The organism is Pseudomonas sp. ANT_H12B, from assembly GCF_008369325.1.
In the GTDB taxonomy this organism is placed as follows: domain Bacteria; phylum Pseudomonadota; class Gammaproteobacteria; order Pseudomonadales; family Pseudomonadaceae; genus Aquipseudomonas.
Genome location: NZ_VOBI01000002.1, coordinates 169,946 through 226,558, shown reverse-complemented (window position 1 = coordinate 226,558; position 56,613 = coordinate 169,946). Strand labels below are relative to the sequence as shown.

Here is a 56,613-nt window from a genome sequence, read left to right as displayed (position 1 = left end):
CTGCCCGAGTTTCACTTCCCGCAGCTGCGTCCCACAAACCTTGCAAGGCGCACCGCCGCGGCCATACACGAACAGTTCCTGCTGGAAATAACCCGGCTGACCGTCACCGCCGATAAAGTCCCGCAACGTCGTGCCGCCGCGTTCAATGGCAGCAGCCAGAATGCGTTTGATCTCGATCGCCAGCTTCAGATAACGCCCTCGGGAGATGCTCTTGGCCTCCCGGCGAGGATCAATACCGGCAGCAAACAGCGCTTCGGTTGCGTAGATATTGCCGACGCCGACCACCACCGCGTTGTCCATGATGAACGGTTTGACCGCCATGGATCGCCCGCGAGACTGCTGGAACAAACGCTCACCGTCGAACAGGTCGGTCAATGGCTCCGGTCCCAGGCGAATCAACAATTCGTGGTTCAGCGGATCGAGGCTCCAGAGCATCGCACCAAAGCGTCGCGGATCTGTGTAACGCAGGGCCAGGCCAGATTCGAGTTCGATGTCCACGTGCTCATGTTTGGCGGCCGGCATACCGACTTCCACCAGCCGCAGATTTCCCGACATGCCCAAATGGCTGATCAGTGTGCCGACCTCAGCATTGATCAACAGGTACTTGGCGCGCCGTTCCACCAACACGATGCGCTGGCCGGACAACCGCACATCGAGGTCTTCAGGGATCGGCCAGCGCAGACGCCGGTCACGCACGATCACCCGGCTGACGCGCTGGCCTTCCAGGTGCGGCGCAATCCCGCGGCGGGTGGTTTCGACTTCTGGCAGTTCAGGCATGGCGGTCTCGAATCAGGCTGGCCGACACTCAGCGATGAGTGCCAAGGTCGCGAATCGTTTGTTTCAGGGTCTCGAAGTCGTAGTCCGAGAGTCCGACATAATCGAGCACCAAAGGCCCGACGCTGTTCCACTCATGATCTTCGGTCTGGTTGCCCAGCACTCGATAGGATGCACAAATGTGCTCGGCCATCTTCAGGATCGCCAGCAGGTTCTTCAGCTGGCTGTTGCGCGACGACTCATCGCTGAAGATCGCCAAGGCATTGTGGTGATTGGCGATCGCGGCGGTCACATGCTCCGGCAGGCGCCAGGACTTGGCCGTGTAATAACCGACCACCGCATGGTTGGTGTTGAACACCCGGTTCTCCGTGTCCACCACCCGGCATTCGGCACTGGCGCTGGCGTACGCCTCTTCCAGAACAGTCATGTAGTTGGGGAAGCGCTGGAGCATCAACGGCACACCGCAATCGTGGAACAAGCCCAAGGCGTACGCTTCATCGCCGGCCTGGGTGCCAATGCGCTTGGCCAGGGTCAGGCAGGTCATCGCCACGTCCTGCGCGGTGTCCCAGAAACGGTTCAGGGTGACGATTGTGTCGTCGTTCATTTCACCCTTGATCGACTGCGCGTTGATCAGGTTGATGATCGAACGGCTGCCCAGCAGGTTCACCGCACGCTGGATCGAAGCGATCTTGTTGCTCAAGCCGTAATACGGCGAGTTGACGATTTTCAGCAAGGAACCAGAGAGGCCCGGGTCCTGGGAGATCAGCTTCGCGATCACCTCCAGATCCGGATCGGGCATGTACTGCTCCATCTGCAAATCCACCATGATCTGCGGTTGGGCCGGCACACTGATGCCTTGCAAAGACTGTTGAATCTGTTCGGAAGTCAGCTCTTGAGGCATAAGTACACACTCTGGGTCAGGCGGGGATTCTAACCTTTAAAAAGTTGGCTCCGACACCTTGGCCGGTACATCGCCGCAAGTTTCATCAAATACGCGGGCCTTCACCGCATGTCCATCCGCCAAACCGTGGCCTTGCGCAACACGCTATACTCCCGCTCTTTTTTCCGGAGCGACGTCATGTCCCTGCCTAGCCTGCGCCTCAAAGCCAACGCCGACCGTCGCCTGCGAAACGGCCACTTGTGGGTCTACAGCAACGAAATCGATGTAGCCGCCACCCCGTTGCATGGCTTCAAGGCCGGCGACCAGGCGATCCTCGAAGCCGCTGGCGGCAAGCCGCTGGGCATCGTTGCCATGAGCCCGAACAACCTGATCTGCGCCCGTCTGTTGTCGCGCGACATCAAGTTGCCGCTGGACAAGTCGCTGCTGGTGCACCGCCTGAACGTTGCCCTGTCCCTGCGTGATCGCCTGTTCGACAAGCCGTTTTATCGCCTGGTTTACGGCGACTCCGATCTGTTGCCAGGTCTGGTGGTCGACCGTTTCGGCGACATCCTGGTGGTCCAGATCGCCTCGGCGACCATGGAAGCCCATAAAGAAGACGTGATCGCAGCCCTGACCCAAGTGCTCAAGCCAAGCGGCATTTTGTTCAAGAACGACTCCGCTGCGCGTGATGCCGAAGGCCTGAATCGCTACGTCGAAACCGTGTTCGGCCTGGTGCCGGAGTGGGTAGCGCTGGAAGAAAACGGCGTTAAATTCGAAGCGCCGGTTATCCAGGGTCAGAAAACCGGCTGGTTCTACGATCACCGCATGAACCGCGCACGCCTGGCCCCTTACGCCAAAGGCAAGCGCGTTCTCGACCTGTACAGCTACATCGGCGGCTGGGGCGTGCAAGCGGCCGCGTTCGGCGCCAGTGAAGTGTTCTGCGTCGACGCTTCGGCCTTCGCCCTCGACGGTGTCGAGCGCAACGCCGCGCTGAACGGTTTCGCTGAAAAGATGACCTGCATTGAAGGCGACGTCTTCGAAGCCTTGAAAGAGCTCAAAGCCAGCGAAGAACGCTTCGACGTGATCGTGGCCGATCCGCCGGCGTTCATCAAACGCAAGAAAGACATGAAAAACGGCGAAGGCGCCTACCGTCGCCTGAATGAGCAAGCCATGCGCTTGCTCAACAAGGACGGCATCCTGGTCAGCGCTTCGTGCTCGATGCACCTGCCGGAAGACGACCTGCAGAACATCCTGCTGACCAGCGCCCGCCACCTGGATCGCAACATCCAGCTGCTGGAACGCGGCGGTCAGGGCCCGGATCACCCGGTTCACCCGGCCATCGCCGAAACCCGCTACATCAAGAGCATCACTTGCCGTCTGCTGCCAAACAGCTGAGTACGCCGGTTTGACGGGGAGCCAGCAGGCTCCTCGTCATACTTTCTGTCATTGAAACCTCCCCCCTTCTTACACTTGCAGTCCTACTGACTCGCAGGACGTTTCCCTGCATTTTCTATTTCAAAGAATAGAACTTACAAATAACTATCCGCCCTAAGAATACTCCGACAAAATTACTAGAACATTCCTACCGAGCATCCCCTTGATAAGAGCTCATTACAAACTATGATTGAGTTGTCACCAAGGAGTGGCACTCACTATCACTTACAAGGAGTTCAAAAACATGAAAGCAATTACTCTGGAAACTAACAAAATCGCTAACCTGGCTTTTCTGGTTGCGCCAAAAGCCTGCTAAGTAAATGAGACGCTGGGGAGTGCCGGCTACCCAGCGTTTTCTATAGCACTGACCAGAGCGAATTGCCCATCATGCATATAAATCCTTACATTTTCATACTTCCTCGTTCGCCCGACCAAATAGTCTGGGATTACAAGAACCACAAACAATTCGAATTAAACCTTGAATATTCAATCCGACTTGCACACCTTATTGACAACCCCGAAAAGTTTGACGACAGCAATATAATAGACACTCAATTCCTCAGCGCAGGAATACTCGCAACTTCAACAAAAGAAACTATTGAATGGGGTTGGGACGAACTGTCGAAGATATTTCATATCGGCACCAAGAACATCCCTTGTGAATATATTCCCCAGGATATTAATGAGTGGTCGAGACACTATCTGGGCCATTGCATCGACGTTCTGGCCACACCCGCCCCAGAGGACAGACGCACTGAACGCCCGACAAGCGAGCGGATAGACCTGCCTCATCCTTCCTGCCTGCCGGAAAGCGCTCTTGCAACGACCTTGACCGGTCGAAAAACCTGTCGCACCTTCACGGGCAAAATGGTTTCTCTCGAAGAAGTCGGCACTCTTCTGTATTTGTCCCTGGGCTATCTGCGTGAGCGTGAAAACGATGTCGACGAAACCATTGTCGAAGGACTGGGCGCCCGGCGCAGCAGCCCATCGGGTGGCGGACTGAATGCCTGCGAAGGCTTTCTGCATGTACAAAACGTCTGTGGCCTGGAGCCCGGGCTCTACGCCTATCACCCCACCGATCATGCGTTGAGCTTCGTCAATCCGCTGCCTGATTCACCCTTGGGCCAATTGCTGTGTGGCCAACATTTCATCAACAACCTGCCAGTGGGCCTGTTCATCACCGCTCGCTTCGACAAACTGTGGTGGAAATATGAACACTCGCGGGCATACCGAATGGCTTACGTCGAAGCGGGCCATATTTCCCAGACCTTTCAACTGGTAGCCACCGCACTTGGGTTGAGCACATGGCTGACGGGTGCGCTGGCGGATGATCAGGTCGAATCGTTGCTGGGGATCGAGGAAAGCTCAGAACAACCGTTGTTTTTTGTAGGCTGCGGCCAAAGCGACGGGCAAGTGATGTGCACGGAACTGAAAGCGCTGCTGAACAGCCGAGGCTCACAACAATGACCGAGTCCGGCACAGATCCCCTGCCCTTGCCCGACGCCTGGGCCCAGCGTTTCACCCTCGGCGACTGGAACACTCGAGCCTCTGTACGAACCAGCGAGCACACCTATCAATTACCATCCGACCTGGAACGGCAACTGGAAACACGACACTGGTTCCCGCCGACCTTCCTGCCCTACCTGAATCACCCGGCAGTCGAAAGATCAGGTAACGCGGTCACCCATCGATTATCGGCCAATCATCTGATGTATTTCCTCGACTACACCACCCTGCTCGAACATCGCATCGTCAACCGCTCCGTGGAAACCATCATCCATGATGAGCTCGGGACTTGTATCCCGCGACGAATGAAAACGGCCGCCCTCCAGCTCTATACCGACGAGGGTTATCACGCCCTGTTCTCCAATGGTCTCGCGGAACAGATCGCCGACTTCTACGGCATGACCCATCGCCCGGTAATGCCGCACCGCATCACCCGACTCAACACCCTGATCGCCCACACCCCTGACAGGCACAAGCCGTTGGCCTGGTTTCTCGTCGGTTTCGTGTCCGAGACAATTATCGCCAGGGAATTGCTCGATGTTTGCCGCGACGTGCTGGTGTCCAGCGTCCAGGAAATGCTCAGAGACCACCTCACCGACGAGGCGCGACACAGTCGCTATTTTTCCGAAGTGTTCCATTACCTGTGGCTGACCCTGAACAGCAGCCAACGCACAGTCTCCGCCAGACTGCTGCTGGACATCCTTCAGGTTTTCTTTGAGGTCGATGAGCGATGGCTGAGGGAAAGCCTGTGCAGCGTCGATATCGGCAGGACATCCATCACCGAAATCGTCAGCGGTCTGACGGGCCCGCAAGCTTTCCTTCAGCGCGCCCGATCAGGTGCAGGTGCGACGATTCAAGCAATGGAGAAGGCGGGGTTCTTCGACCTGCCTTGTAATCGGCAACTCTTCAAAGAGGCAGGGCTGGTCGATGGATGAGGGGAAATCCGTTGTAAACGTCAAAAACCGTCACGGGGCAATCGGTTTGTTACTGGCCATGGTGCTGCTCGGTGTCTTCCCGCTGGATGTCTTGCTGCCTTCGTTCCCGGCGCTGGCTGGGCAATTTCATACCACTCCCGCTGATATCGCGCTGTCCATCAGTCTGTTCGCCGTCGGCATTGCCCTGTCCCAACTGCTGATCGGACCACTCTCGGACGTGATCGGACGCAAGAAGCTGCTGCTGGCGGGCATGGGGGTTTCGATGATGGGGGCCATGGGTTGCGTGCTGTCCACAGACTACGCTTCGTTTCTGCTCTTCCGTGTCGTCCAGGCCCTTGGCTGTGGCTGTTTCGTACTCTCCCAAGCGCTGGTGCAGGACCTGTTCAGAGGAGAAGAGCGTGAGCGCTTGCGGATTCTTATGGTGACCGCGACCGGCTTTTTCATTTCGGTCTCGCCACTGGCCGGGACCTTCCTGCAAGCCACACTGGATTGGCAGGGCAGCTTTGTGCTGTTCACCGCACTGGCGGTCGTGGTGTTCATCAAAGCCTGTTTTCTTCTTGAACGTTCTCACCCAGGTGCAGTGGGTGGACGCCCGAACATCATCCAATCCTATCGACGGGTCTTCAGCGACTTTGAATTTCTGGGTTACTGGCTGATATCGGCTTTTGCCTTCGCCTGCCATTTTTCGTTCATCGTCATTTCACCGCTGATCTTCATGGAGCAACTTCAGCTCTCGCCCTATGACTTCTCGCTAACCTTGCTGATCTACGGCGTGGCCTATCTGGTCGGCGGTATTCTCGCGACATTGCTGACCCATCGAATCAGTGCCTGCCATCAGATCGTCATCGGGCTGGGTCTGATCTTCCTGTCGGGCCTGAGCCTGCTTTACCTTTCGCTGCACTTCCCATTGTCGGCAGCCACCGTCCTTATTCCCATGCTGATTTGCACTGCGGGCACCACCATCGCTCGACCAGCCGCCACGTCCAAAGCCATGAGCCTGTTCCCGGACAATGCCGGAACCTCGGCATCGGCCGGCAGTACGCTGATTTTCATCTGCGGCGGACTGATCAGTGCATTGATCAGTTTGAGCCCCGCAAATCTGCAAGCCACTCTGGGCTACAGCTTCATCATCCTGAGTGCCCTGGCATTGGCACTGAACAGTCGCATCAACAACCACGCCAAAAGTATGAGCCCCGACCCGGATTGCGAGTAACCGCTACCGATGGTCATCCCACACGCCTCGTCAGCGCCGGATCAACATTTTCGGGCATTCCCTCCTGACGCCAGCCGTGTAGAATCGCGACATTCATCGCCAGTCATCCCCCGGCGGGTTTATGAGCTCAAGCTGAAGCGCGCGGCGATCCCGCAAAGTTATCGGCAACTTCCGGACACACGGCCATTTCTGAGTGTTCCAGACGTCAATAGAAGCTCACTTCCCTTTTGATACCTGATTAGCCGCCCGGAGTGCTTCATGCCTGATTACCGCTCGAAAACATCCACCCATGGCCGCAACATGGCCGGCGCCCGCGCACTGTGGCGCGCCACGGGGATGAAAGATGACGACTTCAAAAAGCCGATCATCGCCATTGCCAACTCTTTCACCCAGTTCGTACCGGGCCACGTGCACCTCAAGGACCTGGGTCAACTGGTCGCCCGCGAAATCGAACGCGCTGGTGGCGTGGCAAAAGAATTCAACACCATCGCCGTGGATGACGGCATCGCCATGGGCCACGACGGCATGCTGTATTCGCTGCCGAGCCGCGAGATCATCGCCGATTCCGTCGAGTACATGGTCAACGCCCACTGCGCCGACGCCATTGTCTGCATCTCGAACTGCGACAAGATCACCCCTGGCATGCTGATGGCCGCCCTGCGCCTGAACATCCCGGTGATCTTCGTTTCCGGCGGCCCGATGGAAGCCGGCAAGACCAAACTGGCCAGTCATGGTCTCGACCTGGTCGACGCCATGGTGATCGCCGCCGACTCCAGCGCTTCTGACGAGAAAGTCGCTGAGTACGAGCGCAGCGCCTGCCCGACTTGCGGTTCGTGCTCCGGCATGTTCACCGCCAACTCGATGAACTGCCTGGTCGAAGCCCTGGGCCTGGCATTGCCGGGCAACGGTTCGACCCTCGCCACCCACAGCGACCGCGAACAGCTGTTCCTGCAGGCCGGCCGCACCATCGTCGAGCTGTGCAAGCGTTACTACGGCGAGAACGACGAATCGGTATTGCCGCGCAACATCGCCAACTTCAAGGCGTTCGAAAACGCCATGACCCTGGACATCGCCATGGGCGGTTCCACCAACACCATCCTGCACCTGCTGGCCGCGGCCCAGGAAGCCGAGATCGATTTCGACCTGCGCGACATCGACCGCCTCTCCCGCCATGTACCGCAACTGTGCAAAGTCGCGCCGAACATCCAGAAGTACCACATGGAAGACGTGCACCGCGCTGGCGGGATCTTCAGCATCCTCGGTTCGCTGTCCCGCGGCGGTCTGCTGCACACCGACCTGCCGACCGTGCACAGCAAGACCCTGGCCGAAGGCATTGCCAAGTGGGACATCACCCAGACCAACGACGAAGCGGTGCATCACTTCTTCAAGGCCGGTCCTGCGGGCATCCCGACGCAAACTGCGTTCAGCCAGTCGACCCGTTGGGAAACCCTGGATGACGACCGTGAAAACGGCTGCATCCGCAGTGTCGAACACGCTTACTCGAAAGAAGGCGGCCTGGCCGTTCTGTACGGCAACATCGCGCTGGACGGCTGCGTAGTGAAAACCGCGGGCGTCGACGAATCGATCCACGTCTTCGAAGGCAACGCGAAGATCTTCGAAAGCCAGGACAGCGCCGTACGCGGCATCCTCGCTGACGAAGTGAAGGCCGGCGACATCGTGATCATTCGTTACGAAGGCCCGAAAGGCGGCCCGGGCATGCAGGAAATGCTGTACCCGACGTCCTATCTGAAATCCAAAGGCCTGGGCAAAGCCTGCGCCCTGCTCACCGATGGCCGTTTCTCCGGCGGCACCTCGGGCCTGTCCATCGGCCACGCTTCGCCAGAAGCGGCTGCAGGCGGCGCGATTGGTCTGGTGCAGGATGGCGACAAGGTACTGATCGACATTCCGAACCGCTCGATCAACCTGTTGATCAGCGATGAAGAAATGGCTGGCCGCCGTGCCGAGCAGGATCAAAAAGGCTGGAAACCGGTAGAAAAGCGTCCACGCAAAGTGACCACCGCACTGAAGGCCTACGCCCTGCTGGCGACCAGTGCCGACAAGGGTGCTGTGCGTAACAAGGCAATGCTCGACGGGTTGTAAGCGTCAATCGCAGAAATAAAATGCCCCGCCAAGTGCGGGGTATTTTTTTGCTAGCGAAACCGGATTAACAATCGATTGATGGGGTGAACATTTTGGCCCCATCGCGAGCAGGCTCGCTCCCACAAGGGATTTGTGAACGACGCAAATCCAATGTGGGAGCGAGCCTGCTCGCGATGGCAGCACCTCGGTCTTACTGAATCTCTTCAGGCGTCACGATCACCCAGTTCTTGTCCGCCGTCACCGGCAAACCTTCCTTGGCCTGCGCCGCAGCGTGCTTGGCCATCATGCCGTTTATCTGGGTCATGTATTTGTCTTTGCGGTTGACCCACAAGTGGATGCCGCCCTTGGCCACGTCGACATCGTGGAACAGCATGTAGCCATCGCTGGTTGGGGTATCACCGCCAACCAATACCGGTTTTTTCCACTCATCGATGTAGGTCAGGATTGCCGCGTGTTTACCCGCCATCCAGGTCGCCGGGGTCCACAGGTACGGGGTCAGTTCGAGGCCCAGGTTGGCCTTCTCGTCATACTTGCCCGCGGTGATCTGCTTACGTGCAGTGGTCAGCTCGCCGGTCTTCGGGTCCTTGAGCAACAAACTCACGCCGATTACGTTTTGCGGTTTGACGTTGTAGCCGTACTTCGGATCGGCCGCGACCATGCGCACCAGTTCTTCGGAGGCGGCGGTCATGACGTAGACCTCGATGCCGTTCTCCATCAGCTTGTTGTAGAGCTCTTGCTGACCGGTAAAGATTTTCGGTGGATTGACGTCGAGGTTCTTCACCACATCGCCTTCGTAATAAGTCGCCGACACCGGTTTACCGGAAGCCATCAACTCGTCGACATAGCCTTTGAGTTCCTGAAGGGTGAAACCGGAGAACACTTGGGCGACCCAAGGGTAGCAAACCATGTCGTCGATTTCGCAGAGGCGATAGTAGTAGCTGAACAGGCTTTCCTTGTGGTCGGCGGTGTCTTTGAACGGGATCAGTTTCAGGGAGGGGTCGAGCTTGTCGCGGGTGATCAGGCCCTTGCTCTCCATGAACGGCAGCAATGACTCTTCGAGGTCGTAGCGGTAACTGGTGTTGTCCATGTCGAACACCGCGTAGTTACCCTTGTTGGCGTTGGCCGCAATCATCGCGTCCAGCGCCTTGGCCTGATCGGCTGGCCAATGCTTCAAATCCGTGGCGAGTACCTGGCCGATGAGGCCAAGACAGAGTGCGGCAACCAGAAATTTCGGTGCGAACTTCATTGGCATGCTTCCCTTATTGAAGACCTGATTCAAAGATATCGACGCTAACAAATTGGTGTGACAGTCCCCGTCTGCCAGCGACCGCCCGCGTCCCTTCCGCGTCAGCTGCATCCCTGACAACGACATTCTCTTATTCCAAAAACGACACTCAACAGACTTTTTTGATATTAATTCATTAGATTTCAAGCTGTTAGGCTTGCCGGTTCGCAGCTACCCCGGAAGGTGGCTGGCACAAGTCTCTCTCGGAGTTCATATGAATCTGCCGCTGATCCTCAATCTGCTGGTATTCCTCGCCCTGCTCTTTGGCTTGGCGCAAACCCGTCATACGACGTGGAGCTTAGCTAAAAAAGTCCTGCTCGCATTGGTGTTGGGCGTGCTGTTCGGTGTGGCGCTGCACACGATTTACGGTGCCGGCAACCCGGTACTGAAAGCCTCGATCGGCTGGTTCGATCTGGTGGGCAATGGTTACGTGCAGTTGCTGCAAATGATCGTGATCCCGCTGGTGTTTGCCTCGATCCTCAGCGCCGTGGCGCGTCTGCACAACGCCTCGTCGCTGGGCAAGATCAGCTTCCTGACCATCGGCACACTGTTGTTCACCACCGCCATCGCAGCGCTGATTGGCATCGGCCTGACCAACCTCTTCGGCCTGACCGCCGAAGGCCTGGTGGCCGGTACTCAGGAAATGGCCCGTCTGCAAACCATCCAGACCGACTACGCGGGCAAGGTTGCCGACCTGAATGTGCCGCAGCTGTTGCTGTCGTTCATTCCGCAAAACCCGTTCGCCGACCTCGCTCGCGCGAAGCCGACCTCGATCATCAGCGTGGTGATTTTTGCTGCGTTCCTTGGGGTCGCGGCGCTGCAACTGTTGAAAGATGATGTCGAGAAAGGTCAGAAAGTGATCAACGCCATCGACACCCTGCAAGCCTGGGTGATGCGCCTGGTGCGTCTGGTGATGAAGCTGACCCCGTACGGCGTATTGGCGCTGATGACCAAAGTGGTCGCCGGCTCCAACCTGCAAGACATCATCAAGCTCGGCAGTTTTGTGGTGGTTTCCTACATCGGCCTGGGCTTGATGTTTGTAGTCCATGGCCTGCTGGTGTCGGCGGCCGGGATCAACCCGCTGCGCTTCTTTCGCAAGATCTGGCCGGTGCTGACGTTTGCCTTCACCAGCCGCTCCAGCGCCGCAACCATTCCGCTGAGCATTGAAGCGCAGACCAGCCGTTTAGGCATTCCGCAATCCATCGCCAGTTTTGCCGCTTCGTTCGGCGCGACCATTGGCCAGAACGGCTGTGCCGGCCTGTACCCGGCGATGTTGGCAGTGATGGTTGCACCGACGGTGGGCATCAACCCGTTGGACCCACTGTGGATCGCGACGCTGGTGGCGATTGTGACGCTGAGTTCGGCCGGTGTGGCGGGGGTTGGTGGTGGCGCGACGTTTGCCGCGTTGATCGTGCTGCCGGCGATGGGCTTGCCGGTGTCACTGGTGGCGTTGCTGATTTCGGTTGAGCCGCTGATTGATATGGGGCGTACGGCGTTGAACGTCAGTGGCTCGATTACTGCCGGTGCGATTACCAGCCAGGTGATGCAGCAGACGGATAAAGAGCTGCTGGATGCGGATGAGCATTCGGAGTTGGCTCACGCTTAAATTTTTTAGCGTCTGATCCGGCCTCATCGCCAGCAGGCTGGCTCCCACAGGGGTTTTGCGTGTTCACACAATCCGTGTTTCACCTCAAACCCACTGTGGGAGCCAGCCTGCTGGCGATGCTTTTAAGCCTTTTCCCACACCTCGAAGGTGTACGCCGGCTTGTCGCCTTCCGCTGGATTCAGCACGTTCGACACCAACGTCCACTGGTTCAAATCAAACTCCGGAAACCACGCATCCCCGTCCGGGCTCAGCGCCACGCGCGTCAGGTACAGCCGATCGGCTTGCGCCAACCCTTGCGCATACAACTGCGCACCGCCAATCAGCATCAGCTCATCAACGCCCTGCTCCTTTGCCCATGCTTCGGCACGAACCACTGCAGCTTCCAGCGATGGATAAACCTCCGCACCTTCCAGTAGCAGATCCGCCTGACGGCTGACCACGATGTTCAACCGCCCCGGCAACGGACGACCGAGGGAATCCCAAGTCTTGCGGCCCATGATGATCGGCTTGCCGAGGGTGGTGGCCTTGAAGTATTTGAAGTCCCCCGGCAAGTGCCAGGGCATGCTGTTGTCGACGCCGATCACACGGTTTTCACCGAGGGCTGCGATCAGGCTGAGGGGGAGTGATTTAGTCATGTCGGCGAGGATACCAGAGCCTCCCGTACCCCGATAAGCGTCACAGCGGTTATGCTCACAGCTCGATTGAGCGACGGGATGCCGCGTGACTGAACTGAATAACCTCTGGCTGACGGAAACCATCCGTCTGCGTGAAGAACATGCCGGCCCTCTGGATGATCTGGAAGCCAACCGACTGGCTCGCAGCGCGGGTGGCGACCTGCCGACACGGATTCAACGCCGCGCCTTATGGCTGGCCGAGCGTGATGGACTGACCGGCGCCCTCAACCATTGGCTGCAAGGTGCACGACTGGCGCTGATCGTCATGGCGGTACTGGCCGTGGTCAGTGGCGCCGGTCTGGCGTTTGCCGCAATGGGCGACGGACAAACTCCGGTGAATGTGTTCTGGGCCTTGGGCAGCCTGCTCGGCTTGAACCTGATTCTGTTGCTGAGCTGGGTACTGGGCCTGGCATTTGCCGGTGAACACGGCGCGACGCTGGGACGTTTGTGGTTGTGGCTCAGCGAAAAGCTCGCCCGCGATGCCAAAGCCGCGCAACTGGCGCCCGCCCTGTTGTTATTGCTGCAACGCCAGAAACTCAATCGCTGGGCAGTCGGCGTGCTGGTCAACGGGTTGTGGTTGCTGGCGATGCTCAGCGCTCTTCTGATACTGCTGACCCTCATGGCGACCCGGCGCTACGGCTTCGTCTGGGAAACCACCATTCTTGGCGGTGACACTTTCGTCGCCATGACCCAAGCCCTCGGTGCGCTGCCGGCCTTGCTCGGTTTCAGCGTGCCCACCGTCGAAATGATCCGCGCCAGTGGCGATACCGCACTGAACATCGAGAGCGCCCGCCAGGCCTGGGCGGCGTGGCTGGTGGGTGTGCTGCTGGTCTACGGCATACTGCCGCGATTGTTGCTGGCGCTGGTTTGTCTGTGGCGCTGGAAAACCGGCCAAACGGCCTTGCGCCTGGATTTGAACCTGCCCGGTTATGCCCAACTGCGCGAACGACTGATGCCCACCAGCGAACGCCTGGGTATCAGCGATGCCGCCCCGGAACAGCTTCATCAAATTGAAAAAGGCATCAGCGACCTGCCAAGCGATGGCGCGCTGCTGGTGGCCATCGAGCTGGACGATCAACGTCCGTGGCCGCCGCAATTACCGAAAAACGTGAGCCACGCCGGCGTTCTCGACAGTCGCGAATCGCGCCATAAACTCCTCGAACAGCTGAGCCGTTTTCCCCCGGCACGTTTGGCCATCGCCTGCGACCCGCGACGTTCGCCGGACCGTGGCAGCCTGGCACTGATCGCCGAATTGGCTCGTAGCGCCACGGCCACCCGCGTCTGGCTGCTGCAAGCGCCGCCCGGCCAAGCGCTGGATGCCGAACGCCTCGGCGACTGGCACGTGGCACTGCAACAGCTGAAGCTGCCGTTCGCCGATTGCGCGCCCTTGAATTGGCTGGAGACCGGTCATGACTAAGCCCTGGAAACCGCCGCTGAAACTCGCGGTGGTCGGTCATACCAACGTCGGCAAAACCTCGTTGTTGCGCACCCTGACTCGAGACGTCGGCTTCGGTGAAGTCTCCCATCGCCCCAGCACCACGCGACACGTCGAAGGCGCGCGGTTGTCGGTGGATGGCGAGCCATTGCTCGATCTGTTCGACACGCCTGGGCTGGAAGACGCCATTGCCCTGCTCGACTACCTCGAACGTTTTGAACGACCCGGCGAGCGCCTCGACGGCCCGGCCCGACTGGGGCGATTTCTTGAAGGCAGCGAAGCGCGGCAGCGTTTTGAACAAGAAGCCAAAGTGCTGCGACAACTGCTGACCTGCGACGCCGGTCTCTACGTGATCGACGCCCGCGAGCCGGTGCTGGCCAAGTACCGCGACGAACTGGAAGTGCTGGCCAGTTGCGGCAAACCGCTGCTGCCGGTGCTGAATTTCGTCAGCAGCGCCAACCACCGCGAACCGGATTGGCGCGAAGCGCTGGCGCGTCTGGGCTTGCACGCATTGGTGCGCTTCGACAGCGTCGCACCGCCGGAGGATGGCGAACGTCGACTCTATGAAAGCCTCGCACTGCTGTTGGAAAACTCTCGCGAACAACTGGAGCGTCTGATCGCCGATCAACAGGCTCAACGCATCGCTCGTCAGCAGAGCGCGGCGCAGCTGATTGCCGAATTATTGATCGATTGTGCCGCGTGCCGACGCAGCGTGGTCAGCGAAGCCGAGCAGGAACAGCACGCCATCGGCGAATTGCGCAAAGCGGTTCGCCAACGGGAACAACGCTGTGTGGAAGCGCTGCTCAAGCTCTATGCTTTCCGCCCGCAGGACGCGGCGGCCAGTGATCTGCCGTTGCTCGATGGCCGTTGGGGCGATGACCTGTTCAACCCGGAAACCCTGAAGCAACTCGGCGTGCGAGTCGGCGGTGGTATCGCCGCAGGCGCAGCAGCCGGCGCAGGAGTCGACCTGCTGGTGGGCGGTCTGACACTCGGCGCAGCCGCATTGGCCGGTGCGATCGCCGGCGGCGCCCTGCAAACGGCGCGTAGTTATGGCAGTCGGTTGCTGGGCAAGATTAAAGGTCAGCGGGAACTGACCGTCGACGACAGCGTGCTGAGGTTGTTGGCGTTGCGCCAGAGGCAACTTTTGCAGGCGCTGAATTCGCGCGGGCACGCGGCGATGGACAGCATTCAAGTGGCCACGCCCCAAGACAAAACCTGGCGCGAAGGCAAACTGCCCGAGGCACTGAACAAGGCGCGGGCGCATCCGCAGTGGTCGTCGCTGAATCCTCATCCGAAATTGAATCAGGCGGAGCGGCAAGAGCAGATCGAAGCGTTGGCGCAGCAGCTCTGAACCTGATCGTTCCCACGCTCCCGCCTGGGAACGATCAACAATTGTGGTGGTTGGACGGGCCCTATCACGGACAATCCCGCTCCCACAGGTTCTGTGAACGCCACGGCCCCTGTGGGAGCGGGTCTGCCCGCGATAGCAGCGACTCGGTCTTGCGGCGTAATCGTCACCAACCCAGCTTCAAAAACTGCTTCGCCAATGCCGCAACACGATTGCGATCCGTTCGATCAGCGCGTCCGTCATTGTCCACATCCGAACTCAATATCACCTCCAGTCCACCATCGTTATCAAGATCGTGAGCCGCGGCTTTATAGGCAATCTTCTGCCCCTCATGAAAATGCAGCCGCACCGTTTCAGATGTGCCGTCAGCGGATGGATTCTGCGAGAAGATGCGCAAGTGCCGCACCTCACCTTCACCCTCGTTGAACCAGACGCATTTCAAATAGGTTTTGCCCAGCGATCTGAGTTGCCGATCCGCATCCGTCGCCTCTCGCTGCAACCGATCATCTTCATAGAACTGGAAATGAACGGTATCTGCCGAGCCCTTCCCGCTTCGATCCTGTGCGATCACTTTCAAATAACGCATCCGTGCGCTTCCTTGCGAAAAGCCCAGATTGCACCGTTATCGCAAGCCCATCCATCCGCCGTTTCTCAATTGCCTGTGCGACAACTCATTGCGCCACGCGGGACAACAGCCCTACCGCTTTGCGTTTCAACACCTCCAGGTCCATCACCGGCACCGCCACTTCCTTGGCCTGCTCATCCCACTGGCGCATCCGCAAACTGACCGCACACAACGGGTCCTGCTCGAACACTTCAGCCTCGGCGGCCGTCATCACGCCGCCCTGATATTCCAGGGTTCGGCGACTGGCTTCACTCAAGCGATCGTAGTACCCCGCCTCTTTGAGCGTCAGATAACGCTTGGCCTGAACGTGGTACTCCACCAGGCGCGCCATGCGCTCGCTGAAGCCTGCGCGGCGCAGGTAATCGGCGCCCAGGCGCTCATGGCTGACTACGCCGAAGCCGCCCATGTTGTCGGCACTCTCGGTGCAGATATGCCCGATGTCATGGAAGAACGCCGCCAGCACCACTTCGTCATCGTAGCCCTCGGCCATCGCCCCTTGGGCCGCCTGGGACATGTGTTCGATCTGCGACACCGGTTCGCCGATGTAGTCGCTGGCGCCAAAACGTTCGTACAACGAGAACACCTCGGCGATCACGTGTTCATTGCGGCCCATCAGAGTTCTCCCAATAAGGTGGCGACGTTACGTTCGGCCATCGCCGGGCCGACGCTCATGCCAACACCGGTGTGCATCAGCGCCACGCTCACGCCCGGCATCGGCCGCAGGAACGAGAACGGTCCCGGCCCTCGTGAACCATAGACACCCTGCCAGCGTTCGACCACTTGCACCTTGCAGCCCAGCGTTTGTTCAGCGAGTTCGATCATCCAGTTGTCCACCTGCTCGGTATTGAACGGTGAAGGGTCGCGGCCGTAATGGTGGGAATCGCCAATGATCAATTCGCCGTAAGGCGTCGGGCTGATCAACAGGTGAATGCCGTTTTCATGCAGATGCGGTGCGTCGCGCAAAATCTGCGCCTGCACCGCCGCCGCTTCTGGCAGATCGGCGAACGCGCCGTAATGCACGCAACTCAAACCGGTGAGCAGTGCGTGTTGCAAGTTGAGGTTGATCTGCGGCCGGGCGCGGAGCATTTGCAGGCGGCAGATTTGCGGGTTGAGTTCGGCAATCGGCTCGGCCAGCAGCGTCTGATAATCGTGGCCGGAACAGACGATGATCTGCTCGGCGCTGAAGATTCCGGCGGTGCTGTGCAAGCGGCCGGGCTCGATGTCGCGCACCAGGGAGGAGAAGTGAAACGCGACGCCCAGTTCGCGGCGCAGGTAATCGATCAACGCTGGAATGGCTTCACGGGAATACAGTTGCTGATCGTCCATGCCGTGCAACGCGGCACGGTGATGGCTGAATTGGCCGCGGTACACATCACGCAATGCAGCGCCGCGCAACAGGTCGACGCGGTAACCGTGTTCCACGGCGCGACCGGCGCAGAAGGCTTCGAGCAGGGTTTCTTCGGCTTCGTTGCGGGCGAACAGGTATGAGCCGTTACGCTTGAGTTGCAAGCCGGCGAGCTGTGCCCATTGGCCCCAGATGTCGCGGCTGGCTTTGGCCAGTTCGAGCATCGGGCCTGGTGGTTGGCCGGTGACGAGTGCTTGGCCGAAGTTGCGTACCGAGGCGCCCAAGGATGTTTCGCTGCGCTCGAAAACGGTGACTTTCAGACCGCGCTTGGCGGCGGCGTAGGCGTGGGACAGGCCCAGAATGCCGGCGCCGACGATCAGCATATCGCTGTGTTGTGTCATGGGGTTTTGTCCTGAATTCACGACCGCTATCGCGAGCAGGCTCGCTCCCACAGTTGATGGGGCACAACCCAAAATCTCCATCCACTGGAGATCCAATGTGGGAGCGAGCCTGCTCGCGATGAGGCCCTGTCAGCCGATGAAGATCTTACTTGGCAGCCACTTTCTCGGACTTTCCGTCATAGCGCTTGCGCCATTCGGTGAGGATTTCGTCGCGATTCTTCGACGCCCAGGCGAAGTCGTTCTTGATCAAGCGCTGCTCATAATCCGCCGGCAATTCGGTCTGTGGCTTGGCAATACCCGGTTGCGCGAGGACGGCGAAGTTCTCTTTATAAAGCTCCATTGCAGCAGGACTTGCGGAGAAGTCAGCCAGTTTCTTCGCGGCGTCTTCGTGTGGTGTGCCCTTGATCACAGCCGTCGCTTCGATCTCCCAGCCCAGGCCTTCTTTCGGCAAGATGATGTCCAGTGGCGCACCTTGGCGTTTCAGCTGAACGGCCGGGTACTCGAAGGAAATGCCGATCGGGAATTCACCCGAAGCCGCCAGCTTGCACGGCTTGGAACCGGAGTGAACGTACTGGCCGATGTTCTGGTGCAGGTCGTCCATGTACTGCCAACCCTGCTTCTCGCCGAAGGTTTGCAGCCAGGCACTGACGTCGAGGAAACCGGTGCCGGACGAGGCCGGGTTCGGCATCACGATTTTGCCTTTGTACTCAGGCTTGGTCAGGTCTTGCCAGCTCACCGGTTTGCTCAGGCCCTGCTTTTCGGCTTCGACGGTGTTGAAGCAAATGGTGGCGGCCCAGACGTCCATACCGACCCAGGCTGGCGGGTTGGCGGCGTCGCGGTAGTTGCCGCCGATCTTGCCCAAGTCCTTCGGCGCGTAGCTTTGCAGCATGCCTTGCTGGTCGAGGATCGCCAGGCTTGAAGCCGCCAGGCCCCACACCGCATCAGCCTGCGGGCGGGCTTTTTCGGCCAGCAGTTTGGCGGTGATGATACCGGTGGAGTCGCGCACCCACTTGATCTCGACGTCAGGGTTGGCCTTTTCGAAGGCTTCCTTGTAGGTCTTCAGTTGCTCGGCTTCGAGGGCGGTGTACACCGTCAACTCGGTTTTCGCCGCGAAGGCGTTCAGGCTGAAAGCGGTGAGGACAGCAGCGGCCAGGGCCAGGGGCTTGAACATTGTGCAGTTCCTGTGTGAGTTGAGGGTGTGAATCAGTTGCCAGGCGTGGTCTGCCGCCAGGCCTGGGAGCGACGCAGCAAACCGCGCGAAGCCCAGGCCAGCAGCAGGGAAACGCCCGCCGAGGTGAACAGAATCAGGGTCGACATCGCCGCCGCGCCGCCGACGTTGCCGGCATCGTCCATGTTCAGAACCGCCACCGCCGCGAGGATGGTGTCGGGGCTGTAGAGGAAGATCGCCGCTGAGACGGTGGTCATGGCCGAGACGAACAGGTAGCGCACGATGTCGAGCAGCGCCGGCAGGCAGATCGGCACGGTGACGCGCAGGTAATGCCGATACAGCGGCGCCTTGAGCGACAGCGCGGCGGCTTCGAACTCGGCGTCGAGTTGGCGCAGCGCCGTGGTCGCGGTCATTTGCGCGGTGGTCAAATAGTGAGCAATGGTGCAGACCACCAGCAGCGTCATGGTCCCGTAGAGCACATGCAGCGGGTTGCCGCTGAGGTTGAAGAAAAAGACGTAACCCAAACCCAGCACCAGACCCGGCACCGCCATCGGTACGAAACTGAGCATGCGCAGTGTCAGATTCAGCCCGCGCTGGCCCTTGGTTTTTTCCATCAGGTAGGCGCCGGTGAAGATCAGCACGCTGCCGATCAACGCCGTGCACAGCGCCATCTTCACGCTGTTGCCGTAAGCCAGCCAACCGCCGCCCGCCGTGTCATTGAACTGGTAATGGTTGAGCGACAGCGACAGGTTGTACGGCCAGAATTTCACCAGCGACGAGTACACCGCCATGCCGAACACCAGCAGCAACACCGCGCAGATCAGCAGCACGATGGCCAGGTAGCAGCCGTCCCGCAGTTTCGACGGCGCCGGTTGAAAGACTTGCGCCCGACCGCTCATGGAATCGCCGTGACGCCGACGCAGCCAGGCGTCCACACCGAAGCTGAACAGCGCCGGCAGCAGCAGGACCATGCCGATCAGCGCGCCGCGACCGAATTGTTGCTGGCCGACCACGGCTTTGTAGGCTTCCAGCGCCAGCACCTGATAATCGCCACCGACCACCACGGGCACGCCGAAGTCGGTAATGGTCAACGTGAACACCAGACAGAACGCCGCGAACACAGCCTGACGCGTTGCCGGCCAAGTGATGCTGCGAAAGGCTTTCGCCGGACTGGCGCCCATGCTCGAAGCCGCATCGAACAGTCGCGCATCCGCCAGCGACAGGGCCGACAGCAAAATCATCAGCGCGTGTGGGAAGGTGTAGATCACCTCACCCAGAACAATGCCCCAGAAGCCGTAGATATTGTCCGAGAGCAAACTGCGCAACATGCCCTGATTGCCGAACAGATAAACCAGCGCAATGCCCGGCAACATCGATGGCGCCATCAACGGCAACAGCGACATGCCGCGCCAAATGCCTTTGCCCGGTATCAACGTGCGTTGCAGGGCGTAGGCAAACAGGTAGGCCAGCGGTACGACAATCGCCGCCACGCTGAGGGAAACTTTCAGGCTATTGCCGAGCAACCAGTGGAAATTGGCACTGGTCACCAATTCACGGGCGGCCACCAGACCGCCGCCCTGCCCGGCTTCCGAGCTGAAGCCGCGCCAGAAGATCGCCAGCAACGGCATCAGTACCGCGACACCGAGCAACACCAACAATAGGACTTTGCCGCCGACCACGAACACCCGGTCGCCGATCTCGGCACGGGAGGTCTGCCGAACCTGCTTGTGCGGTATCGGCAGCGCGAGGTTCGCGCTCATCAGGCAAACACCTGCAGGCTGCGCGGAGGCAAGGCGACCATGATCTGCTGCGCACCGAGGCGCGGCATGGCTTCCGGGGCCAGTTCCGCCAGCAGTGCGTGGCCTGGCAGTTGATCGAGTTCGAAACTCATGCGGCAGCGGTTGCCGAGGAAGGTGATTTCGCGAACCTTGGCCGGGAACAGGTTTTCTTCATGCACGGGCGGGTTGACGTTGATCGCTTCGGGGCGGCAAAACAGACGACCCGATACGGCGTTGCCCGAATCGGCGGCCAGGCGCATGTTCATCCCGCCGACCTGCGCATGACTGTCGCTGCTACGGCGAAACGGCAACCAGTTACCCTGACCGACGAACTCCGCCACAAACGGTGTGGCCGGGCGGTCGTAGATTTCCTGAGGCGTGGCGTATTGCTCAACCTTGCCGTTGTTCATCACGGCGATGCGGTCGGCCATCAGCATGGCCTCATCCTGATTGTGCGTGACCATCAGTGTGGTAACGCCGAGGTTGCGTTGCAGTTGGCGCAGTTCAGTGCACAGGTGCTCGCGAACCCGGGCGTCGAGGGCCGACATCGGTTCGTCCAGCAGCAGCAACGAAGGTGCCGGCGCCAATGCCCGAGCCAGTGCGACGCGTTGCTGTTGGCCGCCGGACAATTGGCCGGGGTACTTTTTCTCACTGCCGATCAGGCCGACCAGCTCCAGCATCTGACCGACACGTTTGCGCACTTCATCGCGACCACTGCCGGCGAGGCCGTAGGCGATGTTCGCTTCGACGGTGAGATTGGGAAACAGCGCGTAGGACTGAAACAGAATGCCGTAGTCCCGAGCCTGAGGGGCCAGGTGGGAAACGTCGCGATCACCAAGGTACAACTCGCCGCTGTCCTGTTTCTCAAGACCGGCGATGCAGCGCAGCAAGGTGGTTTTACCGCAGCCCGACGGACCGAGCAGGCACACCAGTTCACCGGCTGCCACGTCGAGGGAAACGTTATCCAGCGCGGTGAAGGCGCCGAAGCGTTTCTGCACGCCGCGAACTTTCATCGGGGCGCCGGGGTTGGTCAGGGCAGTTGCGATCGAGTGGTTCATGGACAGGCCTCATCAAGCAGATGAAGGCCATCCTAGATTTGTAATGCGTCCGTCATGTGGCAGTGAGGCAAAAACGGCTGATAGTGGTATTTGGGGATTTGGGTTGGATGCGGCGGCGACCGGACGGACGCCATCGCGAGCAGGCTCGCTCCCACATCTATGGTTACCCCCTGTGGGAGCGAGCCTGCTCGCGATGAGGCCCTAACAGGCGACGAAGATCTTAAGCGGGGGCCATTTCCTGCGCCAACCCCAGGAACGCCGCCGGCAGCCGTGCGTTTTTTCGCTCCTTGAGGCAGTACAAATACTCAGGAATCTGCGGCGCATTCTCCAGGGTCAGCACGCGCAGTTGCGGATCATGCGGCACTTCCTGCCGGGCAATGATGCTGATACCGATATTGCGCAACACCGCCTCACGGATTGACTCACGGCTGCCAATCTCCAGCAGCGGCCCGAAACTCACCCCGGCGCTGGCCAGTAATTCCTCGGTCAGACGTCGAGTGGTCGAACCCGATTCGCGCATCAATAACGTATGCCCGGCCAACGCACTGAGCGGCACATGGTCGTGGACCGCCAGCGCATGATTGCGATGCACCGCCAGCACCAGCGGATCACTGCCGAGCACCCGGCGAATCAGCCGCGCATCCTCCAGTAACTGCGAAGACGCAGCGATATCGACCCGGTAATCCTCCAGCGCTTCAAGTACTTGCTGGGAGTTGCCGATCTCCACTGACACTTCCACCTGCGGCAAGCGCTCGCGAAAGGTCTTCACCAGATCGAGGATGTAATACGGCGCGGTCGCGGCGATGCGCAACGTGCCTTGGACCTGACCGCTGTTACGCAGAAAAAACTCGATATCCGCTTCCTGCTGCAACAGCGCCTTGACCATCGGCAGCAACCGCGCACCTTCATCGCTGACACTGAGGCGGCGGCCACCACGGTAGAACAGTTCAACCGAGTACTGACTTTCCAGGTGCCGAATCTGCGTCGTCACTGTCGGTTGGCTCAGGCCGAGTTTTTTCGCCGCCAGGGTAATGCTGCCCAGGCGGGCAACCATGTAAAACGCCTTCAGCTCGGCACTCAGCACACCTTTCCCTCATCGCTTATTTGCGCAACAGGCGCAGACCGTTGAACACCACCAACAGGCTCACGCCCATGTCGGCGAACACCGCCATCCACATGGTGGCGATCCCGGCGAAGGTTACCCCAAGAAAGATCGCTTTGATGACCAATGCCAGGGCAATGTTCTGTTTGAGGATGCTGGATGTCTGCCGCGACAGCTTGATAAAGATCGGGATCTTGCGCAGATCGTCGTCCATCAGGGCGACATCAGCGGTCTCGATGGCGGTATCCGTGCCCGCCGCTGCCATGGCAAAACCGATCTCGGCACGGGCCAGCGCCGGAGCATCGTTGATGCCATCGCCGACCATGCCGACCCGATGGCCTTGTGCGTAAAGGGCGTCGATGGCTTGCAGTTTGTCGGTTGGCAACAGGTCGCCCTGAGCCTGATCGATGCCGACTTGCGCGGCAATCGCCTGAGCGGTGTGGACGTTGTCGCCGGTCAGCATCAGGGTTTTGATGCCCAGGTCGTGCAGTTGCTGGATCGCCTCGCGGCTGGACTCTTTCACCGTGTCCGCAACGGCGAACAGCGCCAGCGGGCCGGATTTGTCGAGCAGCAGCACCACGGACTTGCCCTGTTTCTCCAGCGCGAACAGCTTCTCTTCAAGCGCTGGCGAGCACAGGTTCAGCTCTTCCACCAAGCGGTGGTTGCCCAAGTGGTAGGTCTGACCGTTAATTTCGCCGCGCACACCGCGACCGGCCAAGGCTTCGAAGTTATCCACAACGAGCGGCGCCCATTGTTTATCCACAGCTGCATTGGCGATGGCCAACGACACCGGGTGATCCGAACGACCGGCCAGCGCCGCCGCAATGGCCGGGGCTGTTTCCTCAGTGGTTGGTTCAAGGGACAGATAATCGGTCTGCACCGGTTTGCCGTGCGTGATCGTGCCGGTCTTGTCCAGGGCCAGGTAGTCGAGTTTGTAACCGCCCTCCAGATAGACGCCGCCCTTGACCAGAATGCCTTTGCGCGCTGCGGCTGCCAGGCCGCTGACGATGGTGACTGGCGTAGAAATAACCAGCGCACATGGGCACGCAACCACCAGCAACACCAGCGCCCGGTAGATCCAATCGAACCACAGCGCCCCCATAAACAGTGGCGCAATTACCGCCACCGCGAGGGCCAGGATGAACACCGCCGGGGTGTAGATTTTCGAGAAGCTGTCGACGAAACGCTGGGTTGGTGCCCGCGCGCCTTGGGCCTGCTCCACGGCGTGGATGATTCGCGCCAAGGTCGAATTGTTGGCCGCTGCGGTTACCGAGAACTCCAGGGAACCAGCCTGATTGATGGTGCCGGCAAAGACCTTATCGCCGACGGTTTTCTCAACCGGCAGGCTTTCTCCGGTGATCGGCGCCTGATCGATGGTTGAACTACCCGAAACCACTTCACCGTCCAGACCGATCCGCTCACCGGGACGCACCCGCACTCGCGCGCCCAGCTCGATGGTTTTGACCTCCCGCTCGATCCAACTGCCGTCGGCCTGCTGCACCGTGGCCTGTTCCGGGGTCATCTGCATCAGGCCGCCGATGGCGTTGCGCGCCCGGTCCAGAGACTTGGCCTCGATCAACTCGGCCACGGTGAACAGGAACATCACCATCGCCGCTTCCGGCCACTGACCGATCAGGATCGCGCCAGTCACCGCAATGCTCATCAGCGCGTTGATGTTCAGGTTGAGGTTTTTCAGGGCGATCCAGCCCTTTTTATAGGTGCCGAGGCCGCCGCTGAGGATCGAGATCAGTGCGATGACTGCCACCACCCAGTTGGGCGCCGCGTCGGTGAAGTGGATAACTTCGGCGACCAGTGCGCCAACACCCGACAGCGCCAAAGGCCACCAAGGTTTTTTCTCGACGGTCGGGGCCGGCGCTTCAACGCCCTGCTCCAAAGGCTCGGCCTGCATGCCGAGGGACTTGATGGCGTCGATGATCGGCGCGGTGGTTGGCAGGTCGTGGGTGACGCCCAACACCCGGTTGATCAGGTTGAATTCCAGCTGCTGCACACCCGCGAGCTTGCCGAGTTTGTTCTGGATCAGCGTCTGCTCGGTCGGGCAGTCCATCGCATCGATGCGGAAACTGCTCAGCCGTGCGCCAGCGGTCGGGGTTTCGCTCAACTTGATCAGCGACGGTGCCGCTGCTTTCGAGGAACAGCAGGAATCCCCGTGACCGCCGTGATCATGCTTGCGCACAGGCTGCAGCTTGTGGCTGTGATCGTGATCAGCCTCAGGCTTGTGGGTGTGAATAGAATCGCTCATCGGGTCGCGTCCATGAAGGTGCCTGTTGCCAAGTAAAGACCCTGTAGCCACTATAGGGTCAAGCACCCTTTTGGAGATTGCCGTCATGAAGATCGGAGAACTGGCCAAACTCACCGACTGCGCCGTAGAAACCATCCGCTACTACGAGCGCGAACACCTGCTGCCGGAGCCGGCCCGCAGCGACGGCAACTACCGCGTCTACACCCAGGCCCATGCCGAGCGCCTGACGTTCATCCGCAATTGCCGAACCCTCGACATGACGCTTGAGGAAATCCGCAGCCTGCTGGCTCTGCGCGATAGCCCTCAGGATCAGTGCGAAAGCGTGAATGCGTTGATCGACGAACACATCCACCACGTCAAGGCGCGGATCGATGGCTTGCTGGCGTTGCAGACACAACTGCTCGACCTGCGCCAACGTTGCAGCGAAGGGCCGGATATCGAACAGTGCGGGATTTTGCAGCGGTTGGAAGTCAGTGGCGGGGTTGTGGCGACTGAGGTTGAGCATTCCCATGTCGGCCGCAGCCACGGCCATTGAGCCCACCACAAAACCCAATGTGGGAGCTAGCCTGCTAGCTCCCACAGGGGTATTGCGTGCAGATTGTCAGACCGCCATCGGCGCGGTCATTGGGGCGTGGTGTTCGTAGCCTTCCAGCGAGAAATCGCTCGGTTCGATCTGCTCCAGCCACTCCGGCTGGTACACACCCGTCTTGGCAAACTCCGGCACACGATCACTGATCACCAGTTTCGGCATCGGGAACGGCTCGCGCTTGAGCTGTTCATTGAGCATGTCCAAGTGGTTTTCATAGACATGCGCGTCGCCAATGAAATAAGTAAACCAGCGCGGCGTGTAACCGGTCAGGCGACCGATCAGGCTCAGCAGCGCGGCGCCTTCGGTGAGGTTGAACGGCGTGCCCAGGCCCAAATCATTGGAGCGGATGTAGAGGGTCAGCGAGATTTCCTTCGTCTCGACATTCGGATGGAACTGGTACAGCAGATGGCATGGTGGCAAGGCCATTTCATCGAGTTGGGCCACGTTCCAGCCGTGGAACAGGATGCGGCGGCTGCCCGGGTCCTTGATGATGGTGTCGACGCACTGGCGAATCTGGTCGATCGCCTTGTACAGCACCACATAGGCCTGACCGTCTTCTTCGCCTTCAGCGATCTGGCGATAGCCTTGCTTCAGGGTCTGTTCGATAGCGGCCTGGTTGCTGACCGGGATCTGCTTGTACGCCGGCCATTTACGCCATTGCACGCCGTAGATCTCGCCGAGGTCGTCTTCGCCCTGACGGAACGGATTCGCCAGCCACTGGGCGTTTTCGTTGGCGTTCTGATCCCAGACCTTGCAGCCCAGCGCACGGAACTCGGCGGCGTTGTTCACCCCGCGCAGAAAACCGCACATCTCGCCGATGGCTGATTTGAAGGCCATCTTGCGAGTGGTGATCGCCGGGAAACCTTCCTTCAGGTCATAACGCAGCATTGCGCCGGGGAAGCTGATGGTGTTCACGCCGGTGCGGTTGGCCTGTTTGGTGCCGTTCTTGATGACGTGGGCGACCAGTTCGAGATATTGCTTCATGAGTTACCTGTGTCCTTGAACCCGGGGTCGTCGCCCCGGGGTTCGAATTTATACAGCCGCCGCTGGCGCCGCCGGTGCACGGTGATACGCCAGCCAGATCAGGAACAGACCGCCGAGGATCATCGGTACGCACAGTACCTGACCCATGGTCAGCCAGTTCCAGGCCAGATAGCCCAGTTGCGCGTCCGGCACCCGGACGAACTCGACGATGAAACGGAAGATGCCGTAGAACAGCGCAAACATCCCGGACACCGCCATGGTCGGCCGCGGCTTGCGCGAGTACAACCAGAGAATGGCGAACAGCGCTACGCCTTCGAGCGCGAACTGATAGAGCTGCGACGGGTGGCGCGCCAGTTGCGCCGGATCGGTCGGGAAGACCATCGCCCACGGCACATCGGTTGCCTTGCCCCACAACTCGGCGTTGATGAAGTTGCCGATACGTCCGGCGCCCAGACCGATCGGCACCATCGGTGCGACAAAGTCCATCAGCTGGAAGAACGACTTGCCGTTCTTTTTACCGAACCACAACGCGGCCAACATCACGCCGATGAACCCGCCGTGGAACGACATGCCACCCTTCCACACTTCGAAGATCAACAGCGGGTTGGCGAGGTAAGCACTCAGATCGTAGAACAGCACATAGCCCAACCGGCCGCCGACAATGACCCCCATCGACATCCAGAACACCATGTCGGAGAGCTTCTCTTTACTCCAGGTCGGGTCGAAGCGGTTCAACCGGCGCGACGCCAGCAGCCAGGCGCCGCCGATGCCGATCAGGTACATCAAGCCGTACCAGTGGATTTTCAGCGGACCGATGGCCAATGCCACCGGGTCGATCTGCGGGTAAGGCAGCATTGCGACTCCTCGTTAGAGTTGAAACCTTTAAAATGCCCGGGCGACGCTGTCACGCCAGGATTAAGTCAGGATTGCGGTGCATCAGAGCAGGAAATTCAGGCCCACGCAGAACAGCAAAGCGGCGAACAGTCTTTTCAGCAACTTCGGCGACAGGCTGTGGGCCAGTCGGGCGCCGAGGCGGGCGAAGAACATGCTGGTCAGGGCGATCCCCAGCAGCGCCGGCAAATAAACAAAACCCAGACTATGGGCCGGCAGCAACGGATCGTGCCAGCCCAGAATCATGAAAAATAATGCACTGGACAAGGCAATCGGCAGACCGCAGGCAGATGAAGTCGCCACCGCTTGCTGCATCGGCACGCTGCGCCAGGTCAGAAACGGCACCGTCAGCGAGCCGCCGCCAATCCCGAAAATCGCCGAGGCCCAGCCAATCACACTGCCGGCCACGGTCAGACCAACTTTACCCGGCACCGTTCGAGAAGCCTTAGGTTTGAAATCCAGTGCCAGTTGCGCGGCGATGACCAAGGCGAAGACGCCAATGATTTTCTGCAGGTTGGGCCCGGAGATCGCTTCAGCCGTCAGCGCGCCGAAACCGGCGCCGATCAGAATACCGAGGGTCATCCAGGCAAATATCGGCCAACGCACGGCACCTCGACGGTGATGTTCGCGGATCGCATTGACCGAGGTAAATATGATTGTCGCCAGGGACGTGCCGACCGCCAGGTGCGTGAGGATCGACGGATCGAACCCTTGCAGCTTGAAACTGTAGACCAGCACCGGGACGATGATGATCCCGCCGCCGACCCCGAACAACCCGGCCAGCACGCCTGCACAGGCGCCCAGCGCCAGATAGAGCAGAAATTCCATGGCCTTCCTTATTCGCTTCTCAAAAAAAGCTCCGGCATGGTAACGGATGCGGGCCCTCAGGCTCCACTGTGGATGGTGATGGATCGACAAGCGACGACTGAGTAGAGTGGGCAAAAAACACACAAGGACCACCTTATGTGCCTGATTGTTTTCGCCTGGCGACCGGGTCATGCCCAACCGCTGATCGTGGCGGCCAACCGCGACGAGTTCTACGCCCGGCCCAGCCTGCCGCTGGCGCAATGGCCCGAAGCACCGCACGTGCATGCCGGTCGCGACCTGGAGGCTGGAGGCACCTGGCTCGGGGTTGGCGCCAATGGACGCTTCGCCGCGCTGACCAATATCCGCGATCCGCATCAGCCGCCCGCACGCACGTCGCGAGGGGAGCTGGTAGCACGATTTCTGAGCGGGGATATGCCGATAGATAACTACTTGAGCGACGTTGTTGCACGTTCGCTGGAATATTCCGGATTTAACCTGCTGATCGGTAATGCCAACGAGCTGTGGCACTTCAATGCCCGGGAGACTGAGGCGGTAATGCTGCCACCGGGGGTTTATGGGTTGTCGAACGCGGGGCTGGATACGCCGTGGCCGAAACTACTCAAGGCGCGGACAGCGCTGGAGGAAGTGCTGGACGATCCGCAGCCCCAGGCGTTATTGGCGTTACTGAATGATCCGCAGACGGCGCCGTTTGCAGAGCTGCCGGATACCGGGGTGGGCTTGGCCACAGAGACGTTGTTGTCGAGTGTGTTTATTGCCAGCCCGACCTACGGGACGCGGGCGAGTACGGCGTTGATTGTTCAGGCAGACGGGACGCGGTGGATGGTTGAGCGGAGTTTTGGGCCGTATGGCGGGCATTTGGGGGAAGTGGAGATCAAGGTTTAGATTGGTGCTGTCAGGGCTGGCCTCATCGCGAGCAGGCTCGCTCCCACAGGGGACTTGTGTAGATCACAAATCAAATGTGGGAGCGAGCCTGCTCGCGATGGGGCCATCAGCGTTATAGGGTTTTGGCCGAAGCCGGATTAATCATCCGCGCCAGCCCGAGGTTCTTCAGCGCCAATTGCAGCGAGCTGTGGATAACTTGCGGGTTGTCGATGGTCATCAACTCCGCGAGCAATTCCTTGGCCTTGCTCAGGTTGACCTGACGCAGCATCCACTTCACTTTCGGCAGGTTGGTGGCGTTCATCGACAGGCTGTCAAAGCCCATCGCCATCAACAGCACTGCCGCCGCCGGATCACCGGCCATCTCACCGCAGATACTCACTGGCTTGCCTTCGGCATGAGCGTCACGCACCACGCTCTGAAGGGCTTGCAGCACCGCTGGGTGCAAGTAGTCGTAGAGATCGGCTACCCGCGGGTTGTTTCGATCCACGGCCAGCAGGTACTGGGTCAGGTCGTTGGAGCCGACCGACAGGAAGTCCACTTGCCGCGCCAATTCCTTGGTCTGATAAACAGCCGCCGGAATTTCGATCATCACGCCGATCGGCGGCATAGGCACGTCGCAGCCTTCGTCGCGGACTTCGCCCCAGGCCCGGTGAATCAGGTGCAGGGCTTCTTCCAGTTCGTGGGTGCCGGAGATCATCGGCAGCAGAATCCGCAGGTTGTTCAAGCCTTCGCTGGCCTTGAGCATGGCGCGGGTCTGCACCAGGAAGATTTCCGGATGATCGAGGGTCACGCGAATGCCGCGCCAGCCGAGGAACGGGTTGTCTTCCTTGATCGGGAAGTACGACAGCGACTTGTCGCCGCCGATGTCCAGGCTGCGCATGGTCACCGGTTGCGGGTGGAACGCGGCGAGTTGCTCGCGATAGATCGCCAGTTGCTCCTTTTCGCTCGGGAACCTCTGGTTGATCATGAACGGCACTTCGGTGCGGTACAGGCCGACGCCCTCGGCGCCACGCTTCTGCGCCCGCGCCACATCCGCCAGCAGGCCGGTGTTGACCCACAGCGGCATGCGGTGGCCATCGAGGGTCACGCACGGCAAGTCGCGCAGCGCATCCAGCCCGAGGGACAGTTGTTTCTCTTCCTCGACCACTTCGGCGAACTGCTTGCGCAGCACTTCGCTGGGGTTGGTGTAGACCTCGCCGTGGTAGCCATCGACGATCATCTGGATGCCGTCGACCTTGGAATACGGCAAGTCGACCAGGCCCATCACCGTCGGAATGCCCATGGCGCGCGCCAGGATCGCCACGTGGGAGTTGCCGGAACCGAGTACCGAGACCAGACCGACCAGCTTGCCTTCCGGTACCTCGCCGAGCATCGCCGGCGTCAGTTCTTCGCTGATCAGAATGGTGTTGTCGGGGTAGACCAGGGTCTGCTGACGCTCTTCCTGCAAGTAGGCCAGCAAGCGCCGGCCGAGGTCCTTGACGTCGGAAGCGCGCTCACGCAGGTAGGCGTCGTCCATCAATTCGAAACGGTTGACGTGCTCGGTGACCACCTGGCGCAACGCGCCCTGGGCCCACTGGCCGGTCTTGATGACCGTGGTGATTTCGCTGCCCAGCGAGGCGTCGTCGAGCATCATCAGGTAGACGTCGAACAGCGCGCGCTCTTCCGGCCGCAGCTGGGTCGCGAGCTTGGCGGACAAGGCGCGCATGTCGGCGCGCACGCCTTCGATGGCGGTCTTGAACAGCCCGAGTTCAGCGTTGATGTCAGTGATGGTCTTGTCCGGCACCACGTCCAGATCGGCCGGCGGCAACATGACCACCGCGGTACCGACCGCCGCGCCCGGCGAACCCGGTACACCGACGAACTTGGCTTCCTGAATACCCTTGCCCTGACGCCCTAGGCCACGGATCGAACCGGTGGCTTCGGCGTGAGCGATTACGCCGGCGAGCTGCGCGCTCATGGTCACGAGGAAGGCTTCTTCACCCTCATCGAACTGGCGGCGTTCTTTTTGCTGAATGACCAACACGCCGACGACGCGACGGTGGTGAATGATCGGGGCCCCGAGGAATGAGGCGTAGCGTTCTTCACCGGTCTCGGCGAAGTAGCGGTAACGCGGGTGATCCGCGGCGTTTTCGAGGTTAAGGGGTTCTTCACGCGTGCCGACCAGGCCAACCAGACCTTCATTGGGTGCCATGCTGACTTTGCCGATCGAGCGCTTGTTCAAGCCCTCGGTGGCCATCAGCACGAAGCGGTTGGTCTCAGGGTCAAGCAGGTAGACCGAGCAGACCTGGCTGCCCATGGCCTCTTTGACGCGCAACACAATAATCCCCAACGCCGCCTTGAGATCCTTGGCGGAGTTAACTTCCTGGACGATCTTGCGCAGCGTATTGAGCATGGCTCGGGGTCGAACTCCGTCGTCAGTCGCGCGTTAAAAGGCGCGGGGCAAGCTCTTTGAGAGCGCGTCGATAAACCTCGCGCTTGAATGTCACCACCTGGCCCAACGGATACCAATAACTGACCCAGCGCCAGCCATCGAATTCCGGTTTACCGGTCAAATCCATCCGCACCCGCTGCTCGTTAGAGATCAGGCGCAGGAGAAACCATTTCTGTTTCTGGCCGATGCACAGCGGTTGGCTGTGGGTACGGACCAGACGTTGCGGCAAACGATAGCGCAACCAGCCCCGGGTGCAGGCGAGAATTTCAACATCTTCGCGCTCAAGACCCACTTCTTCGTTCAACTCGCGGTACAAGGCGTCTTCCGGCGTCTCCTGGGGGTTGATCCCGCCCTGTGGAAACTGCCAAGCATCTTGATTGATACGGCGAGCCCATAGCACCTGTCCGGCATCATTCGTGAGAATGATCCCGACATTGGGGCGGAAACCATCGGGGTCGATCACGGCAACAACCTCGCAAACGCATGTCGCCGCATTGTTCCACAAAGGTTGTGAAGGCAGCAACGAGCCGGTCTACCTTATGTGCACTCTTGTGAAAAGTCCGTATTCTGGACGCCTTTCTACAGACTTTTCAGCGAGTAACTGCAATGCGGCTGGCTTTATTCGACTTGGACAACACGCTCTTGGGCGGTGACAGTGACCACGCCTGGGGCGATTACCTGTGCGAACGCGGCTTTCTCGACGCCGTCGCCTACAAGGCACGCAACGACGAGTTCTACCAGGATTACCTGGCCGGCAAGCTGGATAACGATGCCTACCTGAACTTCTGCCTGGAAGTGCTAGGCCGCACAGAGATGGCCACGCTGGATCAATGGCATCTGGATTACATGCGCGATTGCATCGAGCCGATCGTGCTGCCCAAGGCTATCGAACTGCTGGCCAAGCACCGCGAGGCCGGCGACAAGCTGGTGATCATCACCGCGACCAACCGTTTTGTTACCGAGCCGATTGCCCGGCGTCTGGGTGTCGAAACCCTGATCGCCACGGAATGTGAAATGGTTGATGGCCGCTACACCGGGCGCAGCACCGACATCCCGTGCTTCCGGGAAGGCAAGGTCACAAGGCTGGCTCGCTGGCTGGAAGAGAGCGGGTATTCGCTGGAAGGCAGTTATTTCTACAGCGACTCGATGAATGATTTGCCGTTGCTGGAGCAGGTGGCGAATCCGATTGCGGTCGATCCGGACCCGAATCTGCGCGCCGAAGCCGAGAAGCGTGGCTGGCCGGTGATTTCGTTGCGCGATTGAAATCGCCATCGCGAGCAGGCTCACTCCCACAGGAGATTTGCGTCAAACACAAATCCAATGTGGGAGCGAGCCTGCTCGCGATGGGGTCAACTCGGTTTCACGACTTAAACCGGCTTCGCGCCCATCAACCCCGCAATGGCGATAAAGCAGACAAAGCTGAACAGCGCCAACGCCAACGTAAACTTCCCATTCCCTCCCGCGGGCGTCTTGCGCAGCCGATTCAGCCGCACCAGCAACCAGAACCAGCCCAACGCCGCCACGGTGTAAAGCACACTGGAAGCCAACAACCAGACCTGCCCCAGCGGCCAGCCCACCAGATGCACCATCCACCAGCCAGTAAACGGCATGCTCAGCAGCGCCAGGCCCATCACCAGCCAGATAAACACCCACGGCCGTTGCAAGGTCCGCGTGTGAGCCGTCGCATCACCGTTGCGCCGTGCGCGCCAGATCCCGATCGCCAGACCCAGCGCGCTGATCAGCAGCAACACCGTCGCCACGACATGAGCGATTTTCAGGGTGGTTAACGTTTCCATTGTTCGATTTCCTTATGGCTTGCCCATCAGCGTAGCCGCTCAGCCGAGAAACAGCTGATAGGCCGGGTTGTCGCTTTCGTCCCAGTACGGGTAGCCGATTTCTTCCAGCGCGGCAGGCACCAGATGACGTTCGTCGTGAGGCACTTGCAGGCCCGCAACCACACGGCCATCCGCTGCGCCATGGTTGCGGTAGTGGAACATCGAAATATTCCAGCGCCCACCGAGCTTGTTGAGGAAGTTGAACAACGCACCCGGACGCTCAGGGAATTCAAAGCGCAGAATCACTTCGTCGACAACATGCGCTGCACGCCCGCCGACCATGTGGCGGATGTGCAGCTTGGCGAGTTCGTTGTCGGTCAGGTCCAGCACCGGGAAGCCCTGCTCAGTCAGACTGGCAAGCAGTGCACTGCGCGGATCATTTTCCGGATGCGTCTGCACGCCGACAAAGATGTGCGCTTCGCTGCCGGTGTTGTAGCGATAGTTGAACTCGGTGATCTGGCGTTTGCCGATGGCTTCGCAGAACGCCTTGAAGCTGCCCGGCTTCTCGGGGATGGTCACGGCGATGATGGCTTCGCGGCCCTCGCCCAGTTCGGCGCGTTCGGCAACATGGCGCAGGCGATCGAAGTTGACGTTGGCACCAGAGTCGATAGCGACAAAGGTGTGGCCGGTGACGCCGCGTTGCTCGACATATTTCTTGATCCCGGCCACGCCCAGGGCGCCGGCAGGTTCGGTGATCGAGCGGGTATCGTCGTAGATATCCTTGATCGCCGCGCAGATTTCGTCGGTGCTGACGGTGATCACTTCATCGACATAGTCTTTGCAGATGTCGAAAGTGTGCTGACCAATCTGCGCCACGGCGACGCCGTCGGCGAAAAGGCCGACAGTCGGCAGAATCACCCGCTCACCGGCCGCCATGGCCGCTTGCAGGCAATTGGAATCGTCCGGCTCGACGCCGATGATTTTGATTTCCGGGTGCAGGTACTTCACATACGCCGCGATCCCGGCGATCAGCCCGCCGCCGCCGACCGGAACGAAAATCGCATCCAGACGCCCCGGGTGCTGGCGCAGAATCTCCATCGCCACCGTGCCCTGCCCGGCAATGGTGTGGGGATCGTCGTAAGGGTGGATGTAGACGTAGCCTTTTTCGTCGACCAGTTTCAGCGAGTAGGCCAGGGCTTCCGGGAACGAATCCCCGTGCAGCACCACTTTGCCACCGCGCGAACGCACACCTTCGACCTTGATCTCCGGGGTGGTCTTGGGCATCACGATGGTCGCTTTCACGCCCAACACCTTGGCCGCCAGGGCCAGGCCTTGCGCATGGTTTCCCGCCGATGCGGTGACCACGCCGCGAGCGCGTTCTTCATCGCTGAGCTGGGTCAGCTTGTTGTAGGCGCCGCGAATCTTGAAGGAAAAAACCGGCTGCAAGTCTTCACGCTTGAGCCAAATATTATTGCCCAGCCGCTCGGAGAGCTGGCGGGCAGTCTGCAATGGGGTTTCTACGGCAACGTCATAAACGCGCGAGGTGAGGATCTTTTTGACGTACTGTTCGAGCATCGGAAAGCATCACTGAGCGGGTTGGGCAGGGCCAAGGAGTCTAACCCGGCTTTCAGGCGGGCGACCACACGAATCAAGAGGTTTTAGCCCGGCATGGGGCTATAATGCCGGCCTTTCCGTTCTCCCCTTGCCCGCTTCGGAGCCCGCATGACCCAGGATCAACTCAAACAGGCAGTGGCTCAGGCCGCCGTCGACTTCATCCTTCCGAAACTCGACGACAAGAGCATCGTCGGGGTCGGCACCGGCTCCACCGCCAACTGCTTCATCGATGCACTGGCCAAACACAAGGGCGCGTTCGACGGCGCGGTCGCCAGTTCCGAAGCCACCGCTGCCCGCCTCAAGGGCCACGGTATTCCGGTGTATGAGCTGAACACGGTCAGCGACCTGGAGTTCTACGTTGACGGCGCCGATGAAAGCGACGAACACCTGAACCTGATCAAGGGCGGCGGCGCAGCCCTGACCCGCGAGAAGATTGTCGCGGCCGTGGCCAAGACCTTCATCTGCATCGCCGATGGCAGCAAACTGGTGCCAGTGCTCGGCGCGTTCCCGCTGCCGGTCGAAGTGATCCCGATGGCCCGCAGCCACGTAGCTCGCGAGCTGGTGAAACTGGGCGGCGACCCGGTTTATCGTGAAGGCGTGCTGACCGACAACGGCAACATCATCCTCGACGTGTTCAACATGCAGATCACCAACCCGGTGGAACTGGAAACGCAGATCAACGCGATTGTTGGCGTAGTCACCAACGGTTTGTTTGCGGCCCGGCCTGCGGATTTGTTGCTCTTGGGCACCAGCGAAGGCGTGAAAACCCTGCGCGCCCAGTAAGCCGACACGCAGATAAACCATGTGGGAGCGAGCCTGCTCGCGATAGCGGTCTTTCAGTCAACATCTCTATCGACTGACACGGCCTCATCGCGAGCAGGCTCGCTCCCACAGTTGTTTTGGGGTGTTGGTCAGGGTTGCACTGGTTTTTTGAAGACGTAGAACAGGTTCGGCTCGCTCACCAGGTACATCGTGCCGTCGTCATCCATCGCGATCCCTTCCGCTTGCGGCACAGTTTTCTGCAACCCCTGACGGCCCTTGCTCAGGGACATGGTGCTCAGCGGTCGCCCGTCCACATCCAGTTCCAGAATCAGCCGCGACTCATCGGACAGCGCCAGCAGATGACCGCTGCGTTCGTCGTACTGCAAGCTCGACAGGTCCCGCACAAACATCCCGGCATCGCGCTTGGGGTTGTTGACCACATGCACCGCGTAGGATTTTTCCGGGTTGTAATGCGGGAAGCCCTGTACCTCGTAGATCAGCATCGGGTCGCGTTCCTTGGCGACAAACAACCGCTTGCCCACCGAGTCATAAGCTAACCCTTCAAACCCCTTGTTCCCGGTCATGTGCACGCCGAGGGTTATCTGCTCGGCCTCGGACGCGTCGAGGAACGTTGTGTCCTTCTCCAAATGAATCTTGATCAGCCGCTGCTCGCGCTCGTCCGTGATCACGTACGTGTCGGCACTGATGAATTCCACCGCTTCCGGATCGCCGAAGCCCACCAGCGCCACACGCCGCAGGATCTTGCCGTCGAGGGACATTTCGATCAGCTCGGCATTTTTGTTGGTGACGGTGAACAGACTTTTTCGCACCGGATCAAAGGTCAGCGCCGAGACATCGTCATCCAGGCCGTCGATGACCCGGGCTTCGATCTCCACCCGGTATTGATCCAGACCGATGGATTGGCTGCTCAAGGGCTGCCAGAGCGTATGCAAATTGAACCAGGCGCGCTCGAACAGGCGCAGGTATTGGCCGATCGCAATCAATGCACTCAGCATGATCACCGACAGGATCAGAATCAGGGGTTTGGGACGGGCAAGTCGGCGCATTCAGGCAAGCTCGAAATCGGGGCGGGCGAATGAAATACCACGGCAGTCTGAATTCAAGCTTAATGGCCAGTGGCCGCTGGTCCCGCAGGTTTACCCCAACGGGCGGTCGCGCGCCACCCTTACAAGCGGCTTATTTCTGCTTTTCGAAGCGGTAGAACAGATTCGGTTCGCTCACCATGTACAGCGTGCCGGCTTCGTCCATGGTCACGCCTTCGGCGCGGGGAATGGTTTTCTTCAGGCCATTGAAACCACCCAGCAAAGTCATGAAGCTGACCTGCTCGCCCTTCTCGTCCAGCTCCAGCAATAGGTGAGAGTCGGCAGACAACACCAGGGTATGGCCCGTACGCGGATCAATGGCCAGGGCGGACAGATTGCGAATGTCCAGTTCATCGCTGAGGAGCTTCTGCTTGTTGCCGGTGAGTGTTTGACTGCCGTCGCTTTTCCAGCTGAACAACGCCGGCGGACGCTCTTCACCCAGCAGGACTTGCTGATTGCGTGAATCCCAGACGATGGCTTCGAAGGCCTTGTTCTGGTCTTTCGAAGGGCCGAGGTCATATTTCGGGAAGTTGGCGATGTTCAGTTCGCGGGTATCGGCGTCAATCTTGACGATTGTGAGCATGTGCTCGCGCTCATCGACGATGGCCAGCAGACCGTTGCCCATCACAGTCACCCCTTCCGGGTTGCTCCAACCCACCAGCGGTATTTTTCGCAGCACGTCGCCCTGCAGGGTGAGTTCGACGAGGAACGGATTTTTGCCCATCACCGAAAACAGGGTCTTGGTTTGCGGATCGTAGGCCAGGTCGGACGCTTCGTCCTTTTCCATCCCTGGCAGCTGCTTGGCATCGATCACCGCCCGGTAATCCGGCAGCCAGACGCTTTCCTGGCGTTCGGCAGGGCTTTCGAAACGCTCCAGCACCCAAAGCACACCGCGGTCATCCCAATGCATCGCAAACGCGAGGCCATACGCGGCGGCGGCCACCAGCAAAAGCCAGGAATACCAGCGCATGGCAAAACGCGAGCGACGGGCAGTTTTAAGCTTGGGCAGTGGTTGGGTGACCATCGAGGGATGCGTTCCAGAAATTCAGGCTAAGGGTAATAGCACAATTGGGACCGGCTCAGACGCCGCAAGTCCCGGAATTATCCGGACGAGATGTGAAAAAAACGGGAAATGGCGGGAAAACCCTTCCATTGCCCATCACAGAAACCAAATGTGGGAGCGAGCCTGCTCGCGATGAGGCCAGCACATTCAACAATGATGTCGAATGACAGACCGCTATCGCGAGCAAGCTCGCTCCCACAGGGTTCAGCGATATCTGGGCTAGCGGACGCTGCTGGTGAAGCTGCTGGCGCCTGGCAATTCCAGCACCAGTTCGTCACCGACATTCAGCGGGCCAACGCCCACTGGCGTGCCAGTCAGGATTACGTCACCGGCCTGCAGCGAGAAGCAGCCGGCCATGTGCTGGATCATCGGCACGATTGGGTTGAGCATCGCGCTGCTGTTACCGTCCTGGCGCACTTCGCCGTTGATGGTCAGGCGGATACCGATGTCGGTCAGGTCAGCGAACGTGCTGCCGGATACGAATGGCGCAATCACCGCCGCACCGTCGAAGGACTTGGCAATTTCCCACGGCAGGCCTTTGGATTTCAGCTCGGCCTGCTTGTCGCGCAAGGTCAGGTCTAGCGCCGGGGCGAAGCCTGAGATAGCGTCGAGGACTTCTTCACGGCTTGGCTTGGTCGACAACGGCTTGCCGATCAACACCGCGATTTCCGCTTCGTAATGCACCGAGCCACGTTCGGTCGGAATGCTGAAACCGCCTTCCAGCGGCACTACGCAACTGCCCGGCTTTATGAACAGCAGCGGTTCTGTAGGCACCGGGTTGTCCAGTTCCTTGGCGTGTTCGGCGTAGTTGCGCCCGATGCACACCACTTTTCCCAGCGGGAAGTGAATACGCGTACCGTCGACATACTGGTGCTGATAGCTCATTACCGACTCCTGTTTCGTAGCGCTTAAATTCAAAAGTCAAACAGCGAAAATCTTGCCCGGGTTCATGATGCCGTTCGGGTCGAACACTGCCTTGACGGCTTTCATGTACTCGATCTCAACCGGGGAGCGGCTGTAGGTCAAGTAGTCACGCTTGGTCATGCCCACGCCGTGTTCGGCGGAAATCGAACCGTTGTACTTCTCGACGGTTTCGAACACCCACTTGTTGACGGTCGCGCACTTGGCGAAGAACTCGTCCTTGCTCAGGTTTTCAGGCTTGAGGATGTTCAAGTGCAGGTTGCCGTCGCCGATGTGGCCGAACCAGACGATTTCGAAGTCCGGGTAGTGTTCACCGACGATCGCATCGATTTCCTTCAGAAACGCCGGGACTTTCGACACAGTGACCGAAATGTCGTTCTTGTACGGCGTCCAGTGGGAAATGGTTTCGGAGATGTATTCGCGCAGCTTCCAGAGGTTCTGCAACTGGGTTTCGCTCTGGCTCATTACGCCGTCAAGTACCCAGCCCTGCTCAACGCAATGTTCGAAAGTTTCCAGGGCGTGGTTGGCCACTTCTTCGGTGGTCGCTTCGAATTCCAGCAACGCGTAGAACGGGCAATCGGTTTCGAATGGCGCTGGTACGTCGCCCCGGCCCATGACCTTGGCCAAGGCTTTATCGGAGAAGAATTCGAAGGCGGTCAGGTCGAGTTTGCTCTGGAACGCGTGCAGCACCGGCATGATCGAGTCGAAATCGGTAGTGCCGAGGACCATCGCGGTGAGGTTTTTCGGGGCACGGTCCAGACGCATGGTCGCTTCGACCACAAAACCGAGGGTGCCTTCAGCACCGATGAACAGCTGACGCAGGTCGTAACCGGTAGCATTCTTGATCAGGTCGCGGTTCAGCTCCAGCACATCGCCCTTGCCGGTGACGACTTTCATGCCGGCCACCCAGTTGCGGGTCATGCCGTAGCGAATCACCTTGATCCCGCCGGCATTGGTGCCGATATTGCCGCCAATCTGGCTGGAACCTGCCGAAGCGAAGTCCACCGGGTAGTACAGGCCTTTTTCTTCGGCGACGTTCTGCAAATGCTCGGTGACCACGCCCGGCTGGCAAACGGCGGTGCGGTCCGTCATGTTCACGTCGAGGATCTGGTTCATATAGTCGAACGAGACGACCACTTCGCCATTCGCGGCCACGGCAGCGGCGGAAAGCCCGGTGCGACCGCCGGACGGTACCAGCGCAACCTTGTGCTCATTGGCCCAGCGGACAATGGCCTGGACCTGTTCGGTGGTCTTGGGGAACACGATGGCGGTCGGGGCCGGGGCGAAATGCTTGGTCCAATCCTTACCGTAAGCATTCAGGGAGTCGGCATCGGTCAGCACCTTGCCAGGCTCAACCAGGGTCTTCAGCTCTTCAATCAGGGCAGGATTGGTCATCGACAGAACTCTCGAACAATTCATGGTCATCCTGAGAACGCTTCACGTCGCAGGAATGAGTGTTTAGCGGGGTGCGTATGCTAGCATACCGACCCCGCAGGGTAGTGCCCAACGGCTATTCTGCGGTAACGGCCTTCTTGCCGTTCGGGTCAGCGTCTGCTGGCTATTTCCTGCCATTTTTCTCCGGGATACAGGTTTACGCAGATGAGCAAGACTTCTCTCGATAAGAGCAAGATCAAGTTCCTTCTTCTCGAAGGCGTCCACCAATCGGCTGTCGACGTCCTCAAGTCGGCGGGCTACACCAGCATCGAGTACCTCACCGGTTCTCTGCCGGAAGCCCAGCTGAAGGAAAAGATTGCTGATGCGCACTTCATCGGCATTCGCTCCCGCACTCAACTGACCGAAGAAATCTTCGATCACGCGAAGAAACTGGTCGCTGTCGGCTGTTTCTGCATCGGCACCAACCAGGTCGACCTGAACGCGGCCCGCGAACGCGGCATCGCAGTGTTCAACGCGCCGTACTCCAACACTCGCTCCGTAGCGGAGCTGGTGCTGGCCGAAGCGATCCTGTTGCTGCGCGGCATCCCTGAGAAGAACGCTTCCTGCCACCGTGGCGGCTGGATCAAGAGCGCAGCCAACTCCTTCGAAATCCGCGGCAAGAAGCTGGGCATCGTCGGTTACGGCTCGATCGGTACTCAACTGTCGGTCCTGGCTGAAGGCCTGGGCATGCAGGTGTACTTCTACGACACCGTGACCAAGCTGCCACTGGGTAACGCGACTCAGGTCGGTAACCTGACCGAGCTGTTGGGCATGTCGGACATCGTCACCCTGCACGTTCCGGAAACCGCTGCGACCCAGTGGATGATCGGCGAGAAGGAAATCCGCGCCATCAAGAAGGGCGGGATTCTGATCAACGCTGCTCGCGGCACCGTGGTCGAGCTAGACGCCCTGGCGGACGCGATCAAGGACAAGCACCTGATCGGCGCGGCCATCGACGTATTCCCGGTGGAGCCTCGCTCCAACGACGAAGAGTTCGCAAGCCCGCTGCGTGGCCTGGACAACGTGATCCTGACCCCGCACATCGGCGGCTCCACCGCTGAAGCGCAAGCCAACATCGGTCTGGAAGTAGCAGAAAAACTGGTCAAGTACAGCGACAACGGTACTTCGGTATCGTCCGTGAACTTCCCGGAAGTGGCTTTGCCCGCTCACCCTGGCAAGCACCGTTTGCTGCACATCCACGAGAACATTCCGGGTGTGATGAGCGAGATCAACAAGGTCTTCGCCGAAAACGGCATCAACATTTCCGGTCAGTTCCTGCAGACCAACGAGAAAGTCGGTTACGTGGTGATCGACGTAGACGCCGAGTACTCGGAAATGGCGCAAGAGAAGCTGCAACACATCAACGGCACCATTCGTTGCCGCGTGTTGTTCTGATAGTGACTTGAGCGACAAAAAAAGGAGACCTTCGGGTCTCCTTTTTCATAGGCGCGGTTCTTTATTCCGAGCAGGTTACTTAACGTTGACGGTGATTTTCTCCGACACGATCGGCGGATCGAACGGCATGTGGCCGCTGTCGCCCAGTTCCAGCTGCAAGGTGTGTTTGCCCGGCGTCAGCTTTATTTCAGCCTGGGTCTGCGCCTTGCCGAAATGCAGATGGTTGGCATCATTGGGGATCGGCGCACCGGCGGCTGGCAGTTGATCGACATCGATCAGCAAGTGGTGATGGCCGGTGTTCTTGGTGACATCGCCCGCTGGCGCCAGCGCAATGTTCTCGACAGCGAACTTGACGACGACGGTTTGCGGAACCGTGGCTCCGTCCGCAGGAGAAACGATGGACACTTCAGCCCCCTTGGGAGCCGGCGTAGCAGCGGTTGCCAACATCGAAGCACTCAGCAAAAGGCCAGCGAATGCTGCTCGTGACATAAACGTTTTCATTCTCTTCTCCAGTTTTTTCGTAAAATCCGTGTGGCCATGACAACTTCACGGCCATTCGTTGTCGAAGGCACTCGACAACCATAGCAAAGCGAGCCTGAATCAGAGCATCGCAATAATGAATTCAAAGGAGTGACCATGCGTTTTTTGCCTGGCCTGATCTGCCTGCTACCCCTTCTGAGCTCTTTGGCTCATGCCGAACTGATTGACGACGTAAACGACCGCGGCGAATTGCGCATTGCCCTTGAGGCTAATACACCGCCCTTCAATTTCAAGGACGACGACAAACTAACGGGCTTCGAGGTCGAGTTGGGTCAACTGCTGGCCAACGAACTGGATGTACGGGCGGACTTCGTCGTCACCGATTCCAGCGATCTGTTGCAAGGCGTTGAAACCGGCAAGTACGACGTGGCCATCAACCACATAGCAGTGACCCCGGATCTCAAGGATCGTTTCGACTTCAGCGAACCTTACAGCTACGCCGATGCGCAATTGATCGCGCAAAAAGAAGAGCCGCCGCGCTCAATGCTGCTGGTGCAGTCGCTGAAGGAAGAAGCGCCGAAGGTTGGCCAGACAGTGAGCCTGGCGATTCCGTTTCAGAAGGGTAACCCGGCGTTTCATGCCAGCCTGGAAAACGCGCTGCAACGTATCAAGGCGGATGGGCGACTGGAGGCGTTATCGCAGAAGTGGTTGGGGACGGATACGAGTGTGGCGCCCAAACCCTAGATATCGTCAGCCGCTCGAACCACCCCTCACCCTAACCCTCTCCCCAGGGGGGCGAGGGGACTGACCGAGGTGTCTAACGCTATCCATCGACCTGAAGAATCGAGTCGAACTCAGGATTTGAAAAGCCCCCGATCGGCTCCCTTTCCCCCTCTCCCCATTGGGGCGGTCCGACGTTTCGGGAGGGCTGGGGTGAGGGGTGGTTCTTGAATCAGTTCAGAGTATTTAACGCCACCGCTGCTTCCGTCAACTCCAACTCACTGAAGACCTGAACGCCATGCCGCTTGAGCAATGCGGCAGTCACGCCTTCACCACTGACCTTCACCCCACTGAACGTCCCGTCGTAGGTCAACAGATTCCCGCAAGACGGGCTGTTGGCCTTGAGCACAGCAATGCGGATGCCGTGCTTTTGCACCAGCTCCAACGCCTGATAAGCACCGCTCAGAAACTGCGCACTGACATCCTCACCCTCGGTGGTGATCACTGAGGCGTGGCCATCCAGCACGTCACCACCTTGCCCGCCCGGAATCTCCGCCGCGGCCCTCGGCGTCGGCAACCCACCGGCAACCTCTGGACACAATGGCACCACCCGACCCTCATCGATCCACTGCTGAAGCTGATCGAACGGCCCGCTGGCCCCGCCGTCGTAGCGTACGCGGTGACCCAGCAGACAGCGGCTTACCAGAATTTTCTGCATGATCAGAACGGCTCGTTGCCACGACGCCGGAACCAGCCGGTCAACGACAGGCGATCCCGGATTGCGGGCAGGACTTCGTGGGGCACCTCGCCCGACAGGAACACCACCAGGCATCCGCCGACAGGCACTACATCGTATTCGACGCCCTCATCCAGGTACATGCGCAGCTGACCGCCGTGCTCGGGCAGCCACTCGTCATTGAGGTAGACCACCGCCGACACCATGCGCCGGTCATCATCGCGGAAACGGTCGATATGCTTGAGGTAGAACGCACCGGGCGGGTACAGGGCGAAATGGCTTTCGAAATCTTCCAGGCCCAGATACAACCCGCGATTCATCGCTTCGCGCAGGCTGTCCATCAACTCCAGATAGCTGTCGCACGCCAGCGCCTGACCGGGATCGATCCACTGGATATGGTCGCCACGAATTCCCTCGCGAATCTCCGATGACGGTCCGCGGCCCACCGCGGCCGGGGCCAATTCACCCTCGGCTGCACGTTTACGGCACTCAGCCGCCAGTTCCCGGGTCAGACCTAGAGGCAGGAAAATATTCTGCTGCGACCAGCCGTGTTCGGCCAGGTCGTCGACGATACGTAACAGCAGCGGGTGATCTGAGGGTATTTGCATGGCGCGCATAGTATTCCTGTGCCTGAGAATCCGACAGAGCCGCGCAGCGGGTTGATACGAATTCTCGACAAGTACGAAGGCCGCACGGAGAATAGTCGCCTGCTGACAGGAGTCCCTATGCGTCGTTTGCTTTTCTCAATGCTGATGTTCTGCGTTATGCCCGCTTGGGCAGACGGCCACGACCAGTTGTACAAGGTCGCCGGCTGGCCAGAACAACGCGCGCATTTCAACGATGCCCTCTCGGCCGCTCAGCAGCGGTACCAGAACAGTCTGCCACCGGCGGTGTTCCAGGCACTCGTAAACAACAGCAATCAGCGCTTTGCCCCTCAAGCCGTGGACCAACGCGCCGAAGCGCAACTGCGCAAATCTCTCTCCGATCCGAAACCTGCACTGACGTTCTTCCAATCGCCGCTGGGCAAGAAAGTCGTTGCCGCCGAACTGCTGGCGACCCGCCGTGATCAGTTGGCAAAAAATGCCAAGGGCCTGCCGAAGATGCAGGCCAGCGACACTCGCATGCTGATCATCGGTCATCTGGCCCAGGCCCTGCCCGCTCGCGAGGCCGGCGCTGAAGTCAGCCTGGCGATCGCCGGCGTCGCGGCCGACAGCCTGAGTTCGATGATCCCCGGCCTGCTCGGTGGTGGTCAGGCACAAGGCATGTTGAACGGTCAGCGTCAGCGCTTGATGGACCAGATCGGCAGCGACCTGAACAACACGCTGCTGTATGTCTATCGCGACCTGTCGGATAACGAACTGGAAGAGTTTGCGACGTTTGCCGAATCCACTGAAGGCAAGGCTTATTATCAGGCAGCGTTGGCGGCAATTCGCGCGGGGTTGGCGGTGGGGCAGGATACTTCAACGCTTCGCCAGTGATGCTCAGCGTCTGTTTGATCGCCATCGCGGGCAAGCCCGCGAAGAGGCCCTGACGGCCGCTAAAGATTCCGACCCTTGATCCGCTTGGTCAAAAACCCGAAATACTCGCCTCGCAACGCCAGCGTCTCATTCGCCAGATGATGCCGCGCCTCCGGCAACATCAACACCTGCGGCCGATCGAACTTGGCTTTCAACACCTCAAGGTTGTGCTCCCAATCCACCGTCATGTCCGCCTGCCCTTGCACGATCAACGGCCGCCGGGTACTTGCTGGTGCGACTTCGATGCGCTTGATCCACCGCGCCAGCGCACCGACCCAGGCCGTTGGCAAGCGCAGCGGCTGCAACGGATCGGCTTGCAGGAACGGCAAAAAGTCCGGGTCATTGGAGTTCTCGCTGAAACGCCGGGCGATGGCTTTGACAAAGGGCTTGAGCAGGTAATAGCTGAGCTGCGACCAGCCCCAGGCGCGCGGCCTTACCAACGGTGACAGCAGGATGACCTGGCCCTGGGCCGGGCTGCTCGCGCCCTGATTGAGCACATGATCGATCACGATCGCGCCACCGGTGCTCTGCCCGCACAGGTGCCACGGTTGCGGCAGGTCAAGCGACGACGCCTCGGCGAACAACCCTTGCAGCGTGTCCTGATACTCGGCGAAATCCTTGATGCTTGCCCGTTCGCCGCTGGACAATCCGTGCCCCGGCAAGTCGCAGGCAATCACCGCAAAACCCTGATCCAGCGCCCACTCGATCACATGCCGATAAAGCCCGGTGTGATCGTAGAAGCCGTGAAACAAAAACAGCGTCGCCTTCGCCCGCTCGGGCCACCAGAACTGACTGACCACTTCATAACCATCGACCGCGAAACGGCCCAGGCCACTGCGCAGGGTGCGTCCCGCAAAATCCAGCCCATAGAAGCGCTGGTAAGCCAGTGCTTCTGCCGACAACGGCTGCCCCTCGGCCAGTGGCCGCAGGCTGGCGCGCAGGTGATCGGGGTCGAAAGTGGCAGACATGAGCAATTCCAGAACACGAATCGGACTTTATGGGCCTGCGATATTCATCTGTCGCGGCAAGCATGGCAAGCTAGCCGACCTTTGAGGACTGAAACCCATGCGTTCGCCCTACCGCGCCACAGTGTTTGCCAGCCTGCTCGCGCTCGTGTGTGCCGGTGTGTTGTGGACGGCTTACGACTGGTTTCAAGGGCGTTATCTGCGGGCGTTCAGCGAGCACACTGCGGTGTTCTCCGGTGACCCGTTGCGCCTGCCCGACGAACTCGCCGGCCCCGGCGCCATCCGCCTGGTGCACTTCTGGGACCCGGCCTGCCCGTGCAATGTCGGCAATCAACAACACCTGACAGAACTGGTCGAGCAATATGTACCGCAGGGTGTGGAGTTTTATGCGGTACAAAAGCCGGGTAGCCACGGTCAGTTGCCGAGCACCTTGAGCCGCCTGAAAAGCATCACCGTCCTGCCAGGTTCGGAACAGATTCCCGCCAGCCCGGCCGTGGCGATCTGGGATCGCAGCGGCAAACTGGCGTATTTCGGTCCCTACAGCGAAGGCCTGACCTGCAATTCAAGCAACAGTTTTATCGAGCCGATTCTGCAAGCGTTAAACGAAGGCCGCACGGTGAATGCCACCCACACGCTGGCGGTGGGTTGTTACTGCCCGTGGCCCGTCGACCCAACGAAGTAGAGCCGGCGAGAAGGGCGAATCCCTCCTAAGTGTGATGAGCCGAATCAGCAAGCCATGCTAAACAGTGACGCCAGGGAACTGCTATCACTCATAACAACAAGGAATCACCATGAAACGTAGCTTGACCGTTCTTGCCGTGCTGATCGTCGCGCTCGCCGCAGGTGCCGGCTGGTACGTCTACAGCAAGCAGCCGTCACGCCAGGGCATGGTGGAGCTGCAGCACCTGCAAGGTTCGGTCACCGTGCGCTACGACGAGCGCGGCATCCCGCACATCCGCGCTGAAAATGAAACTGACCTGTACCGCGCCCTCGGTTACGTGCACGCCCAGGACCGGCTGTTTCAGATGGAAGTCCTGCGCCGACTGGCGCGCGGCGAACTGGCCGAAATCCTCGGCCCGAAACTGCTCGACACCGACAAGCTGATGCGCAGCCTGCGTATTCGCGAACGTGCCGAAACCTACCTGACGAACATGGATAAACAGTCGCCGGCCTTTATCGCCATGCAGGCCTATCTGGACGGCATCAATCAGTATCAGGACAGCCATCCAAAACCCGTCGAATTCGATGTACTGGGCATCCCCAAGCGTCCGTTCACTGCCCAAGACACCATCAGCATTGCCGGTTACATGGCCTACAGTTTTGCCGCGGCGTTTCGCACCGAACCGTTGCTGACCTATGTGCGCGATCAGTTGGGTGCCGACTACCTGAACATCTTCGATCTGGACTGGCAACCCAAGGGCGTGCTGGCGAAAAACCGCGTCGGTACCGTGCCGCCCCTCGCCAGTGCAGACTGGAAAGACCTCAACGCCCTCGCCCGTCTGAGCGAACAGGCGCTGGCCGACAACGGCTTGCCGCAGTTCGAGGGCAGCAACGCCTGGGTCGTCTCCGGCAGTCGAACCAAAAGCGGCAAGCCGCTGTTGGCCGGCGACCCGCATATCCGTTTTTCCGCACCGTCGGTGTGGTACGAAGCCCAGCTCTCGGCGCCGGGTTTCGATCTCTATGGCCACTATCAGGCATTGATGCCGTTCGCTTCGCTGGGGATGAACCGCGACTTCGGCTGGAGCATCACCATGTTCCAGAACGACGACCTCGATCTGATTGCCGAGAAGGTCAATCCGGGTAATCCCGATCAGGTCTGGTATCGCGGCAAATGGGTGGACCTGGTGACCAGCGAACAGCAGATCGCGGTCAAGGGCCAGGCACCGGTAACGCTGGTGCTGCGTCAGTCGCCCCATGGTCCGATCGTCAACGATGCGCTGGGCAGCGGCGTCGGTAAAACACCGATTGCCATGTGGTGGGGCTTTCTCGAAAGCCAGAATCCGATCCTTGAAGGCTTCTATCAGCTCAACCGCGCCGACACCCTGGCCAAGGCGCGCAATGCCGCCGCCAAGGTCCAGGCACCTGGCTTGAACATCGTCTGGGCCAATGCCAAGGGTGACATCGGCTGGTGGGCGGCGGCGCAACTGCCAAAACGTCCGGCGGGTGCGCGCCCGGGGTTCATCCTCGACGGCAGCACCGCGGAAGCGGACAAGGACGGTTTCTACCCGTTCAGCGCCAACCCGCAGGAAGAGAACCCGGCACGCGGTTACATCGTCTCGGCCAACTTCCAGCCGGTGTCGCCGACCGGCATCGAGATTCCCGGTTATTACAACCTGGCCGATCGGGGCCAGCAGCTCAATCGCCAGCTCAGCGACAAAAACATCAAGTGGGACCTCGACGCCAGCCAGAAACTGCAACTGGGCACCACCACGGCCTACGGCCCACGACTGTTGGCGCCATTGCTGCCGGTACTGCGTGAAGTGGTCAGCGATCCGGCCGAACTCAAGCTGGTGGAGCAACTGGCCCAGTGGAAAGGCGACTACCCGCTGGAATCCACAAGCGCCACGCTGTTCAACCAGTTGCTGTTCAACCTGGCTGACGCGACGATGCACGATGAACTGGGGAATGACTTCTTTGAAACGCTGCTCTCTACACGAGTGATCGACGCCGCGCTGCCACGTCTGGCCGCGACTGCCGACTCGCCGTGGTGGGACAACCGCAACACCCTCGGCAAGGAAACCCGTGCCGATACGGTCAAGGTGGCATGGCAAGCGAGCATTGCACACCTCAAGACCACGCTGGGCGCTGATGTCGCGCAATGGCAGTGGGGCAAGACGCACACGCTGACTCACGGCCATCCACTGGGGCAGCAGAAGCCGCTGGACCGGATCTTCAATGTCGGCCCGTTCGCCGCGCCAGGCACCCATGAAGTGCCGAATAACCTCTCGGCCAAGATCGGCCCGGCACCGTGGCCAGTGACCTATGGCCCATCGACCCGACGCCTGATCGACTTCGCCGACCCGGCCCACAGCCTGACCGTCAACCCGGTCGGCCAGAGTGGCGTGCCGTTCGACAGTCACTATGAAGACCAGGCCGAGGCGTATATCGAAGGGATCTACTACCAGGCGTACCTCAACGATGAAGAGGTCACGGCCAACACCCGCAGTACGTTGAAACTGTTACCGGCGCGGGCTGCGCAGTAGATTTTGATCGTTCCCACGCTCAGACCATCACCGCAAAGTTCAGCCTGAATTGCTGCGGCGTCACCCCCAACCGGCGATTGAACACACTGCGCATGTGCTGGGCATCGCGAAATCCGCACTGGTACGCCACGGTCTTGAGCGGCGAGCTGGTGCTTTCAAGCAGCACCCGCGCCGCGTCCACCCGTGCTTGCTCGACAAATTCTGCCGGGGTGATTTTCGCCTCTTTGGCAAATACCCGGGAAAAATTCCGGGCACTCATGTTGGCGGCGTTGGCCAGGTCGGCAATGGTCAGGTCGCCTGTCAGGTTGGCCAACACGTAGAGCTGCACCAACGCCACGGCAGAAGTGGGTTCGGCGTGAGGCGTAAGGAACGGGCTGAACTGCGACTGACCGCCAGAGCGTTGAGTGAACACCACCAGCCGTTTTGCCACACTCAGCGCTACTTCCGGCCCATGGTCCCGGGCCAGCAGGTACAACGACAAATCGATCCCCGCCGTGACACCCGCCGAGGTGTAGAGCTCAGCGTCCTGCACGTACAAACGGTCGGCTTCAACCTGGGTCGAAGGGCACAACGTCGCCAGCGCCGCAGCGTCCCCCCAATGGGTGGTGACCGTTCGCCCTTCCAGCAATCCGGCTCGAGCGAGCATGAACGCGCCGTTACAGATCGAGCCAAAGCGTTGCGCCAACGCGCAGGCATCACGCAACCAGGCATCGAATGCCGCGCCAAAATCCATGAACGGCAACTGCGGCCCACCGGCCACCAGCAGCAGGTCATAAGCCTCCAGCGCCTCGCTGAAATGCCGATGGGCATTGAGTGACAAGCCGTTGGAGCAGGCCATCACCCCGTGTTCGACGCCGATGACCTCTAACCGGTAATGATCCTGCGGTTCGAGGAAACGATTGGCTTCGGAAAACACATCCATGGGACCGGTGACGTCCAGGGACTGAACGCCTGCGAACACCACGATGGCAACGGTTTTACTCATGGCTCGCTTCGCCTCCTATGGCACTTGAGTGAGTGTCAGCTATCACACGACTTGCAGCTGCCGAGCCCGCGAGGCTGCCGCTACAGGGAATGCGTTCAACCTGAATTCAAACTTAGCCAATCCGGGCCCAACAAGCGAGGTTGGCGCGATATGCATGCTCATTGGCAAGGATCGCAGCCATGGATCGATTGTCCGGTTTCGGGTGCGGGAACAGACTGAACCTATCAGCGCCGCCACGGCGTTCCCCACGAGGAAAGCACCATGAGCAGCATCATCGCCGGTATCAAAATCCCCGACAGCGCGTTGGCCCGGGCCACCACTGAATACATTCGCGACGCAGAGCCCGACCTGCTGTATCACCACTCGCGCCGGGTGTTTCTGTTCGGCGCCCTGAGCGGTGAGCGCAAGCGGTTGGCCTATGATCCGGAGCAGCTGTACGTCGGCGCGATGTTCCATGACCTGGGTCTGGTAGAAGGTCATCGTACTGACGACGAGCGCTTCGAAGTCGACAGTGCCAACGCTGCCAAAGCGTTTCTGAAACCTTATGGTTTGACTGACGACGATATCGAACAGGTCTGGCTGTCGATTGCCCTGCACACCACACCGGGCGTGCCGCAGCACCTGCGTCCTAATGTGGCACTGGTTACCGCGGGGGTCGAAATGGATGTGCTGGGCATCGACTACGCAGCGTTTTCCACTGTGCAGCGTGAAGCGGTGGTGCATGCGCATCCACGGGGCGAAGGGTTCAAGGAGTGCATCCTGTGTGCATTCGCCAATGGCTTTAAACACAAACCGGACACCACGTTCGGCACCGTGAACGCGGATGTGCTGGTGGACAGCGAGCCAGGCTTCAAGCCGATGAACTTCGTCGAGATCATCCGCAAGTCCCCTTGGGTGTCGTAAAACAACTGTGGGAGCGAGCCTGCTCGCGAAGGGGCCATGTCAGTCAACACAGATGTCGACTGATAGACCGCTTTCGCGAGCAGGCTCGCTCCCACATGGTATCTGGGGTGGCCACTTATTCGTGGCCAACCCTCAAGCCGCTTCCGGCGCCTGTTGTGCGCGACGCACGTCCGGTTGTTTCCAGGAGTCGGCAGCGCTTTCTTCGATCGCCTGCTGAATCGCACGTTTGCGACTTTCTTCGGCACGACGGCTGAAGAACCAGACCAGGAACGTCATCAGCGAAACCGCCAGCAGAATCAGACTGGCCACGGCGTTGATCTCCGGTTTCACGCCCAGACGCACCGCCGAGAACACTTCCATTGGCAGGGTCGTCGAACCCGGGCCCGACACGAAGCTCGCCAACACCAGGTCATCCAGGGACAAGGCAAACGACATCATGCCGCCCGCCCCCAGGGATGGCGCAATCATCGGGATGGTGATCAGGAAGAACACCTTCCACGGCCGAGCACCGAGGTCCATGGCCGCCTCTTCGATGGACAGGTCCAGCTCACGCAAGCGCGCCGAGACCACTACAGCCACATACGCCGCACAGAACGTGGTGTGGGCGATCCAGATGGTGAGGATGCCGCGCTCCTGTGGCCAACCGATCATCTGCGCCATTGCCACGAACAGCAGCAACAGCGACAGACCGGTGATCACTTCGGGCATCACCAGCGGCGCGGTGACCAGGCCACCAAACAGCGTACGGCCCTTGAAGTGGGTGATACGGGTCAGCACGAAGGCCGCCAGCGTACCCAGCGCCACCGCCGCCACCGCCGTGTAGCAGGCGATTTCCAGCGAACGCACCACCGAGCCCATCAGTTGGGTGTTGTCCATCAAGCCGACGTACCACTTGATCGACCAGCCGCCCCACACCGTTACCAGTTTCGAGGCGTTGAACGAGTAGATCACCAGGATCAGCATCGGCGCGTAGATGAACAGCAGACCCGCTACCAACATGAAGCTTGAGAAACGGAAGCGCTTCATTCTTTGCCCTCCATTTCTTTGGCCTGACTACGGTTGAACAGAATGATCGGCACAATCAGGATCGCCAGCATGACCACTGCAAGCGCTGATGCCACCGGCCAGTCACGGTTGTTGAAGAACTCTTGCCAGAGCACTTTACCGATCATCAGGGTTTCCGGGCCGCCGAGCAGTTCCGGGATCACGAACTCACCCACCACCGGGATGAACACCAGCATGCAACCGGCGACGATGCCGTTTTTCGACAGCGGAATGGTGATCTTCCAGAAACTGTTGAAGGTGCTCGAACCCAGGTCGGATGCGGCTTCCAGCAGGCTGTTGTCGTGTTTCACCAGGTTGGCGTAGAGCGGCAGGATCATGAACGGCAGGTACGAATACACCACGCCGATGTACACCGCCAGGTTGGTGTTGAGGATCTGCAGCGGTTCGTCGATCCAGCCCATGGTCATCAGGAAACCATTGAGCAGACCGTTGTTGCTGAGGATGCCCATCCACGCGTAAACGCGGATCAGGATCGCGGTCCAGGTCGGCATCATGATCAGCAGCACCAGCACCGTTTGCATCTCTTTGCGGGCACTGGCGATGGCGTAGGCCATCGGGTAGCCGATCAGCAAACAGAGGACGGTACTGATCAGCGCCATCTTCAACGAGCCGAGGTAAGCGGCGATGTATAACTCATCGCCGGCCAGCATCGCGTAGTTGCTCAGGTTAAGCAGCAACTGCACTTTTTGGTCGAGGTAGCTGTAGATCTCGGTGTACGGCGGAATCGCGACGTCGGCTTCGGCGAAGCTGATCTTCAGGACGATGAAGAACGGCAACATGAAGAACAGGAACAACCAAATGAACGGAACCCCGATGACCAGCTGACGGCCACCGGGAATTATTCGATTGAGGCGGCGTTTGAATTTGCGCATGTTCATGAGCGAAGTACCACGCCGCTGTCGTCTTCCCAATACACGTAAACCTGGTCACCCCAGGTTGGGCGCTGACCACGGCGCTCGGCGTTGGCGACGAAAGACTGGACGATCTTGCCGCTCGGCAGTTCGACGTAGAACACCGAGTGACCACCGAGGTAGGCGATGTCGTGCACCTTGCCGCTGGACCAGTTGTATTCGCAGGTCGGCATGGTCGGGGTCACCAGCAGTTTTTCCGGACGGATCGCGTAGGTCACGGATTTATCCTGCACCGAGGTGCTGATGCCGTGGCCGACGTAGATCTGGCGGTCCAGGTCCTTGCAGGTGATGATCGCGTGGCCTTCGGCGTCGTCGATCACTTCGCCGTCGAAGATGTTGACGTTGCCGATGAACTCGCAAACCAGACGGCTGGTCGGGGTTTCGTAGATGTCGATCGGGCTGCCGATCTGGGCGATCCAGCCCAGGTGCATGATCGCGATGCGCTCGGCCATGGTCATGGCCTCTTCCTGGTCGTGGGTCACCATGACGCAGGTTACGCCGACGCGCTCGATGATCTCGACCAGTTCAAGCTGCATTTGCGAACGCAGCTTCTTGTCCAACGCACCCATCGGTTCGTCGAGCAGCAACAGCTTCGGTCGCTTGGCCAACGAGCGGGCCAACGCCACACGCTGACGCTGGCCACCGGACAGCTGATGCGGCTTGCGCTTGGCGTACTGCGTCATCTGAACCAGCTTGAGCATGTCCGCGACACGGGCATCGACTTCAGCTGCGGGGATTTTGTCCTGCTTGAGGCCGAAGGCGATGTTCTGCGCCACGGTCATGTGCGGGAACAAGGCGTAAGACTGAAACATCATGTTGATCGGCCGCTCGTACGGCGGCATGTCCGTGATGTCGACACCATCGAGGAAAATGCGCCCCTCCGTGGGCCGTTCGAAGCCTGCCAGCATACGCAGCAACGTGGATTTGCCCGATCCCGAACCGCCGAGCAGGGCGAAAATCTCGCCTTTTTTGATTTCTAGGGACACATCGTCCACGGCAATCGTCTCGTCGAACTTCTTCGTGACCCGGTCGATTTTGACCAACACCTGTTTGGGTGATTGGTCGCCCGCGAGGGCTTTCTTATAGGCGCCGGAGGCAACTGCCATTTACGAAACTCCCAACAAAATTGCAGTTCGCCCCAGTGAGCGAACCTTGGATAATTTGAGCCTTGTCGCTATTTACCCGACTTGACCTTGGTCCAGCTGCGGGTCATCAAACGTTGAATTTTCGGTGGTAACTCCATCGACACGTAAGTCTTGTCGAGGACGGCTTGCGGTGGATAAACCGATGCGTCGGTGCGAATGGACTGTTCCATCAGTTTGTCCGAAGCGGGGTTGGGATTGGCATAGCCGACCGAATCACTGACTTGTGCAATGACCTCGGGTTTCAACAAATAGTTGATGAAGGCGTGGGCCTCTTTGACGTTGCTCGAGTCCTTCGGAATCGCCAGCATGTCGAACCACAACGCACCGCCCTCTTTGGGAATCGAGTAGGCGATGTCCACACCTTTCTTCGCTTCGGCTGCGCGAGCCTGGGCCTGGAACATGTCGCCGGAAAAGCCGATGGCGACGCAGATATCGCCGTTGGCCAGGTCCGCGATGTATTTGGAAGAATGGAAATAGGTCACGTAAGGCCGCACCGCGAGCAACTTGGCTTCAGCCTTTTTGTAGTCTTCGGGGTGGGTGCTGTTGGGGTTCAGGCCCATGTAATTGAGGACGCTAGGCATCATTTCATCGGCGGAGTCGAGGAACGCCACGCCGCAACTGTGCAGCTTCTTGATGTTTTCCGGCTCGAACACCACATCCCAGGAATCAATCTTGTCGAGGCCCAGCACGGCCTTGACCTTCTCGACGTTGTAACCGATGCCGTTGGTGCCCCATAGGTACGGCACGGCGTATTGGTTACCCGGATCGTTCTGCTCCAGGCGCTTGAGCAGCACCGGGTCGAGGTAGGAATAGTTGGTCAGCAGTTTCTTGTCGAGCTTCTGGAAAGCACCGGCCTTGATCTGCTTGCCGAGGAAGTGGTTGGACGGCACGACCACGTCATAACCGGTACGGCCAGCCAGCAACTTGCCTTCCAGGGTTTCATTGGAATCGAACACGTCGTAAACCGGTTTGATGCCGGTCTCTTTCTCGAAGTCTGCCAGGGTGGTCGGACCGATGTAGTCCGACCAGTTATAAATATGCACCGTGCCGGCGGCCTGGACACTAACGGCGAACGTCAGTCCGGCACCGACCAGCAGTGCATTGCGCAACAAAGAAAAAATAGGCACGTGGAGGTCCTCTAAAATTAGTTGGGCCCAAGTTGCCCCGCGTTACATGACAGCCATGGCTGCCCGGCAACTAAACCGGCGCGCAACTTACCCTCGAAAAACCGTTCCAGCAAAACTTTCTGTCATTTAATTACACCTGCTGCCGTCACCGCGCAGGCGACGACAACAGGTTATTGCCTCAAACCGGCTTATTTACCGGATTTGATCTTGGTCCAGCTGCGGGTCATGATCCGCTGGGTCGCGGCCGGCAAGTCGGCAATCGCGTACAACTTGGCCAGCACGTCGGCTGGCGGGTAGATGCCTGGGTCGGCGGTGATTTCTTTATCAACCAGTGCAGTTGCAGCCGCGTTACCGTTCGGGAAACGTACGGCGTTGGTGATTTCAGCCATGATTTCCGGCTTCTGCAGGAAGGTCATGAACTTGTAGGCGCCTTCGACGTTTTCGGCATCTTTAGGGATGGCGACCATGTCGTAGAAGCTGCCCGCACCTTCTTTCGGAATGTTGTAGCTGACTTTCACCTTGTCACCGGCTTCAGCCGCGCGGGACTTGGCCTGGTAAATGTCGCCCGAGTAACCCACGGCGACGCAGATGTTGCCGTTAGCCAGGTCGGAGATGTACTTGGACGAGTGGAAGTAGCCCACCGAAGGACGAATCTTCAGGAACAGTGCTTCGGCTTCGGCCAGTTGTTTTTTGTCCTGGCTGTCGGTTGGATAGCCCAAGTAGTGCAACGCCACCGGAATCATCTCGGTTGGCGAATCGAGGAAACTGATACCGCACGACTTCAACTTGGCGGCGTTTTCAGGTTTGAAGATCAGGTCCCAGGAATTGGTTGGAGCGTCGGCACCCAGTGCGGCCTTGACCTTTTCGGCATTGAAGCCGATACCAATCGAACCCCACATGTAAGGGAAAGCGTGTTCGTTGCCCGGGTCGCTCACCGATACCGCTTTAAGCAGGTCAGTGTTCAGGTTCTTCCAGTTAGGCAGCTTGGACTTGTCCAGCTTCTGGTAAACGCCGGCCTTGATCTGCTTGGCCAGGAAGTTGTTCGACGGCACGACGATGTCATAACCGGACTTGCCTGCCAGCAACTTGGCTTCCAGGGTTTCGTTACTGTCGAATACGTCGTAAACAACCTTGATCCCCGACTCGGCTTCGAACTTCTTGACGGTATCCGGTGCGATGTAATCAGACCAGTTGTACACGTGCAGAACTTTGTCATCCGCCTGAACTGCGCCCGCCATCACGCCCATCAGGGACATG

Annotated in this window: 51 protein-coding genes (2 of these 51 only partly in view); 18 read left to right on the top strand and 33 right to left on the bottom strand. The window is 59.6% G+C overall.

The window, feature by feature from the left end; all coding sequences use genetic code 11:
- Positions 1–777 carry the 5' portion of a bifunctional DNA-formamidopyrimidine glycosylase/DNA-(apurinic or apyrimidinic site) lyase gene (gene mutM, locus FQ185_RS03930; RefSeq protein ID WP_149416342.1) on the bottom strand. It extends 36 nt beyond the left edge of the window, so only the first 777 of its 813 coding nucleotides appear in the window; it begins with the start codon at positions 775–777; its stop codon lies beyond the left edge, outside the window.
- A 28-nt stretch (positions 778–805) separates the two neighbouring features.
- Positions 806–1,621, bottom strand: a complete 816-nt coding sequence (locus FQ185_RS03925) for an HDOD domain-containing protein (protein ID WP_178113492.1) — start codon at positions 1,619–1,621, stop codon at positions 806–808.
- 231 nt (positions 1,622–1,852) lie between these two features.
- On the opposite strand from FQ185_RS03925, the gene FQ185_RS03920 reads away from it, so the two are divergent.
- The 5 genes from FQ185_RS03920 (at position 1,853) to ilvD (ending at position 8,842) form a co-directional block, all read left to right on the top strand.
- A complete protein-coding gene (locus tag FQ185_RS03920) occupies positions 1,853–3,049 on the top strand; it encodes a class I SAM-dependent rRNA methyltransferase (RefSeq protein ID WP_149416340.1) in 1,197 nt (398 codons plus the stop codon).
- Positions 3,050–3,475: 426 nt separating this feature from the next.
- Positions 3,476–4,555: a SagB family peptide dehydrogenase gene (locus FQ185_RS03915; protein WP_149416339.1), complete on the top strand. Its 1,080-nt coding sequence runs from the start codon at positions 3,476–3,478 to the stop codon at positions 4,553–4,555.
- Positions 4,552–5,529 (top strand): diiron oxygenase, encoded by a 978-nt coding sequence (locus FQ185_RS03910; protein ID WP_149416338.1) that lies wholly within the window; start codon positions 4,552–4,554, stop codon positions 5,527–5,529. Before FQ185_RS03915 ends, FQ185_RS03910 begins: the two co-directional genes overlap by 4 nt.
- Complete coding sequence (locus FQ185_RS03905; RefSeq protein WP_149416337.1) at positions 5,522–6,742, top strand: MFS transporter; 1,221 nt, start codon at positions 5,522–5,524, stop codon at positions 6,740–6,742. The genes FQ185_RS03910 and FQ185_RS03905 overlap by 8 nt, the downstream gene beginning before the upstream one ends.
- A 258-nt stretch (positions 6,743–7,000) precedes the next feature.
- Complete coding sequence (gene ilvD / locus FQ185_RS03900; protein ID WP_149416336.1) at positions 7,001–8,842, top strand: dihydroxy-acid dehydratase; 1,842 nt, start codon at positions 7,001–7,003, stop codon at positions 8,840–8,842.
- A gap of 190 nt (positions 8,843–9,032) precedes the next feature.
- Here ilvD and FQ185_RS03895 read toward each other — a convergent pair whose 3' ends face one another.
- Positions 9,033–10,088 carry a haloacid dehalogenase-like hydrolase gene (locus FQ185_RS03895; protein ID WP_149416335.1) on the bottom strand — a complete coding sequence of 352 codons (1,056 nt, stop codon included), beginning with the start codon at positions 10,086–10,088 and terminating at the stop codon, positions 9,033–9,035.
- Between the two features lie 253 nt (positions 10,089–10,341).
- On the opposite strand from FQ185_RS03895, the gene FQ185_RS03890 reads away from it, so the two are divergent.
- Complete coding sequence (locus tag FQ185_RS03890) at positions 10,342–11,733, top strand: L-cystine transporter (RefSeq protein ID WP_149416334.1); 1,392 nt, start codon at positions 10,342–10,344, stop codon at positions 11,731–11,733.
- Positions 11,734–11,855: 122 nt separating this feature from the next.
- Here the strand turns inward: FQ185_RS03890 and FQ185_RS03885 are convergent, their stop codons facing one another.
- Complete coding sequence (locus FQ185_RS03885; RefSeq protein WP_149416333.1) at positions 11,856–12,368, bottom strand: dihydrofolate reductase; 513 nt, start codon at positions 12,366–12,368, stop codon at positions 11,856–11,858.
- An 85-nt stretch (positions 12,369–12,453) separates the two neighbouring features.
- Here FQ185_RS03885 and FQ185_RS03880 point away from each other — a divergent pair, with 85 nt between their 5' ends.
- Complete coding sequence (locus tag FQ185_RS03880; protein WP_149416332.1) at positions 12,454–13,824, top strand: DUF2868 domain-containing protein; 1,371 nt, start codon at positions 12,454–12,456, stop codon at positions 13,822–13,824.
- Complete coding sequence (locus FQ185_RS03875) at positions 13,817–15,193, top strand: GTPase/DUF3482 domain-containing protein (RefSeq protein ID WP_149416331.1); 1,377 nt, start codon at positions 13,817–13,819, stop codon at positions 15,191–15,193. The genes FQ185_RS03880 and FQ185_RS03875 overlap by 8 nt, the downstream gene beginning before the upstream one ends.
- Positions 15,194–15,356: 163 nt before the next feature.
- Here the strand turns inward: FQ185_RS03875 and FQ185_RS03870 are convergent, their stop codons facing one another.
- From FQ185_RS03870 to FQ185_RS03835, 8 genes are all read right to left on the bottom strand, one after another.
- The gene (locus tag FQ185_RS03870; protein ID WP_149416330.1) at positions 15,357–15,776 is read right to left on the bottom strand and encodes a hypothetical protein; all 420 of its coding nucleotides are present in this window, start codon (positions 15,774–15,776) and stop codon (positions 15,357–15,359) included.
- Positions 15,777–15,861: 85 nt separating this feature from the next.
- Positions 15,862–16,428, bottom strand: coding sequence for a phosphonate degradation HD-domain oxygenase (locus tag FQ185_RS03865; RefSeq protein WP_149416329.1), 567 nt, complete (start codon positions 16,426–16,428; stop codon positions 15,862–15,864).
- Entirely contained in the window at positions 16,428–17,561 is a 1,134-nt protein-coding gene (locus FQ185_RS03860; protein ID WP_149416328.1) for a TIGR03364 family FAD-dependent oxidoreductase, read from the bottom strand. The genes FQ185_RS03865 and FQ185_RS03860 overlap by 1 nt, the downstream gene beginning before the upstream one ends.
- 145 nt (positions 17,562–17,706) lie before the next feature.
- Positions 17,707–18,732: a putative 2-aminoethylphosphonate ABC transporter substrate-binding protein gene (locus FQ185_RS03855; RefSeq protein WP_149416327.1), complete on the bottom strand. Its 1,026-nt coding sequence runs from the start codon at positions 18,730–18,732 to the stop codon at positions 17,707–17,709.
- A gap of 32 nt (positions 18,733–18,764) precedes the next feature.
- Complete coding sequence (locus tag FQ185_RS03850) at positions 18,765–20,489, bottom strand: putative 2-aminoethylphosphonate ABC transporter permease subunit (RefSeq protein WP_149416326.1); 1,725 nt, start codon at positions 20,487–20,489, stop codon at positions 18,765–18,767.
- Positions 20,489–21,565, bottom strand: a complete 1,077-nt coding sequence (locus FQ185_RS03845; protein WP_149416325.1) for a putative 2-aminoethylphosphonate ABC transporter ATP-binding protein — start codon at positions 21,563–21,565, stop codon at positions 20,489–20,491. Before FQ185_RS03845 ends, FQ185_RS03850 begins: the two co-directional genes overlap by 1 nt.
- A gap of 220 nt (positions 21,566–21,785) precedes the next feature.
- Positions 21,786–22,649 carry a LysR family transcriptional regulator gene (locus FQ185_RS03840; protein ID WP_149416324.1) on the bottom strand — a complete coding sequence of 288 codons (864 nt, stop codon included), beginning with the start codon at positions 22,647–22,649 and terminating at the stop codon, positions 21,786–21,788.
- Positions 22,650–22,665: 16 nt separating this feature from the next.
- Positions 22,666–24,927: a heavy metal translocating P-type ATPase gene (locus FQ185_RS03835; protein WP_149416323.1), complete on the bottom strand. Its 2,262-nt coding sequence runs from the start codon at positions 24,925–24,927 to the stop codon at positions 22,666–22,668.
- Positions 24,928–25,012: 85 nt separating this feature from the next.
- Between FQ185_RS03835 and cadR the strand changes: the two genes are divergently transcribed.
- Positions 25,013–25,462, top strand: coding sequence for a Cd(II)/Pb(II)-responsive transcriptional regulator (gene cadR / locus FQ185_RS03830; protein ID WP_149416322.1), 450 nt, complete (start codon positions 25,013–25,015; stop codon positions 25,460–25,462).
- Positions 25,463–25,528: 66 nt separating this feature from the next.
- Here cadR and FQ185_RS03825 read toward each other — a convergent pair whose 3' ends face one another.
- The 3 genes from FQ185_RS03825 to FQ185_RS03815 all read right to left on the bottom strand — a co-directional run bounded on the left by FQ185_RS03825 (position 25,529) and on the right by FQ185_RS03815 (position 28,219).
- Complete coding sequence (locus FQ185_RS03825) at positions 25,529–26,500, bottom strand: thymidylate synthase (protein WP_149416321.1); 972 nt, start codon at positions 26,498–26,500, stop codon at positions 25,529–25,531.
- 48 nt (positions 26,501–26,548) lie between these two features.
- Positions 26,549–27,355: a prolipoprotein diacylglyceryl transferase gene (lgt, locus tag FQ185_RS03820; protein WP_149416320.1), complete on the bottom strand. Its 807-nt coding sequence runs from the start codon at positions 27,353–27,355 to the stop codon at positions 26,549–26,551.
- Positions 27,356–27,436: 81 nt separating this feature from the next.
- A complete protein-coding gene (locus FQ185_RS03815) occupies positions 27,437–28,219 on the bottom strand; it encodes a sulfite exporter TauE/SafE family protein (protein WP_033060544.1) in 783 nt (260 codons plus the stop codon).
- Between the two features lie 135 nt (positions 28,220–28,354).
- On the opposite strand from FQ185_RS03815, the gene FQ185_RS03810 reads away from it, so the two are divergent.
- Positions 28,355–29,101 (top strand): NRDE family protein, encoded by a 747-nt coding sequence (locus tag FQ185_RS03810; protein ID WP_149416319.1) that lies wholly within the window; start codon positions 28,355–28,357, stop codon positions 29,099–29,101.
- A 112-nt stretch (positions 29,102–29,213) separates the two neighbouring features.
- On the opposite strand, the gene ptsP is transcribed toward FQ185_RS03810, so the two are convergent.
- Positions 29,214–31,493: a phosphoenolpyruvate--protein phosphotransferase gene (gene ptsP, locus FQ185_RS03805; RefSeq protein WP_149416318.1), complete on the bottom strand. Its 2,280-nt coding sequence runs from the start codon at positions 31,491–31,493 to the stop codon at positions 29,214–29,216.
- Between the two features lie 22 nt (positions 31,494–31,515).
- A complete protein-coding gene (locus tag FQ185_RS03800; RefSeq protein ID WP_007945562.1) occupies positions 31,516–31,995 on the bottom strand; it encodes an RNA pyrophosphohydrolase in 480 nt (159 codons plus the stop codon).
- Between the two features lie 143 nt (positions 31,996–32,138).
- On the opposite strand from FQ185_RS03800, the gene FQ185_RS03795 reads away from it, so the two are divergent.
- Positions 32,139–32,795: an HAD family phosphatase gene (locus FQ185_RS03795; RefSeq protein ID WP_149416317.1), complete on the top strand. Its 657-nt coding sequence runs from the start codon at positions 32,139–32,141 to the stop codon at positions 32,793–32,795.
- 104 nt (positions 32,796–32,899) lie between these two features.
- Here FQ185_RS03795 and FQ185_RS03790 read toward each other — a convergent pair whose 3' ends face one another.
- Entirely contained in the window at positions 32,900–33,328 is a 429-nt protein-coding gene (locus tag FQ185_RS03790) for a DUF2269 domain-containing protein (RefSeq protein ID WP_149416316.1), read from the bottom strand.
- A gap of 39 nt (positions 33,329–33,367) precedes the next feature.
- Positions 33,368–34,882: a threonine ammonia-lyase, biosynthetic gene (ilvA, locus tag FQ185_RS03785; RefSeq protein WP_149416315.1), complete on the bottom strand. Its 1,515-nt coding sequence runs from the start codon at positions 34,880–34,882 to the stop codon at positions 33,368–33,370.
- Between the two features lie 147 nt (positions 34,883–35,029).
- On the opposite strand from ilvA, the gene rpiA reads away from it, so the two are divergent.
- Positions 35,030–35,704, top strand: a complete 675-nt coding sequence (gene rpiA, locus FQ185_RS03780) for a ribose-5-phosphate isomerase RpiA (RefSeq protein ID WP_149416314.1) — start codon at positions 35,030–35,032, stop codon at positions 35,702–35,704.
- A gap of 128 nt (positions 35,705–35,832) precedes the next feature.
- On the opposite strand, the gene FQ185_RS03775 is transcribed toward rpiA, so the two are convergent.
- The 4 genes from FQ185_RS03775 to FQ185_RS03760 form a co-directional block, all read right to left on the bottom strand.
- Entirely contained in the window at positions 35,833–36,750 is a 918-nt protein-coding gene (locus tag FQ185_RS03775; protein ID WP_149416313.1) for an SdiA-regulated domain-containing protein, read from the bottom strand.
- 130 nt (positions 36,751–36,880) lie between these two features.
- Entirely contained in the window at positions 36,881–37,810 is a 930-nt protein-coding gene (locus FQ185_RS03770) for an SdiA-regulated domain-containing protein (RefSeq protein ID WP_149416312.1), read from the bottom strand.
- A gap of 258 nt (positions 37,811–38,068) precedes the next feature.
- A complete protein-coding gene (locus tag FQ185_RS03765) occupies positions 38,069–38,734 on the bottom strand; it encodes a fumarylacetoacetate hydrolase family protein (protein WP_149416311.1) in 666 nt (221 codons plus the stop codon).
- Positions 38,735–38,770: 36 nt separating this feature from the next.
- Positions 38,771–40,165, bottom strand: a complete 1,395-nt coding sequence (locus FQ185_RS03760) for an FAD-binding oxidoreductase (protein ID WP_149416310.1) — start codon at positions 40,163–40,165, stop codon at positions 38,771–38,773.
- Positions 40,166–40,369: 204 nt separating this feature from the next.
- On the opposite strand from FQ185_RS03760, the gene serA reads away from it, so the two are divergent.
- Positions 40,370–41,599: a phosphoglycerate dehydrogenase gene (gene serA, locus FQ185_RS03755; RefSeq protein ID WP_149416309.1), complete on the top strand. Its 1,230-nt coding sequence runs from the start codon at positions 40,370–40,372 to the stop codon at positions 41,597–41,599.
- A 75-nt stretch (positions 41,600–41,674) separates the two neighbouring features.
- Here serA and FQ185_RS03750 read toward each other — a convergent pair whose 3' ends face one another.
- On the bottom strand, positions 41,675–42,100 hold the full coding sequence (locus FQ185_RS03750; RefSeq protein ID WP_149416308.1) for a DUF4399 domain-containing protein: 426 nt from the start codon (positions 42,098–42,100) through the stop codon (positions 41,675–41,677).
- 135 nt (positions 42,101–42,235) lie between these two features.
- Here FQ185_RS03750 and FQ185_RS03745 point away from each other — a divergent pair, with 135 nt between their 5' ends.
- A complete protein-coding gene (locus tag FQ185_RS03745) occupies positions 42,236–42,823 on the top strand; it encodes a transporter substrate-binding domain-containing protein (RefSeq protein ID WP_149416307.1) in 588 nt (195 codons plus the stop codon).
- A 208-nt stretch (positions 42,824–43,031) separates the two neighbouring features.
- Here the strand turns inward: FQ185_RS03745 and FQ185_RS03740 are convergent, their stop codons facing one another.
- Positions 43,032–43,517, bottom strand: coding sequence for a DUF523 domain-containing protein (locus tag FQ185_RS03740; RefSeq protein ID WP_149416306.1), 486 nt, complete (start codon positions 43,515–43,517; stop codon positions 43,032–43,034).
- Positions 43,518–43,519: 2 nt separating this feature from the next.
- Complete coding sequence (locus FQ185_RS03735) at positions 43,520–44,152, bottom strand: 2OG-Fe(II) oxygenase (RefSeq protein ID WP_149416305.1); 633 nt, start codon at positions 44,150–44,152, stop codon at positions 43,520–43,522.
- 108 nt (positions 44,153–44,260) lie between these two features.
- Here FQ185_RS03735 and FQ185_RS03730 point away from each other — a divergent pair, with 108 nt between their 5' ends.
- Positions 44,261–45,013, top strand: a complete 753-nt coding sequence (locus FQ185_RS03730) for a DUF2059 domain-containing protein (RefSeq protein ID WP_149416304.1) — start codon at positions 44,261–44,263, stop codon at positions 45,011–45,013.
- Positions 45,014–45,072: 59 nt separating this feature from the next.
- On the opposite strand, the gene FQ185_RS03725 is transcribed toward FQ185_RS03730, so the two are convergent.
- Positions 45,073–46,020, bottom strand: a complete 948-nt coding sequence (locus FQ185_RS03725; RefSeq protein ID WP_149416303.1) for an alpha/beta hydrolase — start codon at positions 46,018–46,020, stop codon at positions 45,073–45,075.
- A 97-nt stretch (positions 46,021–46,117) separates the two neighbouring features.
- Between FQ185_RS03725 and FQ185_RS03720 the strand changes: the two genes are divergently transcribed.
- Both FQ185_RS03720 and FQ185_RS03715 read left to right on the top strand, forming a co-directional pair.
- Positions 46,118–46,699: a DUF6436 domain-containing protein gene (locus FQ185_RS03720; protein WP_149416302.1), complete on the top strand. Its 582-nt coding sequence runs from the start codon at positions 46,118–46,120 to the stop codon at positions 46,697–46,699.
- A gap of 109 nt (positions 46,700–46,808) precedes the next feature.
- Complete coding sequence (locus FQ185_RS03715) at positions 46,809–49,220, top strand: penicillin acylase family protein (protein WP_149416301.1); 2,412 nt, start codon at positions 46,809–46,811, stop codon at positions 49,218–49,220.
- A 19-nt stretch (positions 49,221–49,239) separates the two neighbouring features.
- Here FQ185_RS03715 and FQ185_RS03710 read toward each other — a convergent pair whose 3' ends face one another.
- Complete coding sequence (locus tag FQ185_RS03710; RefSeq protein WP_149416300.1) at positions 49,240–50,205, bottom strand: GlxA family transcriptional regulator; 966 nt, start codon at positions 50,203–50,205, stop codon at positions 49,240–49,242.
- 261 nt (positions 50,206–50,466) lie between these two features.
- Here FQ185_RS03710 and FQ185_RS03705 point away from each other — a divergent pair, with 261 nt between their 5' ends.
- Complete coding sequence (locus tag FQ185_RS03705; RefSeq protein WP_149416299.1) at positions 50,467–51,108, top strand: HD domain-containing protein; 642 nt, start codon at positions 50,467–50,469, stop codon at positions 51,106–51,108.
- A gap of 132 nt (positions 51,109–51,240) precedes the next feature.
- On the opposite strand, the gene FQ185_RS03700 is transcribed toward FQ185_RS03705, so the two are convergent.
- The 5 genes from FQ185_RS03700 to FQ185_RS03680 form a co-directional block, all read right to left on the bottom strand.
- Positions 51,241–52,134, bottom strand: a complete 894-nt coding sequence (locus tag FQ185_RS03700; RefSeq protein WP_149416298.1) for an ABC transporter permease subunit — start codon at positions 52,132–52,134, stop codon at positions 51,241–51,243.
- Positions 52,131–53,051, bottom strand: coding sequence for an ABC transporter permease subunit (locus tag FQ185_RS03695; RefSeq protein WP_046053747.1), 921 nt, complete (start codon positions 53,049–53,051; stop codon positions 52,131–52,133). Before FQ185_RS03695 ends, FQ185_RS03700 begins: the two co-directional genes overlap by 4 nt.
- Positions 53,048–54,190: an ABC transporter ATP-binding protein gene (locus tag FQ185_RS03690; protein WP_149416297.1), complete on the bottom strand. Its 1,143-nt coding sequence runs from the start codon at positions 54,188–54,190 to the stop codon at positions 53,048–53,050. The genes FQ185_RS03695 and FQ185_RS03690 overlap by 4 nt, the downstream gene beginning before the upstream one ends.
- 68 nt (positions 54,191–54,258) lie before the next feature.
- Positions 54,259–55,356 carry a polyamine ABC transporter substrate-binding protein gene (locus FQ185_RS03685; protein WP_149416296.1) on the bottom strand — a complete coding sequence of 366 codons (1,098 nt, stop codon included), beginning with the start codon at positions 55,354–55,356 and terminating at the stop codon, positions 54,259–54,261.
- Between the two features lie 188 nt (positions 55,357–55,544).
- Positions 55,545–56,613, bottom strand: partial view of a polyamine ABC transporter substrate-binding protein gene (locus FQ185_RS03680; RefSeq protein ID WP_149416565.1) — the 3' portion only. The gene runs 29 nt beyond the window's last position; the window shows 1,069 of its 1,098 coding nt (coding positions 30–1,098); its start codon lies beyond the right edge, outside the window — the gene reads right to left on this strand; its stop codon occupies positions 55,545–55,547.

Coding starts and splice junctions, on each gene's coding strand:
- FQ185_RS03920 (WP_149416340.1), top strand. CDS start 1,853: ATGTCCCTGCCTAGCCTGCGCCTCAAAGCCAACGCCGACCGTCGCCTG.
- FQ185_RS03915 (WP_149416339.1), top strand. CDS start 3,476: ATGCATATAAATCCTTACATTTTCATACTTCCTCGTTCGCCCGACCAA.
- FQ185_RS03910 (WP_149416338.1), top strand. CDS start 4,552: ATGACCGAGTCCGGCACAGATCCCCTGCCCTTGCCCGACGCCTGGGCC.
- FQ185_RS03905 (WP_149416337.1), top strand. CDS start 5,522: ATGGATGAGGGGAAATCCGTTGTAAACGTCAAAAACCGTCACGGGGCA.
- ilvD (WP_149416336.1), top strand. CDS start 7,001: ATGCCTGATTACCGCTCGAAAACATCCACCCATGGCCGCAACATGGCC.
- FQ185_RS03895 (WP_149416335.1), bottom strand. CDS start 10,088: ATGAAGTTCGCACCGAAATTTCTGGTTGCCGCACTCTGTCTTGGCCTC.
- FQ185_RS03890 (WP_149416334.1), top strand. CDS start 10,342: ATGAATCTGCCGCTGATCCTCAATCTGCTGGTATTCCTCGCCCTGCTC.
- FQ185_RS03885 (WP_149416333.1), bottom strand. CDS start 12,368: ATGACTAAATCACTCCCCCTCAGCCTGATCGCAGCCCTCGGTGAAAAC.
- FQ185_RS03875 (WP_149416331.1), top strand. CDS start 13,817: ATGACTAAGCCCTGGAAACCGCCGCTGAAACTCGCGGTGGTCGGTCAT.
- FQ185_RS03870 (WP_149416330.1), bottom strand. CDS start 15,776: ATGCGTTATTTGAAAGTGATCGCACAGGATCGAAGCGGGAAGGGCTCG.
- FQ185_RS03865 (WP_149416329.1), bottom strand. CDS start 16,428: ATGGGCCGCAATGAACACGTGATCGCCGAGGTGTTCTCGTTGTACGAA.
- FQ185_RS03860 (WP_149416328.1), bottom strand. CDS start 17,561: ATGACACAACACAGCGATATGCTGATCGTCGGCGCCGGCATTCTGGGC.
- FQ185_RS03855 (WP_149416327.1), bottom strand. CDS start 18,732: ATGTTCAAGCCCCTGGCCCTGGCCGCTGCTGTCCTCACCGCTTTCAGC.
- FQ185_RS03850 (WP_149416326.1), bottom strand. CDS start 20,489: ATGAGCGCGAACCTCGCGCTGCCGATACCGCACAAGCAGGTTCGGCAG.
- FQ185_RS03845 (WP_149416325.1), bottom strand. CDS start 21,565: ATGAACCACTCGATCGCAACTGCCCTGACCAACCCCGGCGCCCCGATG.
- FQ185_RS03835 (WP_149416323.1), bottom strand. CDS start 24,927: ATGAGCGATTCTATTCACACCCACAAGCCTGAGGCTGATCACGATCAC.
- cadR (WP_149416322.1), top strand. CDS start 25,013: ATGAAGATCGGAGAACTGGCCAAACTCACCGACTGCGCCGTAGAAACC.
- FQ185_RS03825 (WP_149416321.1), bottom strand. CDS start 26,500: ATGAAGCAATATCTCGAACTGGTCGCCCACGTCATCAAGAACGGCACC.
- lgt (WP_149416320.1), bottom strand. CDS start 27,355: ATGCTGCCTTACCCGCAGATCGACCCGGTGGCATTGGCCATCGGTCCG.
- FQ185_RS03815 (WP_033060544.1), bottom strand. CDS start 28,219: ATGGAATTTCTGCTCTATCTGGCGCTGGGCGCCTGTGCAGGCGTGCTG.
- FQ185_RS03810 (WP_149416319.1), top strand. CDS start 28,355: ATGTGCCTGATTGTTTTCGCCTGGCGACCGGGTCATGCCCAACCGCTG.
- ptsP (WP_149416318.1), bottom strand. CDS start 31,493: ATGCTCAATACGCTGCGCAAGATCGTCCAGGAAGTTAACTCCGCCAAG.
- FQ185_RS03795 (WP_149416317.1), top strand. CDS start 32,139: ATGCGGCTGGCTTTATTCGACTTGGACAACACGCTCTTGGGCGGTGAC.
- FQ185_RS03790 (WP_149416316.1), bottom strand. CDS start 33,328: ATGGAAACGTTAACCACCCTGAAAATCGCTCATGTCGTGGCGACGGTG.
- ilvA (WP_149416315.1), bottom strand. CDS start 34,882: ATGCTCGAACAGTACGTCAAAAAGATCCTCACCTCGCGCGTTTATGAC.
- rpiA (WP_149416314.1), top strand. CDS start 35,030: ATGACCCAGGATCAACTCAAACAGGCAGTGGCTCAGGCCGCCGTCGAC.
- FQ185_RS03775 (WP_149416313.1), bottom strand. CDS start 36,750: ATGCGCCGACTTGCCCGTCCCAAACCCCTGATTCTGATCCTGTCGGTG.
- FQ185_RS03770 (WP_149416312.1), bottom strand. CDS start 37,810: ATGGTCACCCAACCACTGCCCAAGCTTAAAACTGCCCGTCGCTCGCGT.
- FQ185_RS03765 (WP_149416311.1), bottom strand. CDS start 38,734: ATGAGCTATCAGCACCAGTATGTCGACGGTACGCGTATTCACTTCCCG.
- FQ185_RS03760 (WP_149416310.1), bottom strand. CDS start 40,165: ATGACCAATCCTGCCCTGATTGAAGAGCTGAAGACCCTGGTTGAGCCT.
- serA (WP_149416309.1), top strand. CDS start 40,370: ATGAGCAAGACTTCTCTCGATAAGAGCAAGATCAAGTTCCTTCTTCTC.
- FQ185_RS03750 (WP_149416308.1), bottom strand. CDS start 42,100: ATGAAAACGTTTATGTCACGAGCAGCATTCGCTGGCCTTTTGCTGAGT.
- FQ185_RS03745 (WP_149416307.1), top strand. CDS start 42,236: ATGCGTTTTTTGCCTGGCCTGATCTGCCTGCTACCCCTTCTGAGCTCT.
- FQ185_RS03740 (WP_149416306.1), bottom strand. CDS start 43,517: ATGCAGAAAATTCTGGTAAGCCGCTGTCTGCTGGGTCACCGCGTACGC.
- FQ185_RS03735 (WP_149416305.1), bottom strand. CDS start 44,152: ATGCGCGCCATGCAAATACCCTCAGATCACCCGCTGCTGTTACGTATC.
- FQ185_RS03730 (WP_149416304.1), top strand. CDS start 44,261: ATGCGTCGTTTGCTTTTCTCAATGCTGATGTTCTGCGTTATGCCCGCT.
- FQ185_RS03725 (WP_149416303.1), bottom strand. CDS start 46,020: ATGTCTGCCACTTTCGACCCCGATCACCTGCGCGCCAGCCTGCGGCCA.
- FQ185_RS03720 (WP_149416302.1), top strand. CDS start 46,118: ATGCGTTCGCCCTACCGCGCCACAGTGTTTGCCAGCCTGCTCGCGCTC.
- FQ185_RS03715 (WP_149416301.1), top strand. CDS start 46,809: ATGAAACGTAGCTTGACCGTTCTTGCCGTGCTGATCGTCGCGCTCGCC.
- FQ185_RS03710 (WP_149416300.1), bottom strand. CDS start 50,205: ATGAGTAAAACCGTTGCCATCGTGGTGTTCGCAGGCGTTCAGTCCCTG.
- FQ185_RS03705 (WP_149416299.1), top strand. CDS start 50,467: ATGAGCAGCATCATCGCCGGTATCAAAATCCCCGACAGCGCGTTGGCC.
- FQ185_RS03700 (WP_149416298.1), bottom strand. CDS start 52,134: ATGAAGCGCTTCCGTTTCTCAAGCTTCATGTTGGTAGCGGGTCTGCTG.
- FQ185_RS03695 (WP_046053747.1), bottom strand. CDS start 53,051: ATGAACATGCGCAAATTCAAACGCCGCCTCAATCGAATAATTCCCGGT.
- FQ185_RS03690 (WP_149416297.1), bottom strand. CDS start 54,190: ATGGCAGTTGCCTCCGGCGCCTATAAGAAAGCCCTCGCGGGCGACCAA.